The following is a 57,671-nucleotide window of genomic DNA, read 5'->3' on the forward strand; positions in this document are numbered from 1 at the left end:
ACCCGTCGCGGCGGGCCGGACGACAAATGAGGAGAGTTCCGATGGCCGACAAGACGCTGGACACGCTGTTTCACGAAACGCTGAAGGACATCTATTACGCCGAACGAAAGATCACCGGTGCCCTGCGCAAGATGGCCCGCGCCGCGCAGAACGAGAACCTGAAGGCGGCCTTCAAGATGCATGAGGAGGAAACCCAGGGCCAGATCGAACGCCTGACCCAGGTGTTCGAGCTGATCGGCAAGCGTCCGCGCGGCAAGACCTGCGACGCCATCGAAGGAATCATCGCCGAAGGCGAGGACGTCATCGACGAATTCAAGGGCAGCCCCGCCCTGGACGCAGGCCTTCTGGCGGCAGCCCAGGCGGTCGAGCATTACGAGATCAGCCGCTATGGAACGCTGAAGGCGTGGGCACAGGTACTGGGCATGAACGAAGCGGCCTCGCTTCTGGACCAGACGCTGCAAGAGGAAACGGCGACCGACGAAAAGCTGACGAGCCTTGCCGAAACGGTCGTCAACGCCGCCGCGACCGCCTGACCGTTTCCCGATCCCGCCAAGGCACGGCGGCCCCCGGAAGGGCCGCCGTGCCGTCCGTTCAGAACGCGGCCTTTGTCATGTTGAACCAATTGGTGTCCTGTGGCGGCGCCGTGCTGTAGCGCCAGGGGAGGGGGCGGTTGCGGATCTCGGGCGGGGGCAGGGTGCCGCGCTTGGCGTCCAGTTCCGCCGCCAGCAGATCAGTGGCCAATGCCATCGTCGCGTATCGCTGATCCGGCCCGCGCGATGTGGCGATCATCGACAGGGCGTTCACCGCCCCGTCGCCCGGCATTTCCAGGTCGCCCAGGATTTCGCGGGCACGCAGGTCCGAGGTCGCGGCCGCCGCGCTGCCCGGTCCCGACTGGCGGCGCAATTCGTCGGGCAGGGTGACATAGGCGCCCGTCACCCGCAGCGCGGTTGCCAGAAGCTGCGGGTTGCGCATCCCCAGTTCGGCGGCCAGTTCCCGCATCAGCCCCGGCGCGTCATACAGGGCCGTGACGCCTATCCGGTCGATGATGCCTTCGGCTTCGGCCACCAGAGCGACGGGGTCATAGCCAGGGGGCGGGATCGCGTTTCTGTGCAGACGCAGCAGGCCCGCGATGGCGCGCAGCCGCGCCAGATCATTGTGGGTCAGGGTGGCGATGCGGTATGCTTCGGCGGCGGCATGGCGGATGGCGGCGCGGTCCTGTTCCGGGACCGGCACACCGACGCCGGGCGATGCCTCGGATCCGCGGGCTGTTCCCCGCCGTTTCCTGATCCAGACCCAGACGGCGCCCATCAGGAACAGTGCGCCAAGCACGGCGAACAGGCCGATGCGGTTTTCGGCCAGGGCGTCGATCGGCGGTTCGACGGACCGCCGGATCGCGGTGTCCATGTCCGTGATCGGACCGGTATTCGGGGTCAGGATGGCGGGGGGCGGGAGAATGCCTGGCCGTGACAAGCTGCCCGGTGCGCCGATGGCCTCGGGCAGCCGCATGGTCGCCCTGGGCCGGACCAGGAAATAGGCGCCGGCCGAAAGCAGGACCAGCACGGCGAACAACAGTCCCATCAGCCGGATCGGTGTCCTGGACGGCGATCCCGTGGCCTCTGTCGGGGATGCGCGGGTCGGAACCTGCCGGTCCGGCGTCTTGCCAAGGGGTCGGGGCGCGGCCGGGGATGGCGCCTGTCCGGCGCGATCAATGGGGGGTGCCGCGACCGATCCGGCATTTCGGCCCATCCGCTCGTATACCATGCCCTCCAGCAGGCGCAGGTTCACGACCAGCAGGCGGTCGCCTGCGGCCTCGGCGCTGACCAGTCCCTTGGCGATGGTCTCCAACGCGCTTGACGGTTGGTCCAGCATGGTCAGCGCCTCGGCCTCGGTCAGATAAAGAAGCGATCCCTGCTGGCGGGCGGTCCGCTGGTTCAGGACCGACAGGGCTTCTTCGGGCAGATCGTCGCGCAGCAGGGCGCGGGCGGTCTGTTCGGCATTCACCTCCCATTGTTGCTGGTCGGCCGCGTCCCGCAAGCCGGTGCGCAGATCCATGCGCAGGCGGTTGGCCAGATAGATTTGCGCAAGCGGCGGCAGTTCATCGACCGAGCGGACCAGATACGGCTCGACCCCGGTTTCCCAGCGGGCATCGATCCGGGCGTTTTCGGCGCCGCTGGACAGCAGATGATAGATTTCTTCGGCCCGCGCGACCGCCCCGGTCTGGGTGCTGTAATAGGCGATGGCGGCGGCGTCGATCCGCGCCGCCAGTTCCGGCTGGTCGGCCCGCAGATCGGCCAGGATGACCCGGCGCACGTCCTCTCGGTACCGCAGGGCGCCGGTTCCGGGTTCGGGTTCGGCCAGCGCGACCTCGGCCGCGAACAGGTCGAACAGGCGGGCGGCCTCGGCATCGTCAGGAACGGACACGCCGCAGGGTTCGGCCAGGACATGGCGCAGCACGTCCGGGGTGATGCGGCGCAGGATCAGGCCCGGATAGGCCAGTCGCCGCACCTCGGCATCGCGGATGTGTCCCAGCACTCGTCCGTAAAGCTGGGCCTGGACCTTTTCGGTTCGGATCTGGCCGATCAAACGGGCCAGGTCGGCGTCGCGGCGGAACGCGTCGGCGCCTTCGGCCGCCAGGATCTTTCCGGCCAGATGCGTCGCCAGCGGATTGCCCCGCGCCACGTCGAAGACCTGGTCCGCAAGATCATCGGGCAAACGCCCGTGCCCCGCGACCTTTTCCAGAACCGCCCGCGCCGATGTTCGATCAAGCGCGCCAAGCGTCAGCGTGTGCCGCGGTGCTGAATCCTCGTCCACCCGGCCTGCGATGATGACGGAAAGGCGCGGGTTCCCCGAGCGGAGTGTTTCCACCAGTTGCATCAGCCGGTTGACCGCGCTGGGACCGGTGCTCTGGGCTTCCTCGAAGGTGTCGATGACCAGCAGGACGGGCTGGTCGCCGGGGATCAGTCCAACGATTTCGCGGGCGATGTCGCTGACGGCGGTCCATTCCACGGTGCCGCCCGACACCGATTCCAGAACCCCCACGGACCGGCTTCTCCGCTGAAGCGAGGCAACGTAGTCGCGCATCTGGTCCAGCCGGGGATTGAGATCGGGATGCTGGATGCGCAACTGCCGCCCGGCTTCTTGCAAAAGCGTAAAGGGGTCGTCGATCACCAGTTGCGGATCGTCCAGGTTCAACAGCATGACCGTCGGCGGATCCGGGCTGTGTTCGACGGCGTCCAGAATGAACTTTGCCAGAACCGTCGATTTCCCCACGCCGCCCGGACCTTGCAGCATCAGCACCGATCCTTCGGGGGCCAGTTTCAGATGAGTCGCGATCTGGGCCAGCACGTCCTCGCGTCCGGCGAAATGTTCGCCCACCAGACGGCGCAGCGGCATCAGCAGACGCGCGCGCGACAGCCGTTCCGCCACCTGCGCTGCGGAGGGCAGGCCGTCCAGGATGCCATCGACCCAGCCCAACGCCTCGTCCACGGCCGCCAGCGCGACGGGATCGGTCGCGTCCAGCAGCGGCCCGACGGCGTCGGGCCCATCCAGCAGGGCTTGGAACGCCCGCTGCGTGGGATGATCGGGCGCCGGGTTTTGCGCAAGCTGCGCCCGCATCGCCGCGCGGGTGCCCAGGCGCGCCAGCGTCTGCCTGCGCATCGCGAAATGCAGCCGCCGCGCATGGGGGCTGGCCCGGCTGGGGGTCGAGGCATCGAGAAGGTCCACCATCGCGGGGGACAGGGGCGACATCGTTTCGCCCTGCGCCTTCAGCGTCAACGGTTCGAAATGCGTCAGGACCGCCGCCGCCGCGATCCAGGGACCGGCCCCGCCGCCCGAGGGTTCGGGCGCGTCTTCGAAGGCGGGTTCCGACAGGGCCTGGGGCAGATCGGTCATGGTGCTGCCTGCTTGGCCTTCAGCGCGTCCCTGGCGACTTTCTGAATGCGCCTAGTCAACATCTGGGCGCGTTCCAGGGGATCAGGCACCGTGTCCCAGCCATCATAGCATTCGTCCACAAGCTGGTCGGTCGAGGTCTTGCCGACCGGCATGGCGAACTGGGCCACCAGCTCGTCCAAATAACCCTTCAGGTCGTCGCGGTCAAAGCGGAGGACGTTCTGCGTATCGGCGCGGCCAGGGGGCACGCCCGCGATATCCTTGTCCCAGGCCAGCAGGAACAGCCGGACCCGGTCGGGCTGGCCGTTGCCGACGATCTGGGCCAGCCCGCTCATCAGCATTCGGACGCTGTCGTCGATCTTCGGGCTGTCGAATCCGTCGAAGATCAGCCACCAGTCCTTGTCCAGAACCTGATCCTGCGCCTTGAACCATCGGACCATGCGCGTGACGGCGGTCGAATCCTGAGGTGCGTCGGCCAGGGTCGGGGGCGGTTCCAGCCGCATCGCCTCGGCCAGTTCCAGGATCAGGTCGCGGGCCGTGGTCGTGGCCTCGATCGACAAGGGCCAGAAGACGCCGGCGCTCGTGCGCCGCCCCACATGGTTTATCAGGTTCTGGCTGTAGGTCTTGCCGCTGGCGCGTTCGCCGGTGATCTGAAGAACCCTGGGTCCATTGGGCTGGGTCATCATCAGCAGCATGTGGCGCAGCGCCTGCTGGTTCACGAACGGGGCGCCGTCCAGCAACAGTTCCATGTGCGGCTTGACGCTGGGAGGGGGGCGCAGGCGCATGAAGCCGTCTATGACCGCAATCAGGTCGGGATTGACATGAGGCGCGGCGCGCAGGCCGTCCAGCAAGTCCCCGATCCAGCCCTGAGCATTGGCGGCCAGCACAAGCTGGGGGTATTCGGTCAGCAGGGTGCCGGACGGGACGACCCGGTACAAAGGTTTTCCGATCGGATCCTGCGACAGGATGATGTCCAATGTCGCCCTGTCCGGAAAGGCCTCGAGCAGACCCTTGTACAACTGCTGTTCCTCGTACGAATTCAGCTTCATGGCGTTTTCGTCCAGAACGGGTCGATTTTGTCCTGCAACCAGGCGACGATCCGCGCCATGGGCACGGCCTGGTTGAAGCGGGCGGTGCGGAATTCGTTCGGGTCGCCCCCGTGATGCAGTCCGATCAGGTCAAGCTGGCCGTTCAGCACGGGCGAACCGGACGATCCGTCCTCGGTCATGACATCGTGGCGCCAGCGCAGTCCGTCGCCATGCAGCGTGGTCAGGCGCCCGATGCCCAGCTTCAGCGGCGATCCCTTGGGATGTTGCAGGATCAGCAGGTCGTCGTCGGGCTTGGCGGTCAGGGCCGGATCGATACCCATCCATCCGCGCGGGGGATTGTCCGGGCCTTCGACCCCCTGGCGCGGCTCGTTCCCCACGGGGCGGGACAGGCGGATCAGCGCGAAGTCCAGGTTGTCGGGCGCCGGGATGTCGGTGTCGTTCAGGCTGACGTCGGCCGGGTCGGCCGGGCGAGAATTGACAAGCCAATCCGGGGCGGACGGCACAACGGTCCCCGCGCGCACCGTGATCCCCGCCGCATCGGTCAGATAATCGAACCGGCAGGTCACGATCCGGTCCCCAGGGATTGTCTGGACGACATGGTGGTTGGTCATCACCAGATCGGGGCCGACCAGAAACCCCGTTCCCCAGGCGACGGGCGGCGATCCATCGACCTCGATCCGGCAGGTCTGCCCTTCCAGTGCGGACAGCCGTTCGCGGAACTGCGCGATGTTGATGAAATCGTTGTTCAGCCGGACCAGACGTTGCAGCGCCTGGTCATTCGCGCGCGGCAGGATCGTAGCCTTCGGGGCAGGCGGCACGCTGGTCAGCCCGCCGTCCAGGATCAGCCGGGCCAGGTCGGGATTGCCCGGCACCGTTTCATGCGCGGCGCGGGCCAGGGCGTCCAGCCAGCCCTCGGCATTCACCTGGACGATGATGTTCCAGTATTCGACGTCAAGCGGGGCGGGCGCTGCCAGGGCCGCATAGTTGCGGTCGAACCGCAGCCCCAGCATCATCGCCATCCGTTCCCTGAGTGGAAATGCGGATTGAAGCGCCTTGTGCAGTCCGCCCTTGTTCATCATGAAAATACACAGCGTGCAATTGCAGCCCCGAACACGGGCCACCTGCCTGAAATCTTAACGCGAATCGCCATTTGTGTCATCCTTCGACTGTAGGTTGCGAGGTGATCGGATAATGTCGTGCATCAGGCTGCTGGTGGTCCTGTGTCTGGTCGTGGCAGCGGGTCCGGCGGGTGCCCAGCCGACCGGTGTTCAGACCGGTCCCCAGACCACCCGGCCTGCCACCCAAGCGGATGCAAGCCCGGCCTTGCGCGCCTTGTCCGAAGGTACCCTGCCCATCGTCGCCTGTCCCGAAGATCCGGATCGCGGCTGCGTCGAGGTTCTGTTCGACGGCCCCCAGCCGCCTGTTTCCTGCTGGACGCTGCCGCCGTTCGGCACGGCGGTCGTGCGGGTCGAGGCCGGCCCTGCCCAGCCGGTCGCGGACGGCAGCACCACCCGGCGCATGACGATCCGGTTCAATCCGCTGCGCGAGGTTCCCCCCGCCACCCCGGCCACGCTGCATTTCGGCTTTGCCCGGCCCGGTGCGCCGCTGGCCTGCGATCAGACCCTGGTGGTGCAGCGCCCGCCGGGCGTGCTGGATCTGCCGGGGGAACTGAATCTGGGCACCATCCATGTGGATCTGTGGGGCCGGGTCTCGGGCAGCGCGCTGCGGCGGGCGCTGTTTCCCGCAGCGGGCCAGCCGCCCGTGGGACCGATCACCCTTTCGTCGGGGACCGACCTTCATGCCGCGGGCCGCCGGGGATCGCCCGTGCCGATCCGGATGGACCTGCCCGCCGATGCCGTGGTGACGGCCAACCGTTTCGCCGAAATGACTGTCGCGGCGGGATCGACGTCCGCCTTTCCGGCGCTTGGTCCGCTGTCGGGGCAGGCGCTGCTGACGGCGCCGCAGCTGGTCCAGCCCCTGGCGCTGACGATCCTTGCCGACAGCCGGATCGGCTGGATCACCGTCCTGGCCACGTTGGTCGCGGGGATCGGCGCGGGTGCCCTGGTCCATCGCCGCATCCTGCCCCGGCAGGCCTTGGCCAGGGCGCGACTGGACGCCGAACGCAGCGCCATCGCCGCCGACCGCCTGCGCGACCGCGAACGTGACGATGCGCTGGTGAAAAGCCTGGACGGGATCATCGGAAAACAGCGCGACGCCATCCGCGCCGCCACCGATCCCGCCGCCATCGCCAAGGCGATGGCGCAGCTGGACACGGAGGTGACGGCTCGTTTGCAAAAGGCCGACACCCAGCGGCAGGCCCTGGTGGCCGCCGTCGCTCCGGCGCGGGCGGCGCTGCGGACGCTGCCTGCGGTGTCGGAACTGCCAGAGGCCGAACTGGACGCGTGGTCCGACGTTCTCGATACCGCGCAGGCCTTGATCGACGACGGCGAGATCGCGCGCCCGGACGGTCTCTTGAAAAATGACATCCCCCCGCGTCAGCGCGCCGCCATGCAGGCCCTTGCCGACTTTGCCGGCGGCGCCGGGGCGGCCCTGCGCGAACTGGACCGCTGGACCCGCGATCCGGCGAAAAAGGCTTTCGCGCCCTTGCAGGCCGTGGCCCCGCAATTCGACTTGCCCGCCGATCCGGTCCCGGTCGATACGCTGATCGCGCTGCGCGATGCCCAGCACGCCCTGCGCCGGGCGGTGGCCGCCAATCGCCCCGCCATCGCCGCCCTGCTGCGCGATCTTGCCAGGGGCGCGGGACATGCCCAGTTTCCGAACGCCGCGCAGCGGACCGATGCCATCCTGACGGATCTGGATCGCAGGCCCGTCGCCGCGCTGACCGAACTGGCGGTCCTGGTCCGGGATTACGACGATTATGCCAAGGCCAAAGGCGGGGCCTCGTTCGAGGCCTTGGCCGATTTCAAGGGCGGGCTGGAACGCGGCCCCGCCGCGCCCGCGCCGGTCGAGGCGGACGGGATCCCGCCCGAGGAGCCGCCGCTGGCCATCGACACCGAACCGCGCCTGCCGGCGGCCGGGCAGGACGTGACGATCCGCCTGCTGGGACTGGGCGCCGACCGGACGGCCCGGATCTGGACTCCGCTGGGCGCCGCGCGGATCGCGCCGGGGGGCGATCCGGTGCTGACCGTCCGCCCGCCCCATCCCGGTCCCCTGCTGGTCGAAACCGTGACGGGCGACGCGCAGGGCCGTGTCCTGTCGCGGCAGTCCCTGACCCTGACCATCCGTCCTGCCGCCGATCATGCCATTCCCGCCCTGACGGCCGAGGTGCGGCGCAGCGATAACGCGGCGGTCGCTGCGGCAGCGGTCATCGCCCTGCTGTCGGGGGCGGCGGTGTTTTCGGTCGTGCCCCTGACAAGCTGGTGGGGGCTGCTGGCGCCGCTGTTGTGGGGGTTCTTCGTCAACCTGAACCTTCCCGCCGCCATCGAGGGGCTGCAAGCGCGCCGGGATGCGGTGTTCAAGACATTGAACATCAGCTGACCGGCACCGCCAGCCCCAGCCGGTCGCAATCGGCGCGCACCCAGTCGCGCAGGATCGCCAGCACCGCATCGTCAAAGCGGGGCGCCGAATTCGCGGTGATGTGCAGGTCGATGGGCGTGCCCGGTATGCCATAGGCGTGCAGCCCGACACAGACCGGCGGGCCGCCGGGGCCATCCTGAATCCAGACCGGCGCGCCCGACTGGCCGCTGACCGTGTCGATCTCATAAAACAGGCGGCGGGGCGTGACCTGCATGACGCGGTTGGCGTGATGATACTGAACCGTCGCCAGTTCCTTGTCGGTGGGATAGCCCGAGACGTTGACCAGCCGCCCGACAAGATCGGCATCGGCGCGGGCGTCCATGGGAAAGCTGCCCGTCCGCAGGCCCAGCGGTTCGGACAGGTGAACGGCGGCGATATCGTAATCCGCCGTCTGCCCGTCGATCCACAGGTTGAGGGTCGAGAAGTGATCGGATTCGATGCTGCCAAAGGGCAGATCGTCGCCGCTCCGCCCCGCCGCGACCGCGATGCGGTCGGCCCAGCCGTCGAAGAAGGGGGCGAAATGGACGCAGTGGCCCGCCGTGACTACGGTGGCCGGTCCCGCCAGCCAGCCGGTGCCCTTGAAGGTGCCTTGCGGGCCCTTCAGGTCAAGCTGGCAGATGCGCCGCCAGGGATCGGCGCGGGCATCCGGGATGCGCTGGCGTTCGTCGGGACCGATCACGGTTTCCAGCCCTGTTCGGGGGTTGCGGCGGCGCGGTCCCGGCGGGGGCGATCCGAATCCCGTCGCGGGGACGGGGACGGGGCCGCGCCCGCCGGTCGCGGGCGTCGCGACGGCTGTTCCGGCCTCGACCGGCAAAGGCGGGACGGGGGCAAGGGTGGGGCCAGGGGTGGCAGGGGGCCTGTTGCTGACGCTGAAAATCTCCATCGCCGTCACCGGATCAGCGACACGCGGCCGACGGTGATCTCGGGCAGCGAACCCGCCTCGACCCCGGTGCCGGCGTCCGGGGCGGGGCGTGGGACGATCTGCACGTCGATGGCCCCGCCGTCATAGATCCCCGCCTGGATCTGGCGGTCGATCAGTCCGCTGACATTGAAGGATTCGGAATAGGTGTCGCCCCCTTCCGGCGGAGAGAAGGGCGCGAACAGGCCCACGAAATAGGCCGGGTCGCGGCCGGTCGCACCGTCTTCGGGGGCGTTCAGATAGACCTCGAACACGGTGCGCGGGGGGATGTCGAACCGGATGTCGTCCAGCCGCAGGACGACCGGCTGGCCCAGCTGATCGGTGCTGTCGGTGGCGAACAGTTCGGGTCCGCCCGCCTCGACCACGGGCTGTGTCTGAATGCTGACGCCGTCGCGCGACAGCCGGACGGGCCCGGCGGATGCGGCCAGTTCGCTGACGGACCGCCCGGCTTCGACCCCGCTGCCCGCGTCGGCCAGGATCACCTCGCCCGCTTCGGGGGCGGTGGCGTCGTCGTACCGGTAATCCAGCCGGGTGACGGTATCCATGACCTCGCGCGTGGTCATCTCGACCAGGTTGCCGTCCTCGTCCCAGAACCGGTGGACACGGCCCAGAAAGGTCGCGTCGCCGGGATTGGACCGACCCCGCGCGTTCCAGCGGGTCCACAGCCGATCGATGTTGCAATGGTGCAGCCAGAAGATCGGATCCAGCGCGGCGGTTTGCGGATCCGACATCAGCCCGTCGCCGCCCAGCGTGACGTGGATGATGTTATGCGGCTGGCTTTCGATTTCCTGATAGAACCCGGCCCTTGCGCCTGACGGCGCGGCCGAGGTTTCGCCCAGGGCTGAACTGACGCTGACCGTTTCGCTGTCCAGGGGCGTTCCGGTATTGATGCCCGGCGCGCGGGCCGTGCGGAACAGGGCGTTCGCGGATTCGGTATTGGGGGTGCGGAACGCGTCGGGCAGGGCGCGTTCGGCGGGGCTGTCGGAATAATTCCAATAAGGCAGCATGAAATCCGTCTTGCCCGACGCCTTTCGCATGATCCGTTCGAAGAAATAGACATACATCCGGTGCCAGGGCAGGAACCGCAGGTTGCGATGCTGGCACAGGTTCGCGGGATCCAGATACAGTTGCAACTCCACCGGAAGGGCCGCGAAATCGCGCGCATCGGCGCTGTTCGGGCGGTGGATCGCCGCCTGGAACCGCCAGCTTGTCACGTCGGAAAAGGGCCTTGCCATCATCGCCTTGACGCCCGTGCGATAGGCCTCGATCATGGCGCGGCCGTCCGCTGTCTGCGCCAGGGCATAGACGTTGCGGCGCACGCGGGTGCCCTGGGACGTCCCGCCCCCCGATCCCCCGGAGCCGCTGCCGCTGGGCTGCGCGGGGACGCGGCCGGCCCAGACCAGGCTGGCAGCGGCGGTGCCGAATGCCGCAGTTCCCAGAAAGCCGCGGCGGGATAGGGACAGCCGGGTGCGGTCGTGGTGGGTGGTCATGACAATCCTCCTGCAAGCGGCGCTGGGGCCGGGGAATGGGCTGGAAATGCAATGGGGTCGGGGGCCGGCGGCGGCGCGGCGGGACGCGCAAGGCGCGTGGCCAGCCAGCCGTCGGCGTGGCAATAGACCGCCGCCCGCAACCGACCGCCCGGACCCAGGGTCAGGGTGTGCAGGCTGCGGGGCGCGGCGCCTGACGATCGCAGAACGGCCATCAGGTTCAGCGCGGCGTCGGGCGACAGGCCCAGCCCCCTGGCCCAATGGCGGATCGCGGCGGCTTCATGCGCCGGATGCCAGGCGATGCCGCGTTCGGCCTGCGTGGCCAGCGTCAGTTCGGGGACCACGCCGCGCGCCGGATCGATGCGGATCGCCAGCCCCGACAGCCCGCGCCGCGCCGCGGCGCGGCTGGCGATGCCTGGGATTTCAGGAGTGAAGCCGTCCTGCGGATTAAGGCCCACCGCCGCGGCCAGCCGCCGGGTCGCCAGCGGATCATGGCAAGGCAGTTCCCAATAGACCTTGATCCCCGCCAGACCCGGCGCGGCCAGCGCAAGGCCCATCTGCTGGGGATGGCCCGCTTGCAGTGCCCGGTCCAGCCGCATCAGGTCGGGCAGCACATCGATGCCCCCCGCCGCGACAATCACCCTTGCGGCCAGGGCCAGACGGGCATCGCGGTCCGCGCCGGCCAGGGCCAGATTGCCATAGGCCTTGAGGATCGCCCCATCCGGATCGTCGGTCAGGTCGAAACCGCCCCAGATCAGGAACCGTTCCCCCGGATCGGCATGGCGGGCGCAGGCCAGCAGCGGGGCAAGGCCCCTGATGAGCGGCGCGGGATCCAGGCTCAGCACCCGCGCCGCCCGGATCAGCGAAACGCGGGCCGCCCGCGCGCGCGCGCCGGGCAGCAGGCGGGGATCGCCCGCGTCGGCGGCAAGGCGCAGGGCCGGGCGGTGCCGGGGATCCAGCGTCGCCGAAAACTCGACCGGCCAGCCGCGCGCCAGGTTGGACACCGCGCGATTGGGCCAGGGCAGCGGCGCGGCCAGCACCGGGGTCAGCAGCGCGTCGCCTGCCAGCCGTGCCTGCGCCGCAGTGCGCGACGACAGGCCCAGCGCCTGCGCCAAGGTTTCAAGCGCCTGCGGGATCGCCCGCGCCGGTGGCCGGGGTAAAGACGCCGGACATTCGAGCGGCAGGGCGATCAGCGCGCGCAGGGCGGCGGCGGCGGTCAGCACGCCGCGCCCTTCGGGACTGGCATCGCCTGAAAGGGATGCCGGGTGGCGGGGCGGTGCCAGCAGGACGGCATCGGCGGGCCAGCGGCCGGGGCCGGTCATTCGCCGGCAGGCCTTGGCCAGCGACCGGGCGCCGGCCGCCGGATCCACCAGCCCGCGCGCCTGCGCCAGGGTCAAGGCATCCAGGGCGGACAGGTCGGGGGTCGCCGCGTCGGGCAGGCGGGGACGGGGATCGGGACGACCGGCAGCGTCCCAGACTTGGACTGAGGCCAGGGTCGCCACGCCGGGACCGGGCCACCAATAAGCGCGCCAATGCCCGTGATCGTCCGCCATCAGCGACAGGCGGCGCCACAGCGCGACCAGTGCCGCGCAATTGAGAGCGCCTGCCGCGGCAAGGGCCAGGGCGGCGGCGGCATCGACCTCGGGGCAGGGCTGGGACCAGCGGTCCCAGGACCGGTTCGGGCCATAGGTCGCCCAGCCGTCCACGGGATTGCCTTGCGCCATCAGGAACCCGACCGAGGCGGACGGGGCATCCTGCCCAAGCGCCGCGAACAGCCGCAGCGCGGCCGCCGTGCTGTCGCTGTCGGGCGGAACGGCGGCGTTATAGCCCCAGCCCCCGTCCGGTCTCTCGCAGGCGCGCAAAGCCGCCGCCGCCCGTTCGGCCCGGTGCCGGGCAGCGGCGGCCAGTGCGGGCGGCAAAAGGCCCGATCCCGCAGCCTCGGCCAGGGCAAAGCCCGCCACGGCGCCGACCCATTCGCGGCTTTCGCCGGGCCGCAGCCTAAACCCGCCCCACAGCCCGTCCCGGCCCTGCATCCCCATCAGACGGCGGGCGGTCGCTGCGGCTGGTTCCGACGGAACGGTCATGGACCGCCCCCATCGCGCGGCGGGACGAACACGAACAGCGTGTCGCCGACATGATCGGCGGGATCGCCGAAGGGTCCGAACCCCGTGGGCCACACCCCGCGCGCCGTGACCGACAAGCGCAGGAAACCGTCGCTCGCCGCCCCGCCGCGGTCGGCGGGGATCAGGTCGTTCAGGGGCCGGGGAAAAGTCACGACACGTTCGGCCTGACCCGTCATCAGGGTGGCCTGCACGGGGGCGGCACCCTCGCGGGTCAGGCGCACCTCGACCGCGACCATCTGGTCGGGACCGGGATCGGCGGCGGCCTGGGCCAGTTGCGGCGACAGGATCCGCAATTGCCAGCCAAAGCTGCCCGGAGGGGCAAGGGCATGGATCGCGCGCAGGGACGCGTCGGGGTCGAGGGCCGCGGTCACGCCGGTCAAAACCGGAACGACGGTGTTCCAGACCGCGCCTTCGGGCGCCGCGACCGGGCCGAAGGTCAGCGCCGTGGTGCCGCCGGGGGGCAGGGTCAGGGGAAGCGCCTCGGCGGGCCGGGCGGCCAGGACGGCGGCGGGCAGCAAGGCGTTTTCGTCCAGCAGCAGCAACGACGCCTCGGCCCCCGCGATGGTGACGGGCTGGGCGGCGCGGTTGGTGATGTCCACGCGTTCGGGATTGATCGTCGCCGTCGGCACGGTTTCCGACAAGGGCAGCGCGCCAAGCCGCTGAAAGCTCAGGACCAAAGGCACCCGGCGCAGGGCGGCAGGGGCGCCGTCCGTGGCGGGGGTCAGCGTCACCTCGACCGATCCGGTCAGACCGACCGGGCCGGTCAGGATCGTGACCAGCAGGGCATAGTATTCCTCGGACAGATCCAGGGTCAGGTCGAAGGGCGAGATCATGTCCACGGCCACCCCCTCTGCCCCGGCGTCGTCCTCGACCGCGATCTCCTCGGGGAAGATGGTGCGCAGGGTCAGCCGGGCGCCCGCGACGCCGCCCGCGATCACCTGGGGATGGACAAAGGCCCCGCCGCTTTGGCGCGACAGCGCGGATTGCAGCCCCGCGACGCGGGCCGGGTCGTACCAGGGTTCGGTGCGCAGCAGGACGCGCAACCGGCGGCTGCCGTCGGCTGCGGCGTACTGGACCGGCAGCATGTGCGGCAACCCGCGCGCCGCGTCATAGGCCAGCCGGAATTCGTGCGGCAGCAGATAGACGGTGTTGACGAATTCCGCCGGGCACAGCGTGCCCCATTCGCTGTCCTGCCAGTCGTCGGGCAGCGTAGCCGCCCCGGATATGGCGCGGAACACCCCCAGGTTCTGGTCCAGCGTGCGGTCAAAGAAGAACGGCACCCGGCGGGTAAAGCTGGCGGTCGCATCGCGTTCCTCGGTCTGGACGGGCCCGGCCCAGAAATCGGGAATGTCGATGATCCGCCGGATTTTCCAATGGGCCAGAAGCTGGGGCGAGATCAGGGCGCTTTTTCCGATCAGGGCCGTGCTGATCTGTCGGGCGGGGGTGGTTGCGGTCGTGCCGGGCTGCGACGCATCCGCCAGGATCGTTGCCAGGGACACCCGAAGATCCGCGGACGGGATCATCGATTCCACCGTGATGATGTCAGCGCCTGTTCTTTCCCTGGGGATACGGATCGGAAAGCGCGGCCGTTCGATCGGCTCGGCGGGCAGGGTCGGCCGTTCCTCGGGAAATGTCGGAAGGCGGGGCACCGAGACGGGTCGGGTTTCCTCGCGGACGCGATAGGACGCCGTATAGGCCGCGACCAGGGCGCAGTCCGCCGCCGGATCGGTCATGGCCTGCACCAGTTGCGCCACCCGGTCGGGCGACAGGGGCGCCAGGATGCGCAGGCTGCCCGAAAGGGCGTCGTCGGCGATGGGGGTGGGTTCGGGCAGGACGAATTCGCCCCCCGCCCAGACGATGCGGGGCGGCCCGGACATCGTGCCCAGCGTTTCGGTGCCGTCCGGCGATCCGGCGGGCAGGGTCTGGCGCAAGGCGATGTGCAGATAGGCCGATCCGTCGATGTCCTTCAGAAATGCGACATCGGGACCAGGAAAGGTGCCGTCCCGCTGCCCCAGCGCCAGATCGGGCCGGGCAAGGCTGCGTCCGTCAATGGTCGCATACACGCGACCGTCCGCCAGCGGTTCGTCGGCCGCCCTGAAGACCGGCGGGACGATCATCGCCATCTGCATGGTGCGCATGACGATGCCCATGTCTGCCGCCGCGCGATGCGGGCGCGGACTGATCCGAACCGGGCGGGCCGGATCCTGAACGATGCTGAACAGCGCGTTTGCCATGATGCCCTACCGGATGACCACGAAGGGATCGTCGGTCCGGACCGGCGGCTCGATGATGTCGTCGGCCGATTGGCGGCCGACACGCCGCACGGTATAGACGAAGCCGCGGCGCGCGGGATCGGCGATCAGCCAGGACCAGGACTGGATCTTCCCGCCCGTGTCGGTGAACAGCAGCGGCTTGCGCAACGAGATGCCGTTGGCGGGATCCTCATAGTCCAGCGTGACCATCACCCGCGCATAGCGGGTCCAATCCACCATCTCGGTATCGACGATCACCTCGACCGCATCGGCGCCGCTGGGTCCGACGGTGATGGTGTCGCCCAGGGTGCCGGTGTGGTCCGTCGCCGTTTCCGACCCGTTCCGGCGCAGGACGCGCACCTGATAGGCGAAGCTGGTCAGGTCGCGGTCCACCTGCCGCACCGTCCATGCGGCGCTGCGGGCGGTGCCGTTCAGCGTCAGGGTGACGCGTTCCATCAGGTCGTGGGCGGGATCGGCATAGGCGGCGGTCACGACGATCATCGACACGTCGGCGTCGAAATCGCCACGGCCGACAAAGGCGGTCGTCACCCGCGCCTCGAACGGGCTGGTGATGGTCAGCGTCTCGGCGGCGTTTTCCTCGGGCGGAAGGGTCAGGGTGGATCCGTCCGTCATGCGGTACAGCCGGTCCACGCGATAGGGGCGGATGGCGCCCCCCGCCGGAACCGACACGAGCCAGCTTGCGGTGGGGGCTTGCGGCGACAGGCTGACGGTCTTGACCGCGCCGCGCGCCGTCGGGTCGGGATAGGTCAGCGTCACATCGACCGACGCGACCTCGGGCGGCATGGGGGCCAGCAACAGGTCCACCTTGACCTGGCCCAATTGGGCATAGCTGATGACCAGAACCTCGCCCGTGCCCGCGTTCCAGCCCCCGGCGGGCGGATGTTCCACCGTGGCCATGGATCCGGTGAAATGGACCACGGTGCGGTAACGGTAACTGGCCTTGGCAACCCGATCCGGTCCCATCGCCAGATCGAACCGGAACTGCTGCGGCCCGTCGTCGCGGCTGAGCCGCAATTGTTTCTGCACCCGGACCCGCTGGTTCTTGATGTCGTCGAATTCGTCGTAATCGATGAAGACGCTGACCAGCAGGATCGGATCGACCTCGAAGTTGATGTTGGGCACGACCGTCAGCGTCATCACCGGGATGTTCGGCTGCGAGAGGCTGGCATAGCGGATCGCGGCGGCGGCTTCCTGGGGCGTCAGGTCGGTGCCCAGGATGGCGTTGGCGCCGTGTTCGATCTGCACCACGTCGCGGCGGGTGATGGTGACATCGACGACCCCGGTGTCGGTCGTCATTTCGCGGAACCAGAATCCCCGGCCCTTTTCGTCTTCGCTCTCGCCCTCGGCCGGGATGGCGGTTTCGAAGAAGCTGGGCAGGATGTTGTTCTGCAGGATGGTCAGCGCCATCTTTTCCAGTTCCTGCGTCAGATCCTCGGACGGGTCGGCGTCGCGGAAATCGCCGTCGTCGATTTCGACCGTCAGGGTGTGATGGGTTTCCCGAAAGCTGGACAGGGTGGGCGGCGCGTACCAGACCAACCGCTGCACGAACATCCCTTGGGCGGTCATGAACTGGCGCATGAAGGACTGCTGGCGCGCTTCCTCCAGGAATTCGCGGCGGTTGCCGTTGATTCGGATCGTCACGGCGGGAATGCGCGCGATCATCATCAGTTTCTCGTAGCGGACCTGGATCGGCAAGGCGCCCTGTTCCATGGTCTGCCGGATGAAGCGCGCTCCGCTTTGCGTCAGGTCATAGGAAAAGCTGGCGCTGTTGATGCCGGTGGCCAGGATCGGGCAGATGCCCTGCGCGGCGATCTGCAAGTCCTCTCCGAACGTGGTGGCGGTGGCGGTGCCGCCGATGAATTGCGGGGCATATCCCAATTCGGGTTCGCCGGGCCGGACGACGATGCCCAGGAACCGGAACCCCCGGCCCAGCTCCTCGGCCAGCCTTTGGCGCAGAAAGGCCCGGATGCGGTTCTGGTCGGCTTGGGCGATTTCCAGGCCCACGGTCATTTGCAAGTGGCCGCGTTCGACATCCTCGGTCGCGGGAATCGGCTGGGCGTGGTCGCGGGTATAGGCGATCAGGTCGATCATCGGGCGGCTGGCCGGGTCGCGCGGATCGCTGCGCAGGATTTTCGGCTTGCCCGACACCATGTAGAACTTTCGCGCATTCTCGTCGTCGCGATAGATGACCACGTCCGGGACGCCGGGGACGGTAAAGCTGCCGTAGAGCGAAAGCATGTCGTCGGTCCTTTTCCTCAGGCTCGGTCGAATCCGGCCCAGATCACGTCTCGGTCGGCGGGCAGGCGCAGCGGCTGTTCGCGCCGGATGGTCAGCACCCCCATGGCCCGCTGGCGGGTGGTGGTGCTGGCGGTCGAAACCTCCAGTTTCACTTGCCCGTCCTGCCCCGACAGGCGCAGCGTTTCGTCCAGGATCGTGGCGCCGTCGGGATCCGTCATCCCATGCAGGGTCAGGGTCAGATGGGCCGCCCCGTCCGGCAGGCCGCGATCCCAGGCGCGGGCCAGGGCCGCGCCCGCCGCGCCCGCGGGGGCCTCTCCGTTCAGGACGATGGTGCCCCCGCGCCAGGCGGCGACCAGATTGGCCGATCCCGTTTCCGGTTCCGGGATCAGCAGGACGCGCAGGTCCAGATCCGCCTCGGCCATGGCCAGGCGCGGCGGCGGGCTGTCGGGCCGGGTCAACCGTGCCGTGATCGCCGCCAGATCCTGGGACGGCGCGTCGCCGCGCAAAGGCAGGGTCCAGAACCCGCCCAGAATCCCTTCGGCCCGGTCGCGCGGCCCGCGGCCCATGACCGTCAGCGTCGGGGGGCTGTCCGGCACCAGTTTCAGCGGCAGGACATGGTGGACATAAGCGTCGTCCGCGTCGTCGAAGACCAGCAGGTTGCCCCGCCCCGCCACCGTCCGCAGGGATGCCAGCGCGATCATGACGTCACCGGCAGGCCGATGTTGCCGGTCAGCATCAGGATCAGGTCCGATCCCCAGCTCTGGCGGCTGTCCACCTCGAACAACGCATCCGCCGCCAGCCGTTCGACGGTGCCCAGCGTGGGCACGGCGACCGGCGTGGCGATGCGCTGCAACGACCCTTGCGTGCCGCCTTCAGGGATGGCGAACCAGCGGGCCAGGGCGGCGGTCACGTCGGGTTCCGCTGCGCCGAAGATGCTGTCCCACAACTGGCGGCGGAACGCGGGGACGGCGGCTTCCGCCTCGTCCATGAAGGCGAAGCCGTGTTCGAAATCGGTGAACTGCGACCGGACCGAAAAGTTGGGCGATCCCACGAAACCCCATTTGTCGTCGGCGATGGCGATCTTGCAATGCACGACCTTGGCCGAATGGTTGAAGATCCCGACCCGCGCCTTTTGCGCCGCCGACAGCCCCCGCATCAGGTGGAAATTGATCGCCCGCGCCCGCGTCCAGGCGCCGATGTCGCTGGGCGGGTCGTTTGGATCGAACCGGCCTGTGACCAGCACCACGCGGAAATCGTCGTCCGCCCGCAGCCGCGCGTTCAGCGCGTCGCACAGGGGCTGCGAGGACAGCATCTGATCCTCGACGTAGTAATAGGTTTCCGCCCCGGCGATGGCCGCGCGCCAGCCGCGATCGACGTCGAAGATACCGGACGGCGCAAAGCTGCACTTGTCGTTCATGGGGATCGGCGACAGCCCGAACAGCGACGGAAAGTTGAACTGCGGCACGGTGCGCAACGACTGTGCGTGGATGCGCCCGGCGGACGGACGGCCGACGCTGCGCGCGGGAATGGCCATGGCGGCGGCGGTGCGGTTGTCCAGGCTGATCGCATGAACCTTGCCGCCCAGCGTGACGGAAAAGGACAGCGGCTTGACCGGGCGGGCCTGCACCTCGTTCCACATCTCGCGCCAGAAATCGAAGGCGGGCTGCGCGCAAGGCCCGGTCAGGCGCAGCTGCACGTCGCGCCAGACCGGATCGTGCCGGTCGTTCACGCAATCCAGCCCGCCGGTGAACACCGTCATCTGGTCGTCGTTCCCGACAAGCGCCAGCTTGGTGTGGACCGCGCCCGCCGGGTGGGACAGCGTGTTGCAGGCGACCTTGTTGGCCAGCGCCGGTTCGCTGCGCAGTTCCTTGACAAAGCGCATGGTGCCATAGCTGGTACGGAACGCCTCGGCCGCCTGAGATTGGACAATGCTTGATCCCATCATTTCCGGCGCCAGAACCCAGCCCAGCACGCGCACGTCCACCCCCGCCCGCGCCTTGGCCTTCAAAAGCGCGGTCATTTCCGCCCCGCCGGTCATCGTGTCCAACGAGAACAGCGGCGTGAACCACCAGCCCGCCAGCCACAGGATCGGGTTGCCGCCGGCGGGCAGCGCGTCGATGGCGGCCTTGAGCCTGGCGAAATAGGCCGGTCCCATCAGCAGGGGTTCGACCTCGTTCGCCATGTGGATCGGGACGACCGGGTTGGCGGTGCCGCCGCCCCCGCCGCTGCCGAAAAGGCCGCTGCCGCCCGGCGTTTCCGTGGTGAACATGTAGCGCTGCTTGTCTGTGTCGAAACTCATGATCGCGCTCCGGTCTCAGGCGGTGATCTGCAAAAGGACAAGATTGTTGTCGGTGGCGACTTCGGGCAGGGCGCGCTGCTGCCCGGTCTGAAGCATCAGCGTCGTCTGGTGAATGAACCGGCGCGCCGTGCGGTCCTTCAGCCGCACGACCCAGCGGGCGGGTTCGGCGGCTTCCAGGAACAGGCTGGCGGTCTGTCGGAATTGGGGGTCGTCGTCGGGGGTCTGGTATCGCAGCGTGACCAGCATCCCCAGCACGCCCAGCGTCTGCATCGGCGGGCCGAGGTAGCGCAGCGTCACCTCCATCACATCCGCCGCCGGCACGCCAACGATGGCCATGCCGTCGGTCAGGGGCTGGAAATCCAGCGTCTCGATCCCGCCGCGGTCGAAGATGCGGCGTTCGCGCAGCCGCACCTCGGGCAGGGGGGCCGGGGCTGGCAGGACCACGGTGACGGGGACGGCGCGCAGGGCCTCGGTGACTTCGACGGCGGCGGCGGCGATCAGTTGGCCCGCCTGCCTGACCTCGTAATCGACCAGCACGGACCGCAGTTCGTCCAGCGGATCAGACAGCATCACGGAAAACTGCGCGGCGGGGCGTTGCGGGATCGGCAAGACCACCAGATCCAGCGGCTTGGCGCCGGCGGGATCGGGGCGCATCTCCTCGGGCAGGGGCTGGCTGCGGCCATCGGCGAAGATCGCCTCGCCCGTGATCCGGGCGGCGTCGTTGGCGTCGGCGAAGCGGACGTTGGCGACGGCAGGCGCGCCGCCCGGCGTCAGCACGAAGCTGCGGCGGTCGTCGATGACGCCTTCGGGATCGACATAGGCGACGGTCACGCGCACCTCGGACAGGTCGGGCTGGGTGACGCGGGGCAGGGCCAGCGTGATCGGCTGGCGCCGGGCCAGCATCGACGGATGGACCGACAGCTGCCGCGCCTCGGTCCGGGTCCAGGGTCCGGTGACGGTCTGACGCGTGTCGCCCAGGCCGAAGCCCGGCAGGTAATGCAGCGTCAGCTGGTATTCATAGCCCATGTCGCCGCCCTGGTCGCGGGCGAAGACGAAGCTGGCGCGGTCGTCCGCGCTGTCCAGGATCACGTCGGCAGTTTCCTTGGGCAGCCCGTCCGGGCGGCGGCCATAGCGCAGGTTGACGGTCATCGCCCGGATGCCTTCAACGGCGAAATCGGTGCCGCCCGCGTCCACGTCGATGCGCAGCCGTGCAAAGAACGGATGGTTGAGGCTGATCTTGTGGATGCGGGCCCGGATCTCGCGTTCCGACCCCATGAACAGCAGCGGGTTCTGCGGCCCGGTGCTGCGCTGCATGGCGGTGGTGCGGGACAGGTCATAGACGACCTTGCGCAATTCGCGCTGTTGCAGCTGCCGCATGGTGAAGGTGGCGGTGGGATGGCCCAAGGCCGACGATTGCGCCGCGACCTGGGTGTTGGCGGGGGGGCGCGCGCCTTCGCCCGGTTCCGGGGGCGGCGTGTTGATGTCGGTGCCGGTGGCCATTTCCCGCGTCGTCACCGCCTGGCCCATCGCCTGTCCGATGGCGGCGGGCAGGCCCTGGCGGAACAGGCCGGACTGCGTTTCGACCGTGGGCGCGGCGAACACGTCGCGTTCGTTGACCGACGGATCGCCCAGCTTCAGCGAGGGCGCGAAGAACGCCCCGGTCGCCAGTTCCTTGACCAAGGCGTCGATCCGGTCGCGGCGTTCCTTCATCGCCTCGGGGGTGGACAGTTCCAGGCTGCGCACGGTGTCGTCGATCTTGATCGCCTGGTTGTCGCGCAACTCCTCGACGATGGTGTCGATCTCGCCCGCCACGACGATGGCATTGAAGCCGATGCGGGTGCGCAGGAAATCATAGACGCGGGAATAGTCGATCTCGATCCGCAGGCTCTCGACCTCCATCAGCCCGGTGTATTTCAGGTCGTAGATGGCGATCAGCGGGCGGGCGGAGCGACCCTGTTCCATCAGGTCGGCAAAAAAGGCCGCGCCGTCTTCGGACAGTTGCAGGGAAAAGACCGCGCGGTTGTCGCCGTCCAGGTTCGGCGTGGTCGCGCCAAAGACCTTTTCCACCAGCCGGATGCCGGTCGGGCCGGGATCGCTGGCGGGCGGGCCGCTGCCGTCGGGGTTGATGGGGGCCACGCCCGTGTCCAGCCCGGCCAGCCGGACGGATCCTTCGGTGAAGGGGATCGACACCAGCCGGGCGTTGTCGCCGAACTGGCGCCGCAGTTCCCGCAGCAGCGGCTGTTCCAGCGATCCAAGCCCCGTGGTGATCGCCAGTGTCAGAAAGCCGCCGGTCTGCAAATCCTCGGCCTGGCCGCCCTTTTCATACAGCATCAGGTCGAACATCAGCCCGGCCCGGTCCCGCGCGATCACCGGGTTCTGGGGCAGGAAGAAAAACACCTCGGTCTGGTCGGCGTCGCGATACAGCGTCACGCCCAGAAGCTCGAAACGGGTATTCAGGTCCAGCATGGTCGTGTCCCCTAAAGGGTTCGTATCGAGATGATGAGTTGCAGGGCATCGGTGCGGGTCTGCCACAGGCTGACGGTCGCCTCGCCCGTGGTGCGAAAGGTCTGGGTGCGAAAGTCATAGGTCATAGGCTGGCCGGGGCGGCGGATCAGATCGACCGTGGCGGTCGGCGGGTCGGCGGGGCCGAAGAACAGTTCGGTGGTGCGGGGCTGGCCGGTTTCGTCGGGGGCGCGGACCTCGACCAGAACGGCGTCCAGACCGGCCGAGGCCAGGTCGCCGCCAATCAGGCGGATGGTCAGCGCATCGGGGCGCGCGGCGTCGGTGCCGACGACATGGGTGGTTTCCTCGGTTTCCACCCATTCGCCCTGGGACACGATGCCGCCTTCGCGCACGGTGGACCGGATGCGGATGGTGCGGCGATCCTCGTCCAGGATCGACCATTGCAGCGTCAGCGCCTGGAAGGGCGGAACAAGGGTGGCGCGGAAACGGCGGCGGTAATCGCCGGGCGTGTCGTCGTATTCGACCTCTACGTCGATGCCTTCGACGGACGGGGACAGCACGTTCGGCTGCACGATCAACTGCCGTTGCGCGCGAAAGGGTGCGTCCAGCGTGACGAAGGGGGATTCCGCGACCTGCTGCGGCGCGGTCCAGACGCCGCCCTCGGCAAAGACATACGTTGGCGTCAGGCGGAAGGTGCCGGGGCCTTTCTCCTCGGTCCGGATGGTCCAGTCGGCGCCGTCGGGGGCGATGTCCGCGATGGGGCGATTGAACGGACCGGTCAGGCGAAAGCCACGGCTGGCGGTGAACCCCCCGGACGGCGTTTCGAAATCCGCGTCCAGGCTGATTTCGGCCACATCGGTTGGGATCCGTCCGGGCCGCAGCGTCAGGCGGCGATAACCGAAATCGCCGCGCGGATCGACCATCACCGCCCGGCTGGCCGAGGTCTGGCGCGGCGTGACATACCGGCTGCGGTCCACCGTGGCGTTCACCGGATCGTCGAATTCATAGGTGATGTCATAGCTGACGGCCATGCTGGGCCGCCCGTTGCGGGGAAAGGCCAGCAGGCGGTTCCGTTCGCCCCCCGGCCGGCAGATCAGCGGCGGCTTCACGTCAGGGGGGCGCGACGGGTCGTCGTCGCCATAGGACATGCTGACGACCGCCTGGCGCAGATTCATCTCGGCAAAGGTTTCATCCTCGGGCAGGGACACGATGGCCTCGACCCGGTCGAAGAACGCGGATGCCGTGCCCAGATCGACGACCGTGGTGTGTTCGTCGTGATCGTCGGGGTCGATCAGGGTTTGCAGGAACGCCTGGGGCGCATCGGTGCGGCTGACCGGCATCCGCGAATTGTACGAGAACCGGCCCGACAGGTTCGCGGTTTCCTGCTGGAATTTCAGCGTCAGCCCCAGCGATCCGCCAGTCGCCGCCGTGGCCGCCCCCGCCGCGCCGCCAGCCCCGGCCCCCGCGCCGGTGCGGGCCAGGGCGGCGATGGCCTGGCCCAGGCCCTGGCCCGGCGCGGGCTGCGGGGGCTGGGGCAGGGACGGCCGGAACATCTGCTGGATCAGATCCTCCTTGAACAGGGCGATCGCCTTCTGTTCGGCCTCGCGCGCGGCGTCGCTGTCGATAAAGGTCGAACTGTCGATCTGCACCACGTTGGTCTGCACCAGATCATCGACAGCAGCCTGGATGTCGGCCTTGAACCATTGCACCTGGCCTTGCAGCCCGCCCCCGAAATGGCGGCGCACCTTGTCCATGTCGGCGGTGACAGTGACGTTGACGGCGGGCGACAGCCCCTCGAACTCCAGTTCATAGACCACGCCCACGGGGGTCGAGGTCGCCTCGAACATGCCCGCCATGAAGGCCGCGCCGTCGTCGGACAGCGACAGCGAAAAGATGGATTGCAGATCGCCCAGCAGCGCGGGCACTCCGGCGCCCAGGATCTGCGTGACGAAACGCGGGCGCCCGGCATTGGGATCGGCCCCCGCCGGATCGGGCGTGCCGGTGCCCAGCGTGGTGTTGTCCAGGGCGATGACGCTGGCCTTGCCTTTGGTATAGGGGATGGGGGACAGCTTTACCGCGTCTTCTTCCGCCTCTGCTGCCCGCGCGATGGCCTTGCGCGCCTCTCTCAGGTCGCGGTCGGTGCGGCGGCAGTTGACGCCCAGCGTCAGGAAGCCGCCGCCCATCTGGTCGGGGATCTGCGTGCCGGTCAGGAAATTGTGGACCAAGGCCTCGGTATAGACCCACAGGTCGAACATGGGGCGGCCCTGCGGGCCAAGCGCCATCTGCGGCGCCCCGGCGCTGTAATACCACAGCAGGGGATCCTCGTGGTCGGGGAACAGGATCACCCCGTCGGCTTCGATATGCGGGGTCTCGAAGCTGAGCATGTCCCGTTCCCCCTATGCCTGAAAGGTCATCTGTGGGACGCGGACCAGGACCAGATCGCGGGTCCAGTCGGTCCAGGCGCTGCCGTTCGGAAAGCCGTTGGCATCGCGCCAATCGGCCTTGATGCGCAGCTTCGCCACCTCGGGCGCGAAGCGTGGAAAGGTCCAGGTGCCCAGATCGGTGCCCGCCTGATCGCCCGCGACCGTGATGCGGTGCTGATGGCGCAGGCTGCCATCCGCGCCCAACGCCTCGGCACGAATTTCCATCTGCGACAGACGGTGCTGGGACAGGGGCAGGCCCACCGCGCGGAACCGCACGGCCCGCATGTCCACCAGTTCGCGCCCCAGCGCGATGGTGGTGTCCGTCGTTTCGCGCCAGTCGCCCTGGATGAATCCGCGCGCGGGCATCATCGCAGTCAGGCGATAGGTGATGGCGGCGACCGCGGGATCGGCGATGGCATAGTCGCGTTCGACCACCGGCTGATCGGCGGACAGGTTGATGCGTTCGTCGATCCGCACCCCGTTCGCCGGATCGTCATAGCGGACTTCCAGGAACGCCATCGTCACCTCGACCCAGGGCAGGGCCGCAAAGAAGGTCGCGCGGCGGCGATGGGGCAGGGGATCGGGCAGGGTGATGCGCAGGCCGGTTTCGCGGCGCCAGTCCAGGGCGACGGGGCCGCCCTGCGGCATGGGCCGTTCGAATTGCAGCCGGTATTCGAAGGCCTGCGGATCGTCGCCATGGCCGCGAAAGGTCCATGTGGCGTCGGGGTTATCGACCGTCAGCGCCAGGATGTCGCGCTGCGTTTCGGTGCCGTCTTCCACCCGGCGCAGATCGACGGTGACTTGCGGAAACTGGGCAAAGGGAAAGCCCGGCGCGACGCCGATCACCGGCTGGCGCAGGCGATAGGGGCCATCGACGCGCGGGTCCACGATCAGTTCGCCCGCGCGCCCCTCGACCCAGGGTCCGGTTTCCGGCGGGCGCTGCCCGAAAGGCGAACCGGGATCGAAATGGCAGCGCAGGCGATAGCGATAGGGATCGGTCAGCAGCGCGGGATCCGCGTCTAGCAGGTTGACCGCATAAGGCCGGCGTTCCGTGGCATCGTGAAAGACCAGTGTTTCGGTATGCAGATCGCCCGTCCCGTCGGGATCGGGCAGGGCCAGGTCCACCTCGACCGCGAACAGGCCGTCGCTGGCGAAACGGTCCATGACTCCCACCTGGACCTCTCGGCGCGGAATGGATGCGATGTTGACGCCGCCGATTATCCGGTCGCGCAGCGCGGGCCAGTCGGGGCGCTCAACGCCGTCCTGATCCACGCGGCGGGCGTGCAGATCGTGGCCCAGCGTCGCTTGGAACACCAGGTCGCGGCGGCGGACGGTGGTGCGGTTCAGCACCGCGTCGATCTGGCGCACGTCGGTTTCGCGCCGGGTCTTCAGCGTGAAGGACGCGCCGGGCATCAGCGTGTCGAACAGATCCATCACGGAACCGGCGATGGAATCGACCAGGTTCGGTGCGGGGGCGGCGGGCCGGGTGCCATAGGCGGGGTCGAAATACGTTTCGGTGATCCAGTCCAGCACGGCGCGTTCGGCGGCGGCTGCGTCATCGACGGCCTCGCCGTCCATGATGACCGTATCGACGCGCACGTCCGCATTGGACAGGGCGTCGCGGGTCTGGGCGGCGATGTCGGCGCGGACATAATAGACATTGGCACGGAACCGGCTGTCCAGTTCCCGGTCCAGCCGCGACAGGTCGCCCGACACGCTGATGCGAAAGGCCGGATGCAGCCCCGACAGCGCCATGCGGTACACGACAAGCGCGGGCAGGGTCGGATCGCCCACCCCGGCCTCGATGAAGGCGGCGGCGGCGGCGTTCAGCGCGATCTGGAACGTGGCGGTGTTGGTCCCCGCCATCGACGGTCGGCCGCTGCCCAGCACCGTGACCTGCAACGGACCGCCCGGCGTGGCCGCCCCGCCCTGATCCTGGCCCAGCAGCGTCAGTTCCACCTGCCCGTCGTCGAACAGCGGCAGCGACAGGCGCACCGGGCGGCCCAGGTCGTCGGACAGGCGGTCGCGGATTCGGCCCTGCGCGTCCTGCGAAATCGCCAGTTCGGTCGCAAGCGACAGAAACCCGCCCGCAAGGGCTGTCCCGTTCGGCCCGTCCCCCAGATAGCGCATCAGGCCGAAGGCCGGATCGCCCCCCGGTGCCTGCGCCAGCGTCGGCCCGGCAGGCAGGACATGGAACAGCCCTGTGTCGTCGTGATCCGAAAAGACCGGATGACCCTCGATCAGGCGGATGGGCGAAGCAAAGGACAGCATGGGCGGCTACCCCCCCGCCTCAGGGCGCTGGCGGTTCGACGAACAGCCAGTCCTCGGGATTGCCGAAGGTGGCGGTCTTCTCTGGTCCGGCGATCCGGTCGCCCGAAGCCAGGAAATAGTCCGCCCGGTAGGTATAATCCAACTTGGAGGGATCGGCCAGGGCGACCGACCAGACCGAGGTTTCGCCCGGCCCGCGCAACAGCGCACCGTGCATGTCGATCACGTCGTTGGCCGCATCCTCATAGCGCAGCGTGACGGTCACGCGCCGCACATCGGTGCCAAGCGCCACGTCTTCGCCGGACAGGGTCAGCCGATAAACCCCGCCCGGCGCATTGCCGACCACGGCCGGGACGCCGTTCGCGACATGGGTGCGGGCCTCCAGGCTGCGGGCCGCGCCGGATTTGAACAGATGCGTTTCGGCCACGGTCACGTCGCGCCGGGCGGGATCCTTTAAGGGCGCGATGAAGGTCTTGACCTTGCCCACGTCCTCGGGGGCGAAGAACAGCGACTGCTGGCTGCGCACGTCGTTTTCCGCGTCCTCGTAGGTCAGGGATACCAGGATGCCGGTCAGTTCCGTCCAGTCGGCCGAGGGCACCACATCCAGCCGCAATTCATCCTCGAACGGGGTGGATACCTTGATCTGCGTGGTGCCCGCCCCCGCTTCCAGCCAGGGGGTCGAGATTTTCTGCGTCGGAAACACATGGGTAATGCGATAGCGGAAGGCCTTGACCTCGGGCGAATAGACCGGGCGCTTGATCTGGACCTGCGGCGCGTCCTTGGTCAGGCTGCGCTGCTCGATGAACGGTGCGATACCGTTGCGCCGGTCCTCGTAGGCCAGTTCGATATCGATGGATTGCAGGTCGCCGTCAAAGCCGATCGCGGGGGCGGAAAAGGTCACGTCGATCTCTCCCGGATTGGCCACCGCGATGACCTGGGCGGGGGCGACCGATGTCGCGTTCAAAAGCCGCTGTCTCAGGACCGGGCCGTTGCGGTAATGCACCTCGGCCGTGACCTGGTATTCGTTGCTGCGGCCCTTGGCGGTGACGAACTTGCGGCGTTCGTTATCGTCCTTTGTGAAGATGAAGCTTTCCGCCTTCTGGATGCGCCGCCCGGTGTCGTCGGGACTGTCATAGGTCAGGTCCACCACGATGGAATGGACGTAATCGTCGAACCGTTCGAAATCGAAGCTGGTCGAGACATCGACCTCCAGCCGCTTGAAGAACGGGTGGGCAAGGGTATCGACGACGATCAGGTAATCGGCCACGTCGGCGGCGATGAAGGTCGGGTTGATCGTGGCGCTGGGGTTGTACTGGCGCTTGATGACATCCGATTGCGTCAGCACCAGATCGAAATTCTTTTCAAAGTCCTCGTTGATGAATTCCAGCCACTCGCTTTGCAGTTGTTCGGTGGTCAGAATGCCGCCCACATTCAGCCATTGTTCGTTGATGAACTTGTCCATCGCGCCAAGGGCGAAGTCGCGCAGGTCCGAGATCATGTCGTCGTCCAGCTCGACCTCGGAGGAACCGGACCGGATGTCCAGTTCGACCAGGGAATTCTCGCGCAGGAATTCGGAATAGCCGGTGCGCTTGCGCACCTCGGTCGTGGTATCGCCGCCCCAGAAATCCTCGTCCACGACCTCTTGGGTGGTGTAGGTGGCGACGACCGCGCGGACGCGGGACGAACTGATATGCGCCTCGATCACGACGGCGGGCAGCCGCACCTCGAACTCAAGGTTGTATTCGACGACCGCGATGGCGCCGCCCTGCCGCAAGACGTCGGCAAAGATCTCGGCCCCCATCAGGGTCATGTCGGCCACCACGGACACGGTGTTGCGCCCGAACAGCGACGGGCGGCCCAGATCGATGTTCTGGATCAACTGGTTGCCCGTGCCGCGCGCAATGCGCAGGACGGCCGTGCCGCCGATGAAGTTGACGGGCCTGATCTTGGGCGTCGGGATCGGCGCGCCGGGCGACGGCGCCTCGGCCCGCAGGATCCGCTGCGCCTCGGCGGTGGCGCGCGGCCCGATGATGTCGGCGGGCGCCGTCAGCACGGTCGTCAGGACCAGGAACCCGCCGCCTTGCTGCTTGCCCTCGATGGGCAGTCCGGCCTGATAGAGCACGAACTGGAATTGCGGCGTCCCATCCGGGTTGCGGGCCAGTTCGACCGTGTTGGGCAGGTAATAGAATGTTTCCTTCGCTTCGTCGTCGCGAAAGAAATCGACCCCCTCGATGGAGAATCCGTCGGTCAGCGACAGCATCCTTGCGAACCTTTGAAAAGTCAGGTGCCGCAAAACGCGATCCCCGACATGACAGACAACTTTTACGACACTAAGGATGCCAGATTAATGACTCTGCGGCTGGCAAAAGTAAAGCAAAGAATTCTCGTCGATTTGCAAGTTTTTATGAACACATTATAAATTAATTAATAGAGTATAATGATTATTATTATGGTAGCAAATTTTGGATTTATTATTACAGCCATATCAGGATTTTGCGTCGAACAGCCTGTTCAGCCGCCATGCCGGGACAAAACCCTGCTGGCGATCATGGTGGTTCGGCCCCAGTCCGGCAAAAGGGTGCCGATGTCGGCTGCGGCGCGTGCCATGCCGAGCCGCAGGGTGTCGTCGGACAGTATCCGGCGCACGGCCCTGGCGAACGCGTGGGCATCGTCGGGGGGCACCAGCAGGCCCGCCGCCGTGGGAACGGTATCGGGCACGGCGCCGGTGGCGCAACTGACCACGGGCAGGCCCCGCACGATCGCCTCGTCGAAGACAAGGCCATGCCCCTCGTATCGGGTGGCCAGGGCAAAGATGCTGGCACCGGCATAAAGGGTTTCCAGCACATCGGGCGCGACCTGGCCGGCCAGCGTGATCCGCGCGGCCGCCGGGCTGGCCGCGATCTGGCCTGCCAGGGCATCGGCATGGACGGCATCCCAGCGGTTCCCGACGATGACCGCCTGCCAGTCCAGGTCCATCAGTTGCGACAGTGCGGCGACCAGGATGTCGTGGCCCTTGCGCGGGTGCAGGATCCCCACCGACAGGATCAGCGGCGGCGCGACGGGCGCGGGCGGCAGACGGGGACGTTCGACGCCGGGCCGGGCGATGGTGATGCGATCCCCCGGCACATCGTAACGGTCGATCAGGATGCGCCGGGTATGCGGGCTGGGAACCAGGACATGCCGGGCCAGCCGCAGGTTGTCGCGTTCGGTGCGATGCAGATGGTCGCGCCGCGCCGGGACCAGCCTGCTTTCCAGGGCAAGCGGGTGATGGATCATGGCGATGACCGGCGCGCGGACCTGCGCCAGCCCGGCGGTGTCGATGGAACCGAAGACCAGCCCGTCCAGAATCAGCGGCCGGTCCGGCGCCACGGCCCGCAGCGCCGCGACCGCCGCCGCCATCTCTGCATCGAACGGGTCGGGAAAACCAGCGGGCAGTTGCAGGTGCAGCATGTCGTGGCCGATGTCGCGCAGCCCTTCCAGCAGGCGGCGTTCGTACAGATAGCCGCCGGTCAGGGTGGCGATGTCGCCGGGAATGGCAAAGGCGGCGGGTCCGGGCCTCATCGGTCCACCTGTTCGGGGGCAAAGACGCGCAGCACCCGCCGTTCCGCCCAGGCCACCCCCGCATAGCCGAGGATCGAGGCCAGCGTGGCCAGCACCACCGTCAGCCACAGCATCGTGTAATCCGACAGGGACGCCGACAGCGTCATCAGGTTGCCCAATCCTCGCCCAGTGGCCAGCCATTCGGCCACCGTGACCGCCAGGATCGCGGCGGGAACCCCGATCCGGGCCGAGGCGAAGAACGCGGGCAGCATCGCGGGGATGCGGACATGCAGCATCTGCCGCAACGGTCCCGCGCCATAGCTGCGCAGGATGTCCAGAACCTGCCCCGGCGCCTGCCGCAGCCCGTGCTGGCAGGCCACGAAGGTCGGAAAGAACACCATCAGGGCGACAAGGGCGATCGTGCCGGCCGCGCCGCGGCCCAACAGCAGAACGACCAGCGGCGCGGTGGTCACGATGGGCACCGACCGCAGGGCGATGGCCAGCGGCGTCACCAGCTCTGCTAAGGCCGGGACCAGCGACAGAAGCATCGCCAGCCCCGCGCCAAGCGCCAGGCCCGCCGCATAGCCGGGCAGGACGAACGCTGCGGTCTCGCCCGCCGCGCGCAGCAGGGCCTGCCACATGGCCGCAGCCTCCGGCGCGACGGTCAGCGCCGCCAGCAGATCCGGCGGGCGCTTGGCGAAGAACGGGTCCAGGCCCAGCGCCTCCATCCCGCCCCACCACAGGGCCAGGGTGGCAACGGCCAGCAGCCCGGCGTGTCCCAGGCGGTCGGGCGCCGATCCCCGCGACAGCCGGGGCGGGGCCAGGATCACCGGGGGCCGTTCGGTCTGAAGTCGTTTGCCCGCCGCGCCGATGGCCAGGTAAGCGGCGATGGAGATTGCGGCTGCCACGGCGGCCAGGCTCCACAAGGCGGGGACGTTCAGGTCGCGGGCAAAGCGGATGGTCAGCACGCCCAGGCCGCGTTCGGCGCCGGTGAATTCGCCCACCATGGCCCCCAGAAAGGCGGCAGGGGCCGAGATTTGCAGCCCCGCCAGCAGATAGGGCAGGGACGAACGGGCGCGAATATGGACCAGTTCGGCCAGCCGACCCCGGCCATAGGTGGCGACCAGATCGAACCACCCGGCAGGCGCGGCCCGCAGCCCCGCCAGCAGGGGGATCAGCGTGGTGTAATAGACCGCAAGGGCCGCCAGCACGATCTGGGGGCCGTTGCCCGGCCCCATCATCACCCGCAGGATCGGCCCGGTGGCGATCAGCGGCAGGCAAAAGACCACAAGCGCCAGCCCGGTCAGCAGGGGCAGGACACGCGGCCATCCCATCGCCACGGCCGCGATCAGGATCGCCGCCACATTGCCAGTCAAGAACCCCCAGGCGGCATTGGCGAGGGTGACGGACAACGCCCGTCCAACAAGGCCGGGATTGGCTGACAGCCACGCCAGAACCTCGACCGGGCCGGCCAGCAGGAACCGCCCCGCCGTCGCTGCGGCCGCCAGCTGCCACAGCATCAGCAGGGCAAAGGGCGATCCGGCCTGCCGGGCCAGCGTGGTCATTGCGCGGCCAGGGCCGGATTGTCGGCGACACCCTGGGCCAGGGCCTGCAACGCCTGGGCGGCGATTCGGCGGAATTCCGGCGTTTCGGTCATTTCCGGCGGGCGCGGCCGGGGCAGGTCCACGGGCAGGTCGGCCACCACGCGCGCGGGCCGGGGCGACAGCACGACGATGCGGTCGGCCAGCAGCACGGCCTCGTCCACGGAATGCGTCACCAGCAGGGTGGTGGTGCCCAGCGGCTGCCACAACGGGGGCAGGTCGCGGGCCAACTGGCGGCGGGTCAGCTCGTCCACCGCCCCGAAGGGTTCGTCCAGCAGCAGCACCTGGGGCCGGGTCGCCAGGGCGCGCGCGATGGCCGCCCGCTGGCGCATACCGCCGGACAGGGCGGCAGGGCGGGTTTCGTGAAAGCCTTCCAGCCCCACCAGGCCGATCAGTTCGTCCACCAGCCGGGGATCGGCGGGCTGGCGCGCCAGCGTCCGGGCCAGGGCTATGTTGCGGCGCAGCGTCAGCCAGGGCAGCAGCGAGGGATCCTGGAACGCCATCGCGATCGCGCCGCGCGCGGCCTGTTCCGCAGGGGCCAGGCCGGCAAGGGAAACACGCCCCGCCGTGGGCTGTTCCAAACCGGCGATCAGGCGCAGCAACGTCGATTTGCCGCAGCCCGAAGGCCCGATCAGCGCAATCGTCCGACCGCCTTCGAAGGTCAGATCCAGCGGGTCGAGCGCCATGACGCCGTTGTCGTGAATCTTCGACAGGCCCGTGCAGGTGATCGGGACAAGCGGCCTATCGACCATGGACTTCGTCAAGGATCGACCGGTCCCACAGCTCGGGCGTGACGGACCGGCCCAGCAGCGCCAGGGTGCGGATGTTGGCCTGCACGGCCTCGTCCGTCCAGGATCCGAAGCCCTGGGCATCGGTCAGGTCCGAAAACATCAGCGGCACCTGCCGTTCCGCCTGCAACCGCTGGGTCGGCAGATCCATTCCGGCATCGGGAAACATCGCAACCGTCAGTTCGGCGGCCGCATCCGTGTCGGCGCGATAGGCGTTCCAGCCCCGCACCTCTCCGGTCATCAGGGCGACCAGTTCGGAACGGCGGTTGGCCAGGCTGTCGTCGGTGGCGATATAGGTCTGGGAATGCAGGGCATAGCCGTGATCGGCCATCAGCATGGTTTGCGCCCGGACCCCCTGCATCGCCATGGCAACGGGCAGGTCGGTTTCCCAGCACAGCAGCCCATCCACCTCGCCCGCCAGCAGGGGCTGGGCGGAATACTGGGTCGGCACGATCCGGACCGCGTTGAAATCGACATCGTTCAGGCTGCACAGGGCTTGCAGCACGGGCGTATTCGCCACCGCCATGCCGATGCGCTTGCCCGGCAGGTCGGCGGGCGCGACGATGGGGTTGCCGGGTAGGGACGCGATGACGAAGGGGTTCTTTTGCATCGCCACGCCGATGATCCGGAACGGCGCGCCCTGGGCGACGGCGGCGGCGGTGTAATCGGCGGCCGAGATCCCGACCAGGGCCGTCCCCGACACCACCGGCGGTTCGACCGGGGCGTTCGGGCCACCTTGCAGCAAGGACACCTCCAGCCCCGCGTCCCGCCACCAGCCGTTCTGCACCGCGAGGTAGCTGCCCGCGAACTGCACCGAATGCAGCCACGACAGTTGCAGGGCCACCGGGGTCTGCGCCCAGGCGGCCGGCGCCCCCAGCCCCGCCCGGCTTGCCGCCAGACCGGCAAGGCCCGTGACCAGAACGCGTCGCCGGGTGATGGATCGGGAAATCATCGCAGTTCTCCTTGGGCACGGGCTTCGTTTCGCAAGGCGATGATGTCGCTGCCAAAGGACCAGATCAAGGCCATCGCCGCGCCCCGCGCCAGAAGAATGGCGGCATCGTGCGGCAGGGCGGGGATTTGCAGGGCGATCAGCACCGACAGTTGCAGCACGCAGACCAGCTTGCGCCGGCGGCTTGGCGCCAGATCCCCGCGCAGCCAGGGCCAGATCCGGGACGCCAGCACGAAAGCATAGCGGATCAAGCCCAGCACCAGGATCTCGGCGCCTACGACGGTGCCGGACAGGACGTGCAGCGCCAGCACCAGGGCCAGGGCGGCATCGACCTCCATGTCGAAGCGGGCGCCGAACCGGGACACCAGCCCGCTGCGCCGCGCCAGCCAGCCATCGACGCCGTCCAGGGCCAGGGCGACCATCGCCAGGGCCGCGACCGCGTATCCCGCGGCCCAGCCGTCGGCCAGCGGCATCAGCAGCGCCGCGACAAGCGCGGCCCGCAGCAGCGTCGTGGCATTGCAGCCGCCCAGACGGACGTGGGGATAGCTGCGCCCGATCCGGTCGGCGACCAGCAGCGACGCCAAACCAAAGGCCGCCATCGCCGCCCCCTGGGCCGGGATCGACACGCCAAGCGCCAGCCCGACCGTGGCGATCACCGCAAGCCAGGCCAGGGCGCAGGCCGCAAGCCGGACGCGGATCGCATCGCGCGCGTCGCGCGGTGCGATCCGTTCGGCAAGGGGCTGCTGGTCGCGCATGGTGCAAGCCTTAGGTTCGGCGCCGCGTGCGTCAAGCCGCCATTTCGCGCGGCTGTTCAGATCGCCGAACTTGCAGTATCCTGCCCGGCAAGGAGCCGCGCCATGCCCGAACGCCTGCCAGGCTATCGCCCGCCCGCCCGATGGCTGCACTGGATCGTGGCCGCAGCCGTGCTGCTGATGATCCCGGCGGGCCTGACCATGACCCAAGAGGGATTGTCCCGGCCCGTCCAGGACACGCTGTTCCTGTTTCACAAGAACCTGGGCACGGTGCTGATCCCGGTGATCCTGATGCGGGTGATCTATCGCCTGACGCACCGCCCCCCACCGTTGCCGAAAACGATCCCGGCGTGGCAGCGGACGGCTGCGGCGGTGTCGCACGGGTTGCTGTATGCGCTGCTGATCGTCATGCCGCTCAGCGGTTTCGTCCGGGTCCGGGCGGGGGGCTATCCGATCGAATTGCTGGACCGCCTTGGCTTTGGGCCGTGGATCGCCAAGTCCGAGTCGCTGGCCGACGCCGCTTCGGCCTTGCACGCCACCGCCGCATTCGTGCTGATCGCCATACTGGCCGTGCATGTCGGCGCAGCCTTGCAGCACGCGCTGATCCGCCGGGACGGGGTGTGGTCGCGGATGTGGCCGGGCGGCTAGCCGATCAGCGCCGCGCGCCGCAGCATCGCCAGATCGGCGCTGCCGGTGCAGAAACAGGCGGTGCGAAGCTGTTGCAGGACAACGGTCAACTGCCGTTCCAAGGCATCCGGTCCGTTGATGGCCGACGCAAGGACGGCGCCCGCCAAGGACACCACATCCGCCCCCAGGCGGATCGCCCGCGCGGCGTCCAGCCCGGTCACGATGCCCCCCGATCCGATGATCGTCGCATCGGGCGCCGCCTGCCGCGCTTGGCGGATCGCGGCGGCGGTGGGAATGCCCCAACCGGCAAAGCAGGCGGCGACCTGCGCGGCATCGGGGTCGGATGCACGGGCGGCCTCGACCCGCGCCCAGTCGGTGCCGCCCGCGCCCGCGACGTCGAAGATAGCGATGCCTTCGGCGGCCAGCCGGGCGATGACGGCGGCGGACAGGCCCGCGCCAACCTCCTTGACCACGACCGGCACCGGCAGGTCGCGGGCCAGGGCGCCGATCCTGGCGGCGAGGCCGCGCCAATCCCGGTCGCCTTCGGGCTGGACCGCCTCTTGCAGGGGGTTCAGGTGCAGGATCAGGGCGGTCGCGCCGATGGATTCGACCGCCCGCAGCGCCTGGTCGCGGCCAAACCCCCGGTTCAGCTGCGCCGCGCCGAAATTCGCCAGGATCGGGATGTCCGGGGCAATTTGTCGCAGGCTGGCATCCAGCCCTGCGGCGGGACCGCCTTCGATCACCACCCGCTGCGATCCCACGGCCAGCGGCAGACGCAGCCGCTGGCAGACCTGCGCCAACGTACGGTTGATGGCCGCCGCGCGGCTCGGGCCTCCGGTCATCGACCCGATCATCACCGGGGCGCCGATCCGGTGGCCCAGAAAACCGGTGGACAAATCGATGTCATGCCACGAAACTTCCGGCAGGGCGACGTGTTCGAACAGGACCGCTTCCAGCCCGGTCGTCACCCTTGCGCCCGCCTGTCCCGCAAGGACGACGTCAAGATGCTGCTCTTTACGCGAGGTGAGCTTGAGACCGGAAACATCGTCTTTCCCAAGCGAAGGATCAGGGTGGGTCATCTGTGGCAGCCCTTGTCGTTTTTTGTTGTCCCTGTCGGGCCGCAACGCCAGCCCTGAAGGACCACTTTCATGCACCAGCAGGCAATAGACAAGGCGAACCCCGCGACCAAGCATCCCGACGCGCAGGCCGGCTTTGCGCGTCAGCTTGACTTGCGGATCGGCCATCACCTGTCCAAGCTGTCGCCCGCCCCCGCCCGCCTGGTCGAGGCCGCGCAGGATGCCATGTCCAGCGGCAAGCGGCTGCGTCCCTATCTGCTGCATCTGGTGGCGGGGGACGCCGCCGACGGCGATTGCGTCCTGGACATGGCCGTGGCGCTGGAGATGGTGCACACCGCGTCCCTGATCGTCGATGATCTGCCGTCGATGGACAACGCTGCCCTGCGGCGGGGCCGTCCCACCACCCACGCCGCCTTTGGCGAGGCGACGGCGATCCTGACGGCCATCGGGCTGCTGAACCACGCGATCTCGATTGCCAATCACCTGCCGGGAACCGACGACCATCGGCGCAATGCCCTGGTTGCGATCCTGTCGGGGGTGATGGGCTGGCAGGGGCTGGTCGCGGGACAGGAACTGGATCTGCACGGCTTTTCCGAACGCGATGACCTGTCGGGCGACGCCCTGGGCCGCATCACCCGCATCAATGCGCTGAAGACCGGCGCCCTGCTGTGCGCGGCGGTCGAGGCGGGGGCCATCCTGGGCGGCCGCGCCGATGAGGAGCGCAGTCTTCTGCGCCGTTTTGGCGAGGATCTGGGCCAAGCCTTCCAGATCGCCGACGATCTGGCCGACATGCTGGCCGACAGCGCGGCCATCGGCAAGGATTCCCGCCAGGATGTCGGCAAGGAAACCTATCTGGCCGTCTATGGTGTCGAAGAAGCATTCCGGCGCTGCCGCGCGCTGCTCGCCTCGGCCGACGAGGCGTTGGTCCGCGCGGGTCTTGCACCCGATCCGTTCCGCCAGATGATCCAGGCGATCTTCGATCCGATGCTGGACCGCGTGCCGCAGTCCGGCCCCAAGGCCGGCGCCGCGCGATGACCTGGCTGGTGCCCCTTCTTATCGTCGTCCTGACGGTCGCCACGATGGAATTCGTGGCGTGGTGGACCCATAAATATGTCATGCACGGCTGGGGCTGGGGCTGGCACAAATCGCATCACGAACCCCACGACGGCGGTTTCGAACTGAACGACCTGTATGCGGTGTTTTTCGCGGCCGCCGCCATCGGGCTGTTCTGGTGGGGTCAGTCGTGGTGGCCCGCCACCTGGCTGGGCGCGGGCATGACGCTCTATGGCCTGCTGTATTTCATCGCCCATGACGGGCTGGTGCACAAACGCTGGCCCTTTTCCTATATCCCCCGCAAGGGCTACATGAAGCGCCTGTATCAGGCGCACCGCCTGCACCATGCGGTCGATGGCAAGGATGGCTGCGTCAGCTTCGGCTTCATCTATGCCCCGCCGATCCCCAAATTGGTCAAGGAACTGGACGGCAACCGCACGGTGTCACGGCCTGCGGTAAAGACCGTCGCGGGGGACGGCGGAGACCCGACGGCGCGGTGACAGAACCGTGCCCGCCGCCGCTTGGGCGGCCAGCCGCAGCTTTTCGCCCCTGGTCGTGGTCAGGCGCCCGTTCCAGGCATCAGGCCCCTGGTCGCGCAGCTTGACGCCGATCTGGCGATAGATGTTGCGGGCGGCGGCGATGGCCAGGGCCGGGCGCCGGGGCAGGGCGGCAATCCCCGCATCGGCGCTGCGATAATAGATCTCGGCCTGATCCAGCAGATGCAACGCCACGCGGTGCAGGGCGGGGCGTTGGGACAGATCGTCGGGATCAACGGCGGCGATGCCCTGTGACGCCAGCAGGTCGCGGGGCAGATAGGTCCGCCCGATCCGGGCATCGTCGATCACGTCGCGGGCGACGTTGGTCAGTTGGAACGCAAGCCCCAGATCGCTGGCGCGGTCCAGTACGGATTCGTCCCGGACGCCCATGATCCGCGCCATCATCACGCCCACCACCCCCGCGACGTGATAGCAGTAATCCAGCAGATCGTTGAGGCCGTTATAGACGCGCCCGTCCACGTCCATCGCGAACCCGTCCAGCAGTTCATCGACATGCCGATGGGGAATAGCGCGTGCCGCCATGACCCGCGCCAGGCCGGCATAGACGGGCGCGGACGCCTCGCCCCGCAGCGCCCGATGCGTCAGATCGCGCAATTCCCTCAGCCGCGCGGCGGGATCGTGGGCGGCCCCGGCGGAAAACCCCGCCTCCTGCCCGTCGATCATGTCGTCGGCGTGGCGGCACCAGGCATACAGCATCACGCAGTCGTCATGCATTCCGGGCGGCAGGAACCGCGACGCCATGGAAAAGCTTTTCGACCCCACGGCGATGGATTGCCGGGCCTGATCCAGGGTGGCGTCGGTCATGCCCGTTCGCCGATCATCAGGGATGCGGTGGCCTCGGCCGATCCGACGACGCCGGGAATGCCCGCGCCCGGATGAGTGCCCGCGCCGACGATATACAGGTTCTTCAGCCGGTCGTCCCGGTTATGGGGACGGAACCACGCGCTCTGGGTCAGGATCGGTTCGATGGAAAAGGCCGACCCCAGATGGGCGTTCAGTTCGGACCGGAAATCGAGAGGCGTGAAATGGCGCACCGTCATCAGGTCGCGCCGCAGGTTCGGGATATAGCGCGATTCCAGATAATCCAGGATCCGGTCGCGGTAGATCGGCGCCTGCCGGTCCCAATCGGGATCCACCGTGCCCAGATGCGGCACAGGGGCCAGCACATAATAGGCGCTGCACCCTTCGGGCGCGAGGCCGGGGTCGGTGACGGACGGCGCGTGCAGATACAGCGAGAAATCGTCGGCCAAACCGTTGCCCGCGAAAATCTGGTTGACCAGTTCGCGATAACGCGGGCCGAACAGCACCATGTGGTGGCGCAGGTCGGGGCGCAGCCCGCGCAGGCCGAAATAGATCATGAACAGCGACATGGAATGGCGTTTCGCCGCCAGCCGGTCGCCCTTGGGATCGCCCAGAAGGCTGCGATAGGTGTGAACGACATCGGCATTGCTGGCGATCATGTCGAAGGGATGGCGCACGCCCATTGCATGGACGGCGGTGGCGCGGTCTTCCTGGGTCTCGATCCGGTCCACAGGGGCGTTCAGGTGGATGGTCCCGCCCAGTTCCCGGAACAGTTGCGCCATGCCCGCGACCAGTGCGCCCGTGCCCCCCTTGGCGAACCACACGCCGCCCTTGCGTTCCAGCGCATGGATCAGCGCATAGATGGACGAGGTGGAAAAGGGATTTCCCCCCACCAGCAGCGTGTGAAAGCTGAAGGCCTGGCGCAGCCGATCGTCCCGGATGTGCCGGGCTACCATCGAATGGACCGACCGCCAGGCTTGCAGCCGGGCCAGTTGCGGGGCGGCGCGGATCATGTCGCTGAAATGCAGGAACGGCACGGTGCCCAGCTTCTCGTACCCCTCGCGATAAACGTCGCGGGAATAGGCGAGGAACCGGCGATAGCCCTGGACATCGGGGGGATTGAAGGCGCGGATCTGGCGTTCGATGGCGTCCTGGTCGTCGGCGTAATCGAAGACGCTGCCGTCCTCCCAGCACAGGCGATAGAAGGGATTGACCGGCAGCAGCGTCACATGGTCGGCCATGTCGCGGCCCGACAGGCGCCACAGTTTCCTCAGGCAGTCAGGATCGGTGATGACCGTCGGCCCCGCGTCGAAGGTGAAGCCGTCGTCGTGATAGACATAGGCCCGCCCGCCGGGCTTGTCGCGCTTTTCAAACACGGTCGTGGACAACCCTGCGCTTTGCAGCCGGATCGCCAGCGCAAGCCCGCCCAGGCCCGCGCCGATCACGGCGGCGGTCTTGCCGGTGGTTTGTGTCATGCGGGTTTCACCTTGAATGTTTCGGGCAGGCAGCGCAGGGCGCGGCCCACGGGCACCGGCGGGCGCCCCGTCAGGATCCGCGCCTTGTCGGCCAGGGTGCTGGTGCCCGCGTAAAGCCGTTCGATCAGCGGTTCGGGCAGGCGATAGAACCGCTGCATCACGTGGCGCCGCCGGTCGGGGTCGGCGGCCTCGAACAGCATCCGCGACAACAGGCGGTAAAAGCCCTGTGCCCTGGCTTCGTGCAGGGACAAGCGGCGCAGCGCCAAGGCCAGCGTCTGCGGACCCTGCTGCCAGTGCCGCGCGATCAGGTCGGCGCTGCGCACCGCTTGGGGCAAGCTGTATCCGGTCAGCGGATGGAACCGCATGGCGCGCAGGCCGATGGCGGGAACAGGCGGTTGGGCCTTCCAGAACGCATCCGCATCGAACCGCAGCGCGATGGGCAGGACGCCGGTTTCCTCGCGGTCCACCTGGGCGATCCGCCAGCCCTGGGCTGCGGCATAATCCGCGATGGCCCCGCGCTGGCGTTCCGGCGACAGGACGGCACGGTCCGAATAATAGGTTTCCTCGATCAACAGGCGCATATCGTCGAAGGGCAGCAGATAGAAAAACCGATAACCGTCCTGCTGGGGCACGGTGGCATCCATGATGACCGGACGCGTCAGCCCGTGCGGCGCGGTCAGACGGACCTCTTGCCCCAGGAACTTCTGGAATCGCACCTCGATGGCAGGGTGCGGCACAAAGCCGCGGGCATCGATGGCGATCCTGGCCTCGATCCGCCGGCCATCGGCCAGGACCACGCCGGTCGCATCGACCGAGGCGACCCTTGCCGTCAGTCTGCCGATTCCCGGCAGGCCCGAGATGGCCGCGCCCAGGCTGTCCGCGTCCAGCGAGGCATAGCCCGACCGCAGGCGGCGGGCGTAACCGGGGAATCGGACGTCCTGACCGTTCCAGCGGCGGCGGACCGCCGGGCCCAGCCAGTCGCGCTGGGCCGGATCCAGGTCGCCGTCGTGAAAGGACCAGGTGTGCCCAGCCAGCGGATCGGGACGCTGATCGATCAGCAGGACGCGCCCGGCGGCGCCCAGGCGCAGCGCGGCAAGGGCGGCCGACAGACCGGCCCCGGCAATCACGATGTCGGCAGTGTGCTGTGCCATATCCCTCTGATCTTGCGGCCCCTTGTCATGGCGACGGGCAGCCTTACTGTGGCAACGATGAAAGACGAAAACCGTTCCGCCCCGCCGCTGACCCCCGAACGATCCGCCAGCCTGCCGCCAGTTGCAAGGGTCTTGCCACGCCCTTTCGGCCGTGGAAAGCAGGCGGCAACGCTGATCGTGCTGGCCCTGGCGGCCAAGCTGGTCTTGCTGGCGATGGTGGGACGCCCCCTGGGCTGCGACTGCGGGCAGATCTGGGCCATGCCCGGAGAAGCGCGGCTCAATTCCCGGACGCTGCTGGATCCCTATAGCCTGCTGCATCTGGTGTTCGGCGCCGTGCTTATGAAACTGGTCCGCTGGCAGCGGCCCGACTGGCCGCTGTGGACGCTGCTGGCCGCCGCCATCGTCAGCAGCACGGTCTGGGAGGTGGTTGAGAACCTGCCCGTCACCATCGCCATGTTCGGCTATTCTCCCAACGATCCGCTGGCCTATGGGGGCGACAGCATCCTCAACTCGCTGGGCGATACGGCGGCGGTAGCCCTGGGCGCGGTTCTGGCGCTGCCGTTGGCCCCGCCGGTCGTGGCGGGGCTGGCCGTTGCGGTGGAACTGGCGGTGTCGCTGTGGATCGGCGATGGGTTCGCCATCACGCTGTCGCGGGCGCTGGGGCTTTAAGCAGCGCCTCGATCCGGTCAATCGCCCCTGCGGCGCCGCGCCAGGTGTCCGCCGCATCGGCAAAGTGCCGGGCTGCGGCGCGATGGGCGGGGTCGGACAGCAGCGCCGTCACGGCGGCAGCCATACGCGCGGTGCTGCGTTGCCACGGCGGCAACCTCAACCCCGCGCCGCACCGGACGATCCGCGCGGCGACGCCGGGCTGGTCGTGGGTCAGCGGCAGCGCCAGCATCGGCACCCCGGCGGCCAGGCATTCCAGGGCGGTGTTCAGTCCGGCATGGGTCACACACAGGTCGGCGCGCGCCAGCACGGCCCCCTGCGGCACAAAGCCGCGCACCCAGTCCGCCGGGATTGCCCGCGCCTTGTCGTCCGGCAGGCACCCGGCATGGGACACCAGCACCTGCGCCCCCGCCTGACGGCAGGCCCGCGCGATTCGCGACAACAGCCCCGCGCGATGCCCCTGCAACGTGCCAAGCGAGGCATAGACGAACGGACGATCCGGGTCGGGCCGGATGTCGGCCGGAAAATCGCCCGGCGCCTGACCGCGCCGGAATGGGCCAAGCTGGGCGACATGGGCGCCGTTGGCCGGGCGGGGGTAATCGAAACCCGGCGCCATTTGCGACACCGTCAGACGGGGCGACAGGCAATCCTGCAAGCGCCGCAGGTCGCCCAGGCCCCAGGTCCGCGACCAGCGGCGGATCGCCCGCGATTGCGGCGTCATCAGGACATCCGCGACCCGTTCGCCGCCCCGGTTCCGGCGCAGACCACCGGCGGTCGGATCATGCGGCCAGCCCAGGAACGGCAGGGGAATCCCCGGTTCCGGGTCCATCGGCACCGCGCAGGCCACCGACACGAGGGGCACGCCCAGGACGCGGGCCAGCAGGCCGCCCGCAGGCTCCATCTGGTCGCCCAGGATCAGGTCCGGGGACAGGCCGCGCAGGATGGCCAGCCCATCGCGGCACAGCCGGTCGGTGCGGCGGGCGCCGGTGACGATCTCGGCCAGCAGGCGGTGCGGCTGGGGACGGGTGGGCGGGCCGGGCAGGGTGGCCTGCGCGACCCCGCCTTGCAGCAGGACGCCCGGTTCGGTCAGAAAGACCGCCTCGTGCCCGCGACGGGCCAGTTCCTGGGCCAGGGCCTCGAAGGCGCGCAGGTGGCTGGGCAGGGGCGGGGTAATCAGGATGGCGCGCATAAGACCTCGGGGACTCTGGCGCCAAGGGTGTCGCGCAATGCCGTGTCTTGCGCAAGCGCGGCTGTTGGCCGCAAGATTGCCCTGACACGGGGGCGGAACGTTGACCATCGGGCTGATTATCTTCGATTGCGACGGCGTGATCGCCGACAGCGAGGTTCTGTCGGCCTTGGTGCTGATCGACCAGCTTGCCGCGCTTGGCATCGCCGTCACCCCGGCCGAGGTGCGACGCGATTTCCTGGGCCGCAGCTTTCCCACCGTCGCCGACACGATCCGGCAGCGGTTCGGCAACCCGCTGCCCCCCAGCTTCGAGATGGACTATCGCCGTCGCCTGCTGGACCGTTTCGCCACCGAACTGCGCCCCACCCCCGGCATCATGGCGGTTCTGGACAGGCTGATCCATCCGTCCTGCATTGCCACGTCCTCCAGCCCGCAGCGGGTCGGGCGCACCTTGCAGGTTCTGGGACTGGCGGAACGGTTTGCGGGTCGCGTCTTTACCGCCAGTCAGGTCCGCCACGGCAAGCCCGCCCCGGACCTGTTCCTGTTCGCCGCGGCGCAGATGGGCCACGCCCCCGCCGATACCCTGGTCATCGAGGACAGCGCCCCCGGCATCGCTGCGGCCCAGGCCGCCGGGATGCAGGTGCTGCATTACGCGGGGGGCGCGCATTTGCGGAATTCGGATGCCGCATCCATGCCGGGGGACGTGCAATCCTTTGACAACTGGACAGAATTCCCGCATCTGTTACGCGAATTGTCAGCCGGAGCAAGCATCCCGTGAACGCCACCCGATTTTCCCCCGAGGCGGTGCGGCTGGACGATGCGGCGCGGGCGGGCTGGCTGTATTACGTCGCCGGCAACACCCAGGACGAGATCGCCCGCAAGCTGGGCGTCAGCCGCCAGTCGGCGCAGCGTCTGGTGGCGATGGCCGTCAGCGAACGGCTGATAAAGGTCCGCATGGATCACCCGATCGCGCGGTGCATGGATTTGGCGGGCGCGCTGTCGGACCGTTTCGGCCTGACGTCCTGCGACGTGGTGCCGTCCGATCCCGATGCGCCGGGCCTGTTGACAGGCATCGCCATCGCGGCGGCGGCGGAACTGGAAAGAACCCTGAAATCGCCCGAACGCCGGATCGTCAGCCTTGGGACGGGCCGGGCGCTGAAGGCCACGGTGGAACAACTGCCGCGCATGTCCTGTCCGCAGCATGTGGTCGTGTCTCGGCTTGGCAACATGATGCAGGACGGATCCGCCTCGCCCTATAACGCGACGATCAGCCTGGCCGAACGGATCGGGGCGCCGCATTATCCCTATCCCCTGCCGGTGCTGGCGCGCGATCCGGCGGAACTGGCCGCGATGCGCCAGCAGGAAGCGGTGCGGAACACCATCCGCCTGTGCGAACAGGCCCATCTGTCCCTGGTCGGCATCGGCCAGATGGACCGCACCGCGCCCTTGTTCGTCGATGGCTTCGTCAGCGCGGCCGAGATGGACGACCTGGCTGCCAAGGGCGCCGTGGGCGAGATCACGAGCTGGGTCTATGACGCGGACGGCCATGTGATCGATTGCGACTTTACCGCCCGCGTGGCGTCCGCGCCCCTGCCGCGCGCGGCGGAACGCCCTGTGATCGCGGTCGCCACGGGCGCGGCCAAGCTGCCCGCGATTCGGGCCGCCTTGGTGGGGCGGCTGGTGAACGGCCTGATAACCTCGGAAGCGACGGCCGAACGCCTGCTGGCCTGCTGATCCGCGGCTATCTTGTCACGCAAGAAAGTTGCGGCTTTGGGCCGGTGACTTTTCATGTCAAACTTGGCGATTGACAGAGTGCCCAAGCTTTGTGAATATTTGCCCGTCGATATGGCAAATGCCCAAACGACAAGGGGAGGAATAGCATGACCACCACACTTCGCGCCTTGATGGGCGCGACGGCGCTGTGCGCCACCGCCGGCCTTGCCGCCGCGCAGGACAACGTGACCCTGACGGTCGCCACCGTGAACAACGGCGACATGATCCGCATGCAGGGCCTGACCAGCGAATTCACCGCCGCCAATCCCGGCATCACCGTCGAATGGGTGACGCTGGAGGAAAACATCCTGCGCGAGCGCGTCACCACCGACATCGCGACGCAGGGCGGCCAGTACGACGTCCTGACCATCGGCACCTACGAGGTTCCGATCTGGGCCAAGCAGGGCTGGCTGGTGCCGCTGGAGTTCGACGAAGACTATGCCGTCGATGACCTGATCCCCGCCGTGCGCGAGGCGCTGTCGGTGGACGGCAAACTCTATGCGGCGCCTTTCTATGCCGAATCGGCCATGGTGATGTATCGCACCGACCTGGCCGAGGCCGCGGGCGTGACGATCCCGGAAGAACCGACCTGGACCGACATCATGGCCGCCGCCAAGGCGATGACCGACAAGTCCAAGGAACAATACGGCATCTGCCTGCGCGGCAAGCCGGGCTGGGGCGAAAACATGGGCTTCATCACCGCCATGGCCAACAGCTATGGCGCGCGTTGGTTCGACACCGACTGGAAACCCCAGTTCGACAGCGCCGAATGGAAGGAAACGACCACCGACTATCTGGCGATGATGAACGAATACGGTCCCCCCGGCGCATCGTCCAACGGCTTCAACGAAAACCTGTCGCTGTTCCAGCAGGGCAAATGCGGCATGTGGATCGACGCCACGGTGGCCGCCAGCTTCGTGACGGATCCCAAAACCTCGACCGTGGCCGATAACGTCGGCTTTGCCAAGTTCCCGACCAAGGAAGGCTTGGACAACCGCGGCAACTGGCTTTGGGCCTGGTCGCTGGCGATCCCGGCATCGTCGGATGCGCAGGATGCGGCCAAGACCTTTATCGCCTGGGCGACATCCAAGGGCTATACCGAACTGGTCGCAAGCAAGGAAGGCTGGCGCGCGGCCCCTCCGGGCACGCGGACCTCGCTGTACGAGAATGCCGATTACCAGAAGGAAGCGCCTTTCGCGGCGATGACCATTTCGGCGATCAATGCGGCAACCCCGCAGAAAGCCTCGGTGCAGGACATCCCCTATACCGGCGGTCAGTTCGTGGCGATCCCGGAATTCCAGGGCATCGGCACGGCGGTCGGGCAGCAGTTTTCGGCGGCATTGGCCGGACAGATGTCGGCCGAGGACGCGCTGGCCACCGCACAGGCCAACACCACGCGCGAGATGACGCGCGCAGGCTACATCAAGTAACGAGTGTCACCCCGTTGCCTGTGACGGCACCGCCCGGCCCCTCCTCCGGGCGGTGACCACAAGGGGCCGATGGCCCCGCCGCCCAAGGGAGTTCTTCGCCATGGCCACCCGCCAGACACAAGGTCTTGCCCGGCTGATGCGGGCGCCCGCCATCATCCTGCTGTTCATCTGGATGATCGTGCCGCTGTGCATGACGCTGTATTATTCCTTTCTGAATTATAACCTGCTGAACCCCGGCATGACCAGTTGGGCGGGATGGTTCAATTACCAGTATTTCTACACCGACCCGGCCTTTCTGGAATCGATCAAGAACACCCTGATCCTGGTCCTGGGGGTGCTGTTCATCACGGTCGTGGGCGGCATCGGCATCGCCATCCTGATCGACAAGCCGATCTGGGGGCAGGGGATCGTGCGGATTCTGGTGATTTCTCCGTTCTTCGTGATGCCGCCGGTCGCGGCGCTGATCTGGAAGAACATGATTATGCATCCATCCTATGGGGTGCTGGCGGACGTGGCGCAGTTCTTTGGCGCGCAGCCGGTGGACTGGTTCGCGCAGTATCCGCTGACCTCGATCATCCTGATCGTGGCCTGGCAATGGCTGCCCTTCGCCACGCTGATCCTGCTGACCGCGCTGCAATCGCTGGATACCGAACAGATGGAAGCGGCCGAGATGGATGGCGCGCCCGCCCATTCCCGGTTCCTGTATCTGGTGCTGCCGCATATGGCCCGCGCGATCACCGTGGTGATCCTGATCCAGACGATCTTCCTGCTGGGCATCTATGCGGAAATCCTGGTCACGACCAACGGCGGTCCGGGCTTTGCATCCACCAACCTGACCTTCCTGATCTATCGCGCGGCGCGTCTGAACTTCGACATCGGCGGCGCGGCGGCGGGGGGCATCATCGCCGTCATCCTGGCCAACGTCATCGCCGTCTTCCTGATGCGCGCCGTCGGCAAGAACCTGGACTGAGGGGGTACATATGGCACGCGCGACATCCCGCAACGCCAAGATCGGCTGGACCGCCGCCGCGTGGTTCGTGGCCCTGCTGATCTTCTTTCCGATCCTTTACACGATCATCACCAGCCTCAAGACCGAGCAGGAGGCCATCGCCGGTTTCGACCTGATCCCGTCGCTGACGCTGGAAAGCTATCAGACCGTCCAGTCGCAGAACAACTATTGGCGACCCTTTACCAATTCGGTGATCCTGGCAGTCGGATCCACCATCCTGGCGCTGATCGTGGCGATCCCGGCAGCCTGGGCGATGGCGTTTTCGCCCACCAGGCGGACCAAGGACATCCTGATGTGGATGCTGTCCACCAAGATGATGCCCGCCGTGGCGGTGCTGGTGCCGATCTATCTGATCTTCCTGCGCACCGGGCTGATGGACACCCGCATCGGCCTGACGGTCCTGCTGATGCTGATAAATCTGCCGATCGTGGTCTGGATGCTGTACACCTATTTCCGCGAAATCCCCGGAGAGATCCTGGAAGCCGCGCGGATGGACGGCGCAACCCTGCGCGACGAGATCCTGTATGTGCTGACGCCCATGGCGATCCCCGGCATCGCATCGACGCTGCTGCTGAACATCATCCTGGCCTGGAACGAGGCGTTCTGGACCATCCAGCTGACCACCACCAACGCGGCGCCGCTGTCGGCCTTCATCGCCAGTTTCTCCAGCCCGCAGGGGTTGTTCTGGGCCAAGCTGTCGGCGGCGTCCACCATGGCCATCGCGCCGATCCTGATCCTGGGCTGGTTCAGCCAGAAGCAACTGGTCCGCGGCCTGACCTTCGGCGCCGTGAAATAAGGGGAAACACATGGGACAGATAACCCTGCAAGGCGTGGCCAAGCGGTTCGGCGAGGTCGAGGTGATCCCGCCGCTGGATCTGGATATCGACGACGGCGAATTCGTGGTCTTCGTGGGACCGTCCGGCTGCGGCAAGTCCACCCTGCTGCGCCTGATCGCGGGGCTGGAGGACGTGAGCGGCGGGCGCATCCTGATCGACGGCAAGGACGCGACCGACGCATCCCCCGCGAAACGCGGGCTGGCGATGGTGTTCCAAAGCTATGCCTTGTATCCGCACATGTCGGTCAGGAAGAACATCGCCTTTCCGATGAAGATGGCCGGGATGCCGCAGGACGAACAGAACCGCCGCATCGAGGCGGCGGCCAAGGCGCTGAACCTGACGAACTATCTGGACCGCCGCCCCGGCCAGCTGTCGGGCGGGCAGCGTCAGCGGGTCGCCATCGGGCGGGCCATCGTGCGCGAACCCTCGGCCTTTCTGTTCGACGAACCCTTGTCCAACCTGGACGCGGCGCTGCGCGTGGGGATGCGGCTGGAAATCAGCGAACTGCACAACCGCCTGAAGACCACGATGATCTATGTCACCCACGACCAGGTCGAGGCGATGACCATGGCCGACAAGATCGTGGTGTTGCAGGCCGGCCGGATCGAACAGGTGGGCAGCCCGCTGGATCTGTATCACCGCCCTCGCAACGTGTTTGTCGCGGGCTTCATCGGCAGCCCCCGGATGAACCTGTTTTCCGGCACGGCGGCGGCGGAATACGGTGCCACCACCATCGGCGTGCGGCCCGAACACATCCGCATTTCGGCGGACGGGGGCAAGTGGAAGGGCCGGGTGGGCGTGTCCGAACACCTCGGCTCGGACAGCTTTTTCTATGTCGAGGACACCGGGATGGCCGAAACCGTGACCGTCCGGTCCACCGGAGAGGTCAACCTGCATCACGGCGACACCGTCTGGCTGACCCCGGACGAGGGGAAAATCCACACGTTCGACACCAAGGGGGACCGCATCGGATGAAGCGGCTTGACGGCAAGCGCGCCCTTATCACCGGCGCGGCTCGGGGAATCGGCCTGGAATTCGCCCGCGCCTATCTGGCCGAGGGGGCGCGGGTGGCGATCTGCGACATCAACCTGGATGCCGCGCAACAGGCTGCAAGGGCGTTGGGCAGCGACGCCATCGCCGTGCGGCTGGACGTCACCGACCAGGCATCCATCGACGCCTGCGTGGCGGCGGTCGAGGATGCCTTTGGCGGCATCGACATCCTGGTCAACAACGCCGCCCTGTTCACCGCCGCGCCCATCGCCGACATCGCCCGCGCCGATTACGATCGCATCTTTGCGGTCAACGTGTCGGGCACGCTGTTCATGATGCAGGCGGTCGCGCGCGGCATGATCGCGCGGGGGCAGGGTGGCAAGATCATCAACATGGCGTCCCAGGCCGGGCGCCGGGGCGAACCGCTGGTCGCCGTCTATTGCGCCAGCAAGGCCGCCGTCATCAGCCTGACCCAGTCGGCGGGCCTGAACCTGATCGCGCACCGCATCAACGTGAACGCCATCGCGCCCGGCGTGGTCGATGGCGAACACTGGGACGGGGTGGACGCGTTCTTTGCCAGATACGAAGGCAAGGCCCCCGGCCAGAAGAAACGCGAGGTCGGCGAGGCCGTTCCGTTCGGCCGCATGGGCACCGCCGCCGACCTGACCGGCATGGCGATCTTTCTGGCCACCCCCGAGGCCGATTACATCGTCGCCCAAACCTATAACGTGGATGGCGGACAGTGGATGAGCTGAGGCCGTCCATCCCCGCATCCCCTGACGAAAGGTCCAAGCATGGCCGTCAACCTGTCTGAAACCACCCTGTCGGCCCTTCCCGACACCGTGGGCCGCCCCGGTTACGATCGTGGTGCCCTGGGCCGCGGCATCGTTCATGTCGGGGTGGGCAATTTTCACCGCGCCCACATGGCATGGTATCTGGACCAGTTGTTCGAGATGGGCGAGGGCCATGACTGGGGCCTGATCGGCGCGGGCGTGCGGCCGGGCGATGCGGCGATGCGCGACCGGCTGGCCGGGCAGGACTGGCTGACCACCGTGGTCGAACTGGATCCGGACGGGCTGAACGCGCGGGTCATCGGGTCGATGATCGATTTCGTGCCCATCGATCCGCAGGCGGTCGTTCATGCCATGGCCGATCCCGCCATCCGCATCGTGTCGCTGACGATCACCGAAGGGGGTTATTACGTCGATGCCAAGACCGACGGTTTTGACGCAGCCCATCCCGATATCGCCCATGACGCGGCCCATCCCGACGCGCCGAAAACGGTGTTCGGCATGATTCTGGCCGCGCTGCGCCGCAGGCGGGATGCAGGGTCCGAACCGTTCACCGTCATGTCCTGCGACAATCTGCCGGAAAACGGTCATGTCTGCGCCCGCACGGTCACGGAACTGGCGCAACTGTCCGACCCGGCCCTGGCGGACTGGATCCGGCGCCATGTGGCCTTTCCGAACTCGATGGTCGATTGCATCACCCCCGCCACGTCGGACCGCGAACGCAGCCTGGTCAGCGACCGTTTCGGCATCGCCGACGCCGCCCCCGTGGTCTGCGAGCCGTTCCGCCAATGGGTGCTGGAGGATCATTTCCCCCAGGGGCGCCCGCCGCTGGAAAGGGTCGGGGCGGAATTCGTGGCCGATGTCAGCCGGCACGAACTGATGAAGCTGCGGATCCTGAACGGGGGCCATGCGGCCATCGCCTATCCCTCGGCCCTGTTGGGGCACCATTTCGTTCACGATGCCATGGCCGATCCCCAGATCGAGGCCTGGCTGCGCGCCCTGGAAACGCGCGAGATCATCCCGACCCTGCAACCGATCCCCGGCGTCAGCTATGACGAATACCTGGAACTGATCGTCAGCCGATTCGCCAACCCCGAGATCGGCGACACCATCCTGCGCCTGTGCCTGGACGGATCGAACCGGCAGCCGAAATTCATCCTGCCGGTTCTGGCGGATACGCTGAAATCCGATGCGGACGTGGACGGCCTTGCGCAAGAAGTGGCGTTCTGGTGCCGGTATTGCGAAGGCACGGACGAGGCGGGCAATGCCATCGCGCCGAACGACGACAACCATGCCCAGTTGCGGGAATACGCGCTGGCCTCGCGGCGCGATCCGCTGGCCTTCTTGCAGAATGAGACAGTGTTCGGGCCGCTGGCCGGCAATCCGGTTTTCCGGGAAGCCTTTGCCCGCAAGCTGACGCTGGTGCAGAAACAGGGCGTGCGGACGGCCATCGACACCTATCTGTCCGGCACCCGCGCCTGACGGGGAACCGGCCCGCAGGGGCCGGTTTCGGTTGTCGGGTCAGGGCCGCAGCGTCTGGATCGTCACATAGCCCAGGTTCGGCCCGATCCATTGGCGCGACACGGCAATCTGGCCCCCCGCAACCATGTAGCTGTTCTGGAAACTGGTGCCATGGCCCTGGCAGCTTTCGACCGTCACGCCGGGCCGCGGACCCGCGCCCACGGTGCAGGAAAACTGCAAGGGGCGTTCGACGCCATCGCCGGCGAAATAGCGCATGATGCGCACGCCGGTGCCCGTGGCCCCCGCGCGAATCAGCGTTTCGGTCTGCGGTTCCGCCACCGACAGGTCGTGGCCCAGGCCGCGCGTGCCGACCAGCATCCCGCCGCGCAGGATCAGCGCCTCCTCGGCGGGGGTCATGTAGGTGCGCAGGGCGCCGTTCTGGCCGGTCAGCGCCATGACCTGCGTGCGGTCCAGGCTTTCGAAACCGGCCTGGATCAGCGGGCCGGGGTTGACACGCAGCGCCTCGGCCGCAGCTTCCTGCGGGGATTTGGGCGCCACCACGGGCTGGTCGGCGGCCCGGCGCTGCGCCACCACCTGACTGGCGGTCTGCGCCAGGACGCCCAACGGGCCGCTGCGTTCGTCGTCGTTGCCGCAGGCGGCAAGCCCGGCCACCAGCGACGCCGCCAGCGTGATCTTCAACGCGCCGTTCATCGCCAGAACCTCCCCCAGCCTTCATACAGTTTGACGGAATGGCTTTCGCGCACTTGGTCGTACAAACGGTCCCGCACGTTCAACTGCGCGCCGCCATCGCGCGACAGCGACCGCAGGTTGGCGTTGACCCGCTCGCGCGAGGGTTGCCCGGTCGCCCAGCCCAGCGGGATCGATAGGGTGACGCCCTTGTCGAAGCTGCCCTCGCCGAACTCCTCGGACGACAGGTCGGTCTTGGTCGCATAGGCCCCCAGCCGCCAGCCATTCGCGAATTCGCGCGTCAGGCTGACGGTCGCGCCCTTGTCGCCCGCCAGATACTTGCCGACATCGACCTGCGCCGTGAACCCGTTCGCGAATTCGTAATAGGCCGAGACATGGCCCATCGTGACCTCGTAGTCGCGAAAGTCGAAAAGCTGGTCGAAGTCGCGCTTGCGGACCCGGTTCACCTCGGCCCCCAGGGCCAGGGGCGATCCCGCAGGCTTCCACAGAACCTCGGCCGAAACGCCGCCATAGGCCCGTTCCAGCAGGCCCGCGGTGACACGGGTGTAAACCGCCGGCGTGGGCTTGGCGTAATAGGCCAGCGTCAGTTCCGGGATCACCGGGCTGTCGTTGCCGGAATACATGCGCGTGTCGGACCGGACGCGCGGCACGCCTTCGGGCGTGGTTTCCAGCGACGGGTCGGCCTCGTACTCCTCGGCGGTATAGTATTCGCCGCGCTGACCGGGAATGCCGGGACCGCGCCGTTCAATATTGCCAAAGACCCGCTGGCGCAGGGCGCCGGTCAGGACCAGGCCCGGCGCGATTTCGTAACTGGCGCGTGCCTCGGCCCCGACTTCGTGGGTCAACCCGTCCTCGGCGCTGAAAATGCCCAGGTTCAGCGTGGGCTTGATCGACCAGCGGAACCGGGGATAGACGCCTTCGCTGCGCACCAGTCCGGGCGCGCCCGCCGGGGCATCGGACAGCACCGAGGCGGCGGCGATCTGCCCAGCCTCGGTGTTTTCAAGGCGTTCCACATCGGACCGGCGCAAGGTGACGGACGATGTCGGCAAGCCTTCGGCGGTCGAGGTGATGACGAAGGTTTCGACCGACGGGGGCAGGGCGCGGGTCATCAGCCGCGCGGTGCGGCCGACGGCCTCGGCCTGGTTGATGTAACGGGTGTTGCGCAGCCGCACCTCGGCCCGGCTGGACGACAGGGCCATGCTTTCCAGGATCTGCCCTTCGTCGGCCATCGCATCGCCAAGCGCGGCCTGGATCGCGGGTTGCGCGGTCGGATCCTGCGCCCAGACGCCCGACCAGCCGTCGGGGTCAGCACCGGGCGACGGGCGCGGGCGCACCGGGGCCGGGGCCTTTTCCAGGCCCGAGGGATAGGGCGCCTCTCTGGGGTTCAGGGCGATCGAGAACTGCGCGCCGAAGGAGTTCCCGCCGATCGAATAAACGCCCACCTGATAGGCGCGGCCGAAGCTGTAATAGGCGCCAAGGTTCAGGCTGCTGCCCGGCTCGTCGCCCTGCTGGAAGACCTGGCCGTTGCTGTACCGCGCCACATAATCGGTGTTGGAATATTCGGCCACCAGGCTCAGCCGGTCGTTGACCTGCCAACTGACCGAGGCGAAGGGCCTGGCGCCGCCCCGGAACCAGTCGTCGACGTTCGGCGTGCCGCCTTCGTCGTCGATATCGATGGTGCGCGGCTTGCCCGCCAGCACGCCCCAGCCCAGACCGGCGGACACGCGGACCGACGGCGTCACCGTCTTGGTGGCGACGATGTATTCGCCCGAATAGACGCCGGTTCCCAGAAAATCCTGCAAGCCCACGGCCAATGCGGGACGCCAGCCCTGTTCGTCCAGCACCTGATAGCGCAGATCCAGCGACCGGTCGGTGATATAGCCGTTGTCGCGGTAATCGTTGATTCCGTCGATGCGCGAATAGCGCAGCACGGTCGTCAGCCCCGGCAACGCCTGAAAGACGATATTGCTGCGCCGCGCATAATCCGACCAGGACACCGTCGCGCCCAGCGTGCCATCGGGCAGCGTTTCGGCCGTGGGCGTGTCGATGCCGCCGGGCAGGCCATAGGTGGACATGCTGCGGCCATACATCGGTTCCGCCACAGCGGTCGTGCCGGCCGAACCCAGTACCAGGGCGATGGGCAGGGTGGTCGCCATCAGGCGTCCTGCAAGGGGGGATCGGCGCATGGTGGCATGTCCTCGTTGGCGTTTGGCCGGATCATAGACGGCAAACCGGTTCCCTGACAGCCCGGCTGCGCATCATGCCCGCGCGGGTGCGTCCCGGATGCCGCAGCGGGCGGTCAGCGGGTCAATCGGCGGGTTCGGTCGCGGTCGTGTCGGCGCCGGTCGACTGGGCCGGGGGAAGAACCCGCAATTCCGGCACGATCGGCGCGGCGGTCGCCGCGGGGGTGCCGCTGGCGGTGGGCGGGGGCGGCAGGTCGCCCGTGCCTTCCGACGCGGGCGCGGTGGGGGCAGGGCTGGCCGCGGGCTGGGATGCGGGGGCCGGTGCCGACGTTTCCGCACCGGCTGCCGCGGCTGCGGCAGGGACCGCTGCGGGGCGGGACGCGGCGGGTCGTGGGCTGTTCGTGGTCGCGCGCGGCGTGGCCGGGGCGGGGGCGCGGGTGGCGGCGACGGCCTGGGCGGTCTCGGCGGTGGCGGCGGCCGCGCAACCGGTCTGCGTGTTGCCCGAAACGGTCAGGCGCGCGCTAAAGGGAAAGTCCTGGCCCGACATGCTGTCCCGGCATTCGGCTGCGCGGATGTTGAGCGCAAAGGGACGGCCCGCATGGACGCCGATGTATTCGACACCCTGCGCAAAGACCAGGCGGTTCACGCGGATCGGACGGCCGTTCTGGTTGTCCGGCGTCTTGTAAAGGGCGGTGCTGCCCGCGACATCGACGGCCCAGAACGGCTCGTTTCCGCGCGCGCTGAAGGCGGCGGTGTTGTAGGTCGCGGCCTCGGCGGTGGACACGGGCCTCATTTCGGTTCCGGTTTCAATGGGCTGTTCCAGCGGCGACACGCCGGGCGGGCCCTTGTGGCCTTCGACCAGGGGGGCGGCGCGGTCCATGCCGGGGATGGTCACGCCTTCGCAGGCGGCAAGCGGCAGGGTCATCAGCGCGATGAATGCAAGACGCGGGGTCATCGGTCAGCCTTCTTCAGGGGATCACTGTCATGCCAGCGTTAGCAACCGGCCGCCGCCGGGGCAAGCCGATCACAGACCCTGCGGCGGCAGCCCGCCGCTGTATCCCATCAACAGTTCGGCACGTTGACCGCCAGCCCGCCCAGGGATGTTTCCTTGTATTTGTCCGACATGTCGCGGCCGGTCTGGCGCATCGTCTCGATCGCGGCGTCCAGCGGCACGAAATGGGTGCCGTCGCCGCGCAGGGACAGGCTGGCCGCGCTGACCGCCTTGATCGCGCCAAGCCCGTTGCGTTCGATGCAGGGCACCTGCACCAGCCCCCGCACCGGATCGCAGGTCATGCCCAGGTGATGCTCCAGGGCGATTTCGGCGGCGTTTTCGACCTGTTCCGGCGTGCCCCCCAGCACAGCCGCCAGTCCCGCCGCCGCCATCGCGGATGCGCTGCCCACCTCGGCCTGGCACCCCGCCTCGGCGCCGGAAATGCTGGCGTTGTGCTTGACCAGCCCGCCGATGGCCGCCGCTGTCAGCAGGAATTCGGGGATGTCGCGTTCGGACGCGCCCGGCACATGGTCCAGCCAATAGCGGATCACGGCCGGCACGGTGCCTGCCGCGCCGTTGGTAGGCGCGGTGACGACCTGGCCGCCGGCCGCGTTCTCCTCGTTCACGGCCATGGCATAGGTGGACATCCAGTCGTTGATGACATGGGGCGCGGTCAGGTTCATGCCGCGTTCGGCCAGCAGCTTTTCGTGGATCGCCTTGGCGCGGCGCTTCACCGACAGCCCGCCCGGCAGGATGCCGTCGCTGGTCAGCCCCCGGTCCATGCAGTCGCGCATCACCTGCCAGATCCGCATCAGTCCGTCGCGGATCTCGGCGTCCGAGCGGTAGACGCGTTCGTTGTCATGCTTCATCCGGGCGATGCTTTTGCCCGACGCCTTGGCCATGGCCAGCATCTCGGCCGCGCTGGCAAACGGGAACGGCACCGCGGGTGCGTCATCGCTGCGCTTTTCGTCCCCCTTGCGGGCCAGTTCTTGATCGGTCAGCACAAAGCCGCCGCCGATGGAATAATAGACGCGGTGGAAGATCACGTCGCCCTGCGCGTCGGTCGCGGACAGGGTCATGCCGTTGGCGTGGCCCGGCAGCGCATGGTCGTAATCGAAGCGCAGGTCGCGGTCGGGGTCGAAGGCCAGATCGCCCAGCCCCTCGGGCGACAGGAGGCGGGTATCGCGGTTCGCCGCCAGCGCCGCCTCGGCGGCCTCGGCGTCCAGCGTGGCGGGCACGAAGCCCGCAAGGCCCAGGATCGTGGCGCGGTCGGTCGCATGGCCCTTGCCGGTAAAGGCCAGGCTGCCGTGCAGGCTGGCCTTTACGCCGTGGGCCTTGAACGGCTGCTGGCGCAAATCGTCCAGAAAGCGTGCGCCGGCGACCATCGGCCCCATCGTGTGCGACGACGACGGGCCGACGCCCACCTTGAACAGATCGAAAACCGACAGGAACATCCTGTCCCCCTTGTGATTTCCTTTCATCTACGCATCTGCTACGGGTTTCGCCACCGCGATTGCGGCAATGCGGTCGGATCTTCGCGACATTTTCCCGGACTCCGGCGCTGCTGTGAAAATAGGCGGCATGCCTATATAACAGGCTTTCGACCGTCTGATGAAACACGCGGCAGCACCCCCTGCATCGACGATCTTGCAGCAGGCAGGTGGCGGGTAAAGGAACGACACATGCAGTTCGGCGAACCGATCATTCTTGGCGACACGCGGCTGGGACCGCCGGTGTTTCTTGCACCGATGGCGGGAATCACGGATCTGCCGTTTCGCCGTGCCGTTGCGCGATACGGCGCCGGGCTGATGGTCAGCGAAATGGTCGCCTCGACCGAGATGGTGACGCCGCGCCCGTCCACCCGCGCCGCTGTCCGCGCCAAGGCTTTGACCGAAGGCGCGCTGCCTGTCAGCGTGCAGATCGCGGGCCGCGAAGCGGGCGCGATGGCCGAAACCGCCCGGATCGTGCAGGGCATGGGCGCGCGGATCATCGACATCAACATGGGCTGTCCGGCCAAGAAAGTGACGGGCGGGCTGTCGGGCGCGGCGCTGATGCGCGATCTGGACCACGCGCTGACGCTGATCGACGCGGTGGTGAGCGCGGTCAACGTGCCCGTGACACTGAAGATGCGGCTGGGCTGGGACGACGATTGCCTGAACGCGGCCGATCTGGCGCGCCGCGCGACGGATGCGGGCGTCAGGATGCTGACGGTGCATGGCCGGACGCGCGCGCAATTCTACAAGGGTCGGGCCGACTGGACCCGCATCCGCGCGGTGGCGAACCTGCCGGGCCGCCCGCCGTTGGTCGCCA

General features: G+C 68.0%; 43 protein-coding genes (1 of these 43 cut by a window edge). 15 read left to right on the top strand and 28 right to left on the bottom strand.

Going from position 1 to position 57,671, the window contains the following annotated elements; translation table 11 throughout:
* The first annotated feature begins 41 nt into the window (after nucleotides 1-41).
* On the top strand, nucleotides 42-533 hold the full coding sequence (locus CHB77_RS08265; RefSeq protein ID WP_089387724.1) for a YciE/YciF ferroxidase family protein: 492 nt from the start codon (nucleotides 42-44) through the stop codon (nucleotides 531-533).
* A 58-nt stretch (nucleotides 534-591) separates the two neighbouring features.
* Here CHB77_RS08265 and CHB77_RS08270 read toward each other — a convergent pair whose 3' ends face one another.
* The 3 genes from CHB77_RS08270 to CHB77_RS08280 are packed head-to-tail and all read right to left on the bottom strand — an operon-like array spanning nucleotide 592 to nucleotide 6,016.
* Nucleotides 592-3,891: an AAA family ATPase gene (locus tag CHB77_RS08270; protein ID WP_089387725.1), complete on the bottom strand. Its 3,300-nt coding sequence runs from the start codon at nucleotides 3,889-3,891 to the stop codon at nucleotides 592-594.
* Nucleotides 3,888-4,937 carry an effector-associated domain EAD1-containing protein gene (locus CHB77_RS08275; protein WP_089387726.1) on the bottom strand — a complete coding sequence of 350 codons (1,050 nt, stop codon included), beginning with the start codon at nucleotides 4,935-4,937 and terminating at the stop codon, nucleotides 3,888-3,890. Before CHB77_RS08275 ends, CHB77_RS08270 begins: the two co-directional genes overlap by 4 nt.
* On the bottom strand, nucleotides 4,934-6,016 hold the full coding sequence (locus CHB77_RS08280) for a trypsin-like peptidase domain-containing protein (protein ID WP_089387727.1): 1,083 nt from the start codon (nucleotides 6,014-6,016) through the stop codon (nucleotides 4,934-4,936). The genes CHB77_RS08275 and CHB77_RS08280 overlap by 4 nt, the downstream gene beginning before the upstream one ends.
* Before the next feature lie 112 nt (nucleotides 6,017-6,128).
* Between CHB77_RS08280 and CHB77_RS08285 the strand changes: the two genes are divergently transcribed.
* Nucleotides 6,129-8,435, top strand: a complete 2,307-nt coding sequence (locus tag CHB77_RS08285) for a hypothetical protein (protein WP_089387728.1) — start codon at nucleotides 6,129-6,131, stop codon at nucleotides 8,433-8,435.
* On the opposite strand, the gene CHB77_RS08290 is transcribed toward CHB77_RS08285, so the two are convergent.
* From CHB77_RS08290 to CHB77_RS08365, 16 genes are all read right to left on the bottom strand, one after another.
* The gene (locus tag CHB77_RS08290; protein WP_089387729.1) at nucleotides 8,428-9,357 is read right to left on the bottom strand and encodes a trypsin-like serine peptidase; all 930 of its coding nucleotides are present in this window, start codon (nucleotides 9,355-9,357) and stop codon (nucleotides 8,428-8,430) included. The genes CHB77_RS08285 and CHB77_RS08290 overlap by 8 nt on opposite strands.
* 5 nt (nucleotides 9,358-9,362) lie before the next feature.
* Entirely contained in the window at nucleotides 9,363-10,883 is a 1,521-nt protein-coding gene (locus tag CHB77_RS08295) for a tyrosinase family protein (protein WP_089387730.1), read from the bottom strand.
* On the bottom strand, nucleotides 10,880-12,964 hold the full coding sequence (locus CHB77_RS08300; protein ID WP_089387731.1) for a hypothetical protein: 2,085 nt from the start codon (nucleotides 12,962-12,964) through the stop codon (nucleotides 10,880-10,882). Before CHB77_RS08300 ends, CHB77_RS08295 begins: the two co-directional genes overlap by 4 nt.
* A complete protein-coding gene (locus CHB77_RS08305) occupies nucleotides 12,961-15,237 on the bottom strand; it encodes a hypothetical protein (RefSeq protein ID WP_089387732.1) in 2,277 nt (758 codons plus the stop codon). The genes CHB77_RS08300 and CHB77_RS08305 overlap by 4 nt, the downstream gene beginning before the upstream one ends.
* 6 nt (nucleotides 15,238-15,243) lie before the next feature.
* The gene (locus CHB77_RS08310) at nucleotides 15,244-17,514 is read right to left on the bottom strand and encodes a hypothetical protein (RefSeq protein WP_089387733.1); all 2,271 of its coding nucleotides are present in this window, start codon (nucleotides 17,512-17,514) and stop codon (nucleotides 15,244-15,246) included.
* 17 nt (nucleotides 17,515-17,531) lie between these two features.
* Nucleotides 17,532-18,215, bottom strand: coding sequence for a hypothetical protein (locus CHB77_RS08315; RefSeq protein ID WP_089387734.1), 684 nt, complete (start codon nucleotides 18,213-18,215; stop codon nucleotides 17,532-17,534).
* Nucleotides 18,212-19,813 carry a phospholipase D-like domain-containing protein gene (locus CHB77_RS08320; protein WP_089387735.1) on the bottom strand — a complete coding sequence of 534 codons (1,602 nt, stop codon included), beginning with the start codon at nucleotides 19,811-19,813 and terminating at the stop codon, nucleotides 18,212-18,214. Before CHB77_RS08320 ends, CHB77_RS08315 begins: the two co-directional genes overlap by 4 nt.
* Nucleotides 19,814-19,828: 15 nt before the next feature.
* Nucleotides 19,829-22,279, bottom strand: a complete 2,451-nt coding sequence (locus tag CHB77_RS08325) for a hypothetical protein (protein ID WP_089387736.1) — start codon at nucleotides 22,277-22,279, stop codon at nucleotides 19,829-19,831.
* Between the two features lie 11 nt (nucleotides 22,280-22,290).
* Nucleotides 22,291-24,660, bottom strand: coding sequence for a hypothetical protein (locus tag CHB77_RS08330; RefSeq protein ID WP_089387737.1), 2,370 nt, complete (start codon nucleotides 24,658-24,660; stop codon nucleotides 22,291-22,293).
* 12 nt (nucleotides 24,661-24,672) lie between these two features.
* On the bottom strand, nucleotides 24,673-26,970 hold the full coding sequence (locus CHB77_RS08335; protein WP_089387738.1) for a hypothetical protein: 2,298 nt from the start codon (nucleotides 26,968-26,970) through the stop codon (nucleotides 24,673-24,675).
* Nucleotides 26,971-26,989: 19 nt separating this feature from the next.
* Entirely contained in the window at nucleotides 26,990-29,227 is a 2,238-nt protein-coding gene (locus CHB77_RS08340; protein ID WP_089387739.1) for a hypothetical protein, read from the bottom strand.
* Between the two features lie 251 nt (nucleotides 29,228-29,478).
* Nucleotides 29,479-30,528 carry a glycosyltransferase family 4 protein gene (locus tag CHB77_RS08345; RefSeq protein WP_089387740.1) on the bottom strand — a complete coding sequence of 350 codons (1,050 nt, stop codon included), beginning with the start codon at nucleotides 30,526-30,528 and terminating at the stop codon, nucleotides 29,479-29,481.
* Nucleotides 30,525-32,072, bottom strand: coding sequence for an ABC transporter permease (locus CHB77_RS08350; protein ID WP_089387741.1), 1,548 nt, complete (start codon nucleotides 32,070-32,072; stop codon nucleotides 30,525-30,527). The genes CHB77_RS08345 and CHB77_RS08350 overlap by 4 nt, the downstream gene beginning before the upstream one ends.
* Nucleotides 32,069-32,860: an ABC transporter ATP-binding protein gene (locus CHB77_RS08355; protein WP_089387742.1), complete on the bottom strand. Its 792-nt coding sequence runs from the start codon at nucleotides 32,858-32,860 to the stop codon at nucleotides 32,069-32,071. The genes CHB77_RS08350 and CHB77_RS08355 overlap by 4 nt, the downstream gene beginning before the upstream one ends.
* The gene (locus tag CHB77_RS08360; RefSeq protein ID WP_176430323.1) at nucleotides 32,850-33,848 is read right to left on the bottom strand and encodes an ABC transporter substrate-binding protein; all 999 of its coding nucleotides are present in this window, start codon (nucleotides 33,846-33,848) and stop codon (nucleotides 32,850-32,852) included. The genes CHB77_RS08355 and CHB77_RS08360 overlap by 11 nt, the downstream gene beginning before the upstream one ends.
* Complete coding sequence (locus tag CHB77_RS08365; protein ID WP_242626580.1) at nucleotides 33,845-34,600, bottom strand: CDP-alcohol phosphatidyltransferase family protein; 756 nt, start codon at nucleotides 34,598-34,600, stop codon at nucleotides 33,845-33,847. The genes CHB77_RS08360 and CHB77_RS08365 overlap by 4 nt, the downstream gene beginning before the upstream one ends.
* 102 nt (nucleotides 34,601-34,702) lie before the next feature.
* Between CHB77_RS08365 and CHB77_RS08370 the strand changes: the two genes are divergently transcribed.
* A complete protein-coding gene (locus tag CHB77_RS08370) occupies nucleotides 34,703-35,245 on the top strand; it encodes a cytochrome b (protein WP_089387743.1) in 543 nt (180 codons plus the stop codon).
* Here CHB77_RS08370 and fni read toward each other — a convergent pair.
* Nucleotides 35,242-36,303: a type 2 isopentenyl-diphosphate Delta-isomerase gene (gene fni, locus CHB77_RS08375; protein WP_089387744.1), complete on the bottom strand. Its 1,062-nt coding sequence runs from the start codon at nucleotides 36,301-36,303 to the stop codon at nucleotides 35,242-35,244. The genes CHB77_RS08370 and fni overlap by 4 nt on opposite strands.
* 69 nt (nucleotides 36,304-36,372) lie before the next feature.
* On the opposite strand from fni, the gene CHB77_RS08380 reads away from it, so the two are divergent.
* Both CHB77_RS08380 and CHB77_RS08385 read left to right on the top strand, forming a co-directional pair.
* Nucleotides 36,373-37,335 carry a polyprenyl synthetase family protein gene (locus CHB77_RS08380; RefSeq protein WP_089387745.1) on the top strand — a complete coding sequence of 321 codons (963 nt, stop codon included), beginning with the start codon at nucleotides 36,373-36,375 and terminating at the stop codon, nucleotides 37,333-37,335.
* Complete coding sequence (locus CHB77_RS08385) at nucleotides 37,332-37,853, top strand: sterol desaturase family protein (RefSeq protein ID WP_089387746.1); 522 nt, start codon at nucleotides 37,332-37,334, stop codon at nucleotides 37,851-37,853. The genes CHB77_RS08380 and CHB77_RS08385 overlap by 4 nt, the downstream gene beginning before the upstream one ends.
* On the opposite strand, the gene CHB77_RS08390 is transcribed toward CHB77_RS08385, so the two are convergent.
* The 3 genes from CHB77_RS08390 to crtY are packed head-to-tail and all read right to left on the bottom strand — an operon-like array spanning nucleotide 37,797 to nucleotide 41,337.
* Nucleotides 37,797-38,714: a phytoene/squalene synthase family protein gene (locus tag CHB77_RS08390; RefSeq protein WP_089387747.1), complete on the bottom strand. Its 918-nt coding sequence runs from the start codon at nucleotides 38,712-38,714 to the stop codon at nucleotides 37,797-37,799. The genes CHB77_RS08385 and CHB77_RS08390 overlap by 57 nt on opposite strands.
* Nucleotides 38,711-40,186 (bottom strand): phytoene desaturase, encoded by a 1,476-nt coding sequence (locus CHB77_RS08395; protein ID WP_089387748.1) that lies wholly within the window; start codon nucleotides 40,184-40,186, stop codon nucleotides 38,711-38,713. The genes CHB77_RS08390 and CHB77_RS08395 overlap by 4 nt, the downstream gene beginning before the upstream one ends.
* Nucleotides 40,183-41,337 (bottom strand): lycopene beta-cyclase CrtY, encoded by a 1,155-nt coding sequence (gene crtY / locus CHB77_RS08400; RefSeq protein WP_089387749.1) that lies wholly within the window; start codon nucleotides 41,335-41,337, stop codon nucleotides 40,183-40,185. The genes CHB77_RS08395 and crtY overlap by 4 nt, the downstream gene beginning before the upstream one ends.
* Before the next feature lie 57 nt (nucleotides 41,338-41,394).
* Here crtY and CHB77_RS08405 point away from each other — a divergent pair, with 57 nt between their 5' ends.
* Nucleotides 41,395-42,006, top strand: coding sequence for a DUF2585 family protein (locus tag CHB77_RS08405; protein ID WP_165456230.1), 612 nt, complete (start codon nucleotides 41,395-41,397; stop codon nucleotides 42,004-42,006).
* Here CHB77_RS08405 and CHB77_RS08410 read toward each other — a convergent pair.
* Nucleotides 41,978-43,192 carry a glycosyltransferase gene (locus CHB77_RS08410; protein WP_165456229.1) on the bottom strand — a complete coding sequence of 405 codons (1,215 nt, stop codon included), beginning with the start codon at nucleotides 43,190-43,192 and terminating at the stop codon, nucleotides 41,978-41,980. The two genes, CHB77_RS08405 and CHB77_RS08410, sit on opposite strands and share 29 nt — an antisense overlap.
* A 100-nt stretch (nucleotides 43,193-43,292) precedes the next feature.
* On the opposite strand from CHB77_RS08410, the gene CHB77_RS08415 reads away from it, so the two are divergent.
* From CHB77_RS08415 to CHB77_RS08450, 8 genes are all read left to right on the top strand, one after another.
* Complete coding sequence (locus tag CHB77_RS08415; protein WP_089387752.1) at nucleotides 43,293-43,967, top strand: HAD family hydrolase; 675 nt, start codon at nucleotides 43,293-43,295, stop codon at nucleotides 43,965-43,967.
* Nucleotides 43,964-44,923: a sugar-binding transcriptional regulator gene (locus CHB77_RS08420; protein WP_089387753.1), complete on the top strand. Its 960-nt coding sequence runs from the start codon at nucleotides 43,964-43,966 to the stop codon at nucleotides 44,921-44,923. The genes CHB77_RS08415 and CHB77_RS08420 overlap by 4 nt, the downstream gene beginning before the upstream one ends.
* Nucleotides 44,924-45,069: 146 nt before the next feature.
* Nucleotides 45,070-46,392 (top strand): ABC transporter substrate-binding protein, encoded by a 1,323-nt coding sequence (locus CHB77_RS08425; protein WP_089387754.1) that lies wholly within the window; start codon nucleotides 45,070-45,072, stop codon nucleotides 46,390-46,392.
* Between the two features lie 100 nt (nucleotides 46,393-46,492).
* Nucleotides 46,493-47,362 (top strand): carbohydrate ABC transporter permease, encoded by an 870-nt coding sequence (locus CHB77_RS08430; protein WP_089387755.1) that lies wholly within the window; start codon nucleotides 46,493-46,495, stop codon nucleotides 47,360-47,362.
* 10 nt (nucleotides 47,363-47,372) lie between these two features.
* The gene (locus tag CHB77_RS08435; protein WP_089387756.1) at nucleotides 47,373-48,197 is read left to right on the top strand and encodes a carbohydrate ABC transporter permease; all 825 of its coding nucleotides are present in this window, start codon (nucleotides 47,373-47,375) and stop codon (nucleotides 48,195-48,197) included.
* A 10-nt stretch (nucleotides 48,198-48,207) separates the two neighbouring features.
* Nucleotides 48,208-49,212, top strand: a complete 1,005-nt coding sequence (locus CHB77_RS08440; RefSeq protein WP_089387757.1) for an ABC transporter ATP-binding protein — start codon at nucleotides 48,208-48,210, stop codon at nucleotides 49,210-49,212.
* The gene (locus CHB77_RS08445; protein ID WP_089387758.1) at nucleotides 49,209-49,982 is read left to right on the top strand and encodes an L-iditol 2-dehydrogenase; all 774 of its coding nucleotides are present in this window, start codon (nucleotides 49,209-49,211) and stop codon (nucleotides 49,980-49,982) included. The genes CHB77_RS08440 and CHB77_RS08445 overlap by 4 nt, the downstream gene beginning before the upstream one ends.
* Before the next feature lie 39 nt (nucleotides 49,983-50,021).
* Nucleotides 50,022-51,500 carry a mannitol dehydrogenase family protein gene (locus CHB77_RS08450; protein WP_089387759.1) on the top strand — a complete coding sequence of 493 codons (1,479 nt, stop codon included), beginning with the start codon at nucleotides 50,022-50,024 and terminating at the stop codon, nucleotides 51,498-51,500.
* A gap of 39 nt (nucleotides 51,501-51,539) precedes the next feature.
* Here CHB77_RS08450 and CHB77_RS08455 read toward each other — a convergent pair whose 3' ends face one another.
* From CHB77_RS08455 to CHB77_RS08470, 4 genes are all read right to left on the bottom strand, one after another.
* Entirely contained in the window at nucleotides 51,540-52,190 is a 651-nt protein-coding gene (locus tag CHB77_RS08455) for a YjbF family lipoprotein (RefSeq protein WP_089387760.1), read from the bottom strand.
* Nucleotides 52,187-54,343 (bottom strand): YjbH domain-containing protein, encoded by a 2,157-nt coding sequence (locus CHB77_RS08460; RefSeq protein ID WP_242626579.1) that lies wholly within the window; start codon nucleotides 54,341-54,343, stop codon nucleotides 52,187-52,189. The genes CHB77_RS08455 and CHB77_RS08460 overlap by 4 nt, the downstream gene beginning before the upstream one ends.
* 151 nt (nucleotides 54,344-54,494) lie before the next feature.
* Complete coding sequence (locus CHB77_RS08465) at nucleotides 54,495-55,325, bottom strand: hypothetical protein (protein ID WP_089387762.1); 831 nt, start codon at nucleotides 55,323-55,325, stop codon at nucleotides 54,495-54,497.
* A 107-nt stretch (nucleotides 55,326-55,432) separates the two neighbouring features.
* Nucleotides 55,433-56,815: an L-serine ammonia-lyase gene (locus CHB77_RS08470; RefSeq protein ID WP_089387763.1), complete on the bottom strand. Its 1,383-nt coding sequence runs from the start codon at nucleotides 56,813-56,815 to the stop codon at nucleotides 55,433-55,435.
* A gap of 228 nt (nucleotides 56,816-57,043) precedes the next feature.
* Between CHB77_RS08470 and dusB the strand changes: the two genes are divergently transcribed.
* Nucleotides 57,044-57,671, top strand: the 5' portion of a protein-coding gene (dusB, locus tag CHB77_RS08475) for a tRNA dihydrouridine synthase DusB (protein ID WP_089387764.1). Its footprint extends 371 nt past the window's final position; only the first 628 of its 999 coding nucleotides appear in the window; the start codon lies at nucleotides 57,044-57,046; its stop codon lies beyond the right edge, outside the window.

This window comes from Paracoccus sediminis (assembly GCF_900188295.1).
Taxonomy (GTDB): Bacteria; Pseudomonadota; Alphaproteobacteria; order Rhodobacterales; family Rhodobacteraceae; genus Paracoccus; species Paracoccus sediminis.

Excerpts from the sequence above, each read along its gene's own strand:
- CHB77_RS08325 (WP_089387736.1), bottom strand. The coding sequence starts at position 22,279 with ATGCTGGACCTGAATACCCGTTTCGAGCTTCTGGGCGTGACGCTGTAT.
- CHB77_RS08380 (WP_089387745.1), top strand. The coding sequence starts at position 36,373 with ATGCACCAGCAGGCAATAGACAAGGCGAACCCCGCGACCAAGCATCCC.
- CHB77_RS08285 (WP_089387728.1), top strand. The coding sequence starts at position 6,129 with ATGTCGTGCATCAGGCTGCTGGTGGTCCTGTGTCTGGTCGTGGCAGCG.
- fni (WP_089387744.1), bottom strand. The coding sequence starts at position 36,303 with ATGACCCACCCTGATCCTTCGCTTGGGAAAGACGATGTTTCCGGTCTC.
- CHB77_RS08470 (WP_089387763.1), bottom strand. The coding sequence starts at position 56,815 with ATGTTCCTGTCGGTTTTCGATCTGTTCAAGGTGGGCGTCGGCCCGTCG.
- CHB77_RS08435 (WP_089387756.1), top strand. The coding sequence starts at position 47,373 with ATGGCACGCGCGACATCCCGCAACGCCAAGATCGGCTGGACCGCCGCC.
- CHB77_RS08410 (WP_165456229.1), bottom strand. The coding sequence starts at position 43,192 with ATGCGCGCCATCCTGATTACCCCGCCCCTGCCCAGCCACCTGCGCGCC.
- CHB77_RS08365 (WP_242626580.1), bottom strand. The coding sequence starts at position 34,600 with ATGCGCGACCAGCAGCCCCTTGCCGAACGGATCGCACCGCGCGACGCG.
- CHB77_RS08430 (WP_089387755.1), top strand. The coding sequence starts at position 46,493 with ATGGCCACCCGCCAGACACAAGGTCTTGCCCGGCTGATGCGGGCGCCC.
- CHB77_RS08290 (WP_089387729.1), bottom strand. The coding sequence starts at position 9,357 with ATGGAGATTTTCAGCGTCAGCAACAGGCCCCCTGCCACCCCTGGCCCC.
- crtY (WP_089387749.1), bottom strand. The coding sequence starts at position 41,337 with ATGGCACAGCACACTGCCGACATCGTGATTGCCGGGGCCGGTCTGTCG.
- CHB77_RS08295 (WP_089387730.1), bottom strand. The coding sequence starts at position 10,883 with ATGACCACCCACCACGACCGCACCCGGCTGTCCCTATCCCGCCGCGGC.
- CHB77_RS08340 (WP_089387739.1), bottom strand. The coding sequence starts at position 29,227 with ATGCTGTCGCTGACCGACGGATTCTCCATCGAGGGGGTCGATTTCTTT.
- CHB77_RS08330 (WP_089387737.1), bottom strand. The coding sequence starts at position 24,660 with ATGCTCAGCTTCGAGACCCCGCATATCGAAGCCGACGGGGTGATCCTG.
- CHB77_RS08360 (WP_176430323.1), bottom strand. The coding sequence starts at position 33,848 with ATGATTTCCCGATCCATCACCCGGCGACGCGTTCTGGTCACGGGCCTT.
- CHB77_RS08270 (WP_089387725.1), bottom strand. The coding sequence starts at position 3,891 with ATGACCGATCTGCCCCAGGCCCTGTCGGAACCCGCCTTCGAAGACGCG.
- CHB77_RS08390 (WP_089387747.1), bottom strand. The coding sequence starts at position 38,714 with ATGACCGACGCCACCCTGGATCAGGCCCGGCAATCCATCGCCGTGGGG.
- CHB77_RS08370 (WP_089387743.1), top strand. The coding sequence starts at position 34,703 with ATGCCCGAACGCCTGCCAGGCTATCGCCCGCCCGCCCGATGGCTGCAC.
- CHB77_RS08395 (WP_089387748.1), bottom strand. The coding sequence starts at position 40,186 with ATGACACAAACCACCGGCAAGACCGCCGCCGTGATCGGCGCGGGCCTG.
- CHB77_RS08265 (WP_089387724.1), top strand. The coding sequence starts at position 42 with ATGGCCGACAAGACGCTGGACACGCTGTTTCACGAAACGCTGAAGGAC.
- CHB77_RS08275 (WP_089387726.1), bottom strand. The coding sequence starts at position 4,937 with ATGAAGCTGAATTCGTACGAGGAACAGCAGTTGTACAAGGGTCTGCTC.
- CHB77_RS08465 (WP_089387762.1), bottom strand. The coding sequence starts at position 55,325 with ATGACCCCGCGTCTTGCATTCATCGCGCTGATGACCCTGCCGCTTGCC.
- CHB77_RS08425 (WP_089387754.1), top strand. The coding sequence starts at position 45,070 with ATGACCACCACACTTCGCGCCTTGATGGGCGCGACGGCGCTGTGCGCC.
- CHB77_RS08445 (WP_089387758.1), top strand. The coding sequence starts at position 49,209 with ATGAAGCGGCTTGACGGCAAGCGCGCCCTTATCACCGGCGCGGCTCGG.
- CHB77_RS08335 (WP_089387738.1), bottom strand. The coding sequence starts at position 26,970 with ATGCTGTCCTTTGCTTCGCCCATCCGCCTGATCGAGGGTCATCCGGTC.
- CHB77_RS08460 (WP_242626579.1), bottom strand. The coding sequence starts at position 54,343 with ATGGCGACCACCCTGCCCATCGCCCTGGTACTGGGTTCGGCCGGCACG.
- CHB77_RS08350 (WP_089387741.1), bottom strand. The coding sequence starts at position 32,072 with ATGACCACGCTGGCCCGGCAGGCCGGATCGCCCTTTGCCCTGCTGATG.
- CHB77_RS08315 (WP_089387734.1), bottom strand. The coding sequence starts at position 18,215 with ATGATCGCGCTGGCATCCCTGCGGACGGTGGCGGGGCGGGGCAACCTG.
- CHB77_RS08320 (WP_089387735.1), bottom strand. The coding sequence starts at position 19,813 with ATGAGTTTCGACACAGACAAGCAGCGCTACATGTTCACCACGGAAACG.
- CHB77_RS08440 (WP_089387757.1), top strand. The coding sequence starts at position 48,208 with ATGGGACAGATAACCCTGCAAGGCGTGGCCAAGCGGTTCGGCGAGGTC.
- CHB77_RS08280 (WP_089387727.1), bottom strand. The coding sequence starts at position 6,016 with ATGATGAACAAGGGCGGACTGCACAAGGCGCTTCAATCCGCATTTCCA.
- CHB77_RS08355 (WP_089387742.1), bottom strand. The coding sequence starts at position 32,860 with ATGGTCGATAGGCCGCTTGTCCCGATCACCTGCACGGGCCTGTCGAAG.
- CHB77_RS08345 (WP_089387740.1), bottom strand. The coding sequence starts at position 30,528 with ATGAGGCCCGGACCCGCCGCCTTTGCCATTCCCGGCGACATCGCCACC.
- CHB77_RS08300 (WP_089387731.1), bottom strand. The coding sequence starts at position 12,964 with ATGACCGTTCCGTCGGAACCAGCCGCAGCGACCGCCCGCCGTCTGATG.
- CHB77_RS08455 (WP_089387760.1), bottom strand. The coding sequence starts at position 52,190 with ATGAACGGCGCGTTGAAGATCACGCTGGCGGCGTCGCTGGTGGCCGGG.
- CHB77_RS08310 (WP_089387733.1), bottom strand. The coding sequence starts at position 17,514 with ATGCTTTCGCTCTACGGCAGCTTTACCGTCCCCGGCGTCCCGGACGTG.
- CHB77_RS08385 (WP_089387746.1), top strand. The coding sequence starts at position 37,332 with ATGACCTGGCTGGTGCCCCTTCTTATCGTCGTCCTGACGGTCGCCACG.
- CHB77_RS08305 (WP_089387732.1), bottom strand. The coding sequence starts at position 15,237 with ATGGCAAACGCGCTGTTCAGCATCGTTCAGGATCCGGCCCGCCCGGTT.
- CHB77_RS08405 (WP_165456230.1), top strand. The coding sequence starts at position 41,395 with ATGAAAGACGAAAACCGTTCCGCCCCGCCGCTGACCCCCGAACGATCC.
- CHB77_RS08450 (WP_089387759.1), top strand. The coding sequence starts at position 50,022 with ATGGCCGTCAACCTGTCTGAAACCACCCTGTCGGCCCTTCCCGACACC.